Raw genomic sequence first — 57671 nt, 5'->3', positions numbered from 1 at the left:
ACGAGCAGGGCGTTTGGATTGGTGCCTTCATCCAGACGGGCACGTACAAACATCCCTGGCAGCAAGGCTTTATCAGGGTTAGGGAAGATCGCGCGCAGGGTGATCGAGCCGGTGGTTTGATCAACGGTCACATCCGAGAACTCCAGCGTACCCGGCTGAGCATAGTTTTTACCATTCTGCATCAGCAGGGTAACGTTGGCTTTGCCATCGTTCTGTTTCAGCTGACCGGACTCCAGTTCTGAACGCAGACGCAGGAAATCTTCACTCGACTGGGTAACATCGACATACATCGGATCCAACTGCTGCACCGTGGCCAGCGCTGTGGTTTGCCCGCTTTGTACCAGCGCACCTTCTGTAACGGATGACTTACCAATGCGGCCACTGATAGGCGAAGAGACTTTTGTGTACGCCAGGTTAATGCGTGCGGTTTCTACGTTAGCCTTCGCGGCCTGAACGGCCGCATTGTTTTGTGCCGCGGTGGCGACGGCATTATCGTAGTCCTGCTGACTGATATATTTGGTGCCAAGCAGCGGCTTATAACGATTGACCGTCAGTTGCGCTATACGTGCATTGGCCTCTGCTTTCGCTAAATCGGCTTTGGCGCTGTCATAGGACGCCTGATAGGTCGCGGGATCGATCTGATAGAGCGATTCACCGGCTTTAATCTCACTGCCTTCAATAAAGTTACGCTTCAGAATGATACCGGAAACCTGCGGACGCACTTCGGCAATACGGTAAGCCAGGGTACGGCCAGGCAGTTCGGTCGAAATTTTTAGGGGTCCACTTTTAACGGTGACAACACCGACTTCCGGCGGCTGTTGTTGGGCGGCCTGGTCGGATTTATTTCCGTCACATCCTGTTAACACAAAGCTGCCTGAGAGCATCAGGACGGCCGCCAGAGGCGTTAACCCTCTGAATTTGTTCATAAATAAACCTCTAGAGTCCGATATCAAATGATCAATGGATCACAAAGCCATGAACCCATTGCTGCGTATTATTTTAGCTCGTGCTATGGTACATACATTCACAAATGTATGTAAACTTACCTGTTTGTAAAAAAAGTCCCCTATGGCACGAAAAACCAAAGCGCAAGCTCTTGAAACCCGGCATCAAATTCTGGACGCCGCCCTTGCTCTGTTTTCGAAAGAGGGGGTTTCAGCCACCTCCCTGGCGGACATCGCTTCTGCAGCCAGCGTAACCCGTGGCGCTATCTACTGGCATTTCAAAAACAAAGCCGATTTGTTGAACGAAATATGGCTTCGCTGCGATGCCGGGCTTAATGAAGTGAAACTTGAGTATCAAACAAAATACCCTGGTGATCCACTCTCCATTTTACGGGCGATGCTGGTCTATATCTTTCAGGCGACTGCGCGCGATCCGCAGCGCCGTGCGTTGATGGAAATCATCTTTCATAAATGCGAATTTGTCGGGGAAATGGCTGCCGTAAAAAGTATCCAGCAAAGTCTGTTGCTTGAGCGTTACAACGAAATTGAAGACGTACTGCGTCAGTGCATTGATGCCGGGCAACTTCCAGAAACGTTCCAGACCCGACAGGCGGCGTTAATCATGCGCAGCTATGTCAATGGCATGATGGAAAGCTGGCTTTTTACGCCTGGCAAATTCGATCTGGTTGCCGATGCGCCCGAACTGGTGGATGCCCTGATTGATATGTTGCTCTTAAGTCCGACGCTGGCAAAAAAGGCTTAGTCTTTGCGCTGTTCGTCGCGTTTCTTTTCGTAATCGCGCTGAACAATGGCCAGGGCGGACAACACCGTTTCCACCGACAGTTGGTGTTCTTCAAACAGCTGAATCAAATCTACCGCCAGTTTGACCTCTTCGGGGGCCGTTTCCAGGGACATCATTCCTCCTGCGACGTTGTATCATGGGCCTGATAAGCGTGCCATCCTGCGATGGCGGTCTTGCAAAGATAGCGCATTAACTGCTAAACGGGCTGTCTGACAGTGACATTGCCCACTCCACCGAGCGGATCGCCTGCCGGCAGCGTGCCATACGGCCTTCCAGTACCTCCAGGTCTTTTTTCAACTGCTGCTGAACGGCAAAGGTTTCTGCCAGCGCCAGCCGTTGCTCCCGCTGGTCGATCATCGCCTGTAGTCGACGCTCATATTCCCGGTATTCCAGATATTTTTGCTGACGGGCGGAAGGCCGGGCACGTTCTGCGCGGCTACGAAGTTGCTGGGTACTGGCTTCACGCTGCAGGGCGGCGATTTGGTCCACCAGATGACCCGCCAGCCACTGGCTACGTTCCACATCCTCGCCGGCCTGACAAAGGCGCTGATAGTTGTGCTCAATTTCCTGCAGATAATCGGCCAGTAGGGTCCCTTTCGTCGTAAAGAGTTGGTTGTCAAAACGCGGCGAGCGACACTCGCCGTCGGGATGGCTGTGGATGGCCTGGCGCAAGGTGAGAAGGCAGTGATGCAGCCTTTGCCGCGTCGGATGCTTACTCATTGCGCCCAACGCAGGTATGCTAAAGTCATGCAACGGAAAACGCACTGGGTGGCAGGTATGCAACGCATTGTCTTATTAACCCTGGGTTGGCTGGCGATAGTGCTTGGCATACTGGGCATTGTATTACCTTTGTTACCTACAACGCCATTCATGCTGCTGGCAGCATGGTGTTTTGCCCGTTCTTCACCACGTTTTCATCACTGGCTGCTCTGGAAATCGCCCTTTGGTCGCTATATTCGCCACTGGCAACAGCATCGTGGCATACCGCCAGGGGCAAAAAGCCGCGCCATCGTACTGATTGTGGCGACATTTGCGTTATCCTTGTGGCTGGTGCCTGTGCTGTGGGTACGGATCATGCTGGGCATCATGTTGTGCCTTCTGTTGCTGTTTATGTGGCGGATGCCGGTGGTGGCAGAAACACCAGACGACAGTTTACCTCCGCGATAAAGTTGCAATTAGCCGGCCATTTGCTTAGATTTGGGCCTCTTCGTGTGCGGCTTCCCATTATGAATGTATTTCCGCTGAACCTTTAATCAAGTATTGGCGCTATTGAAGCTGCGCAAAACAGAATTTTTTTACCAGGCTTAAGATTATGACCGACACTGCGCAGCAGCTTGAACTGATTAAAAACAGTATCAAAAGTATTCCTGATTACCCGAAGCCGGGTATTCTTTTCCGTGACGTCACCAGCCTGTTGGAAGACCCGAACGCCTATGCAGCGTCCATCGCCCTGCTGGTTGAGCGCTACCGTAATAAAGGCATCACCAAAGTTGTCGGCACAGAAGCGCGTGGCTTCCTCTTTGGTGCGCCGGTTGCCCTGGGGCTGGGGCTGGGTTTTGTCCCGGTGCGTAAACCGGGCAAACTGCCACGTGAAACCTACAGCGAATCCTACGAGCTGGAATACGGTACCGACCAACTGGAATTGCACAAAGATGCGATCCAGCCGGGCGACGTCGTGCTGGTGGTCGACGATCTGCTGGCGACCGGCGGAACGCTGGAAGCCACGATCAAACTGATCCGTCGTGCAGGCGGTGAAGTGAAAGATGCTGCTTTTATTATTAACCTGTTCGATTTGGCAGGGGAAGCCCGCCTCAAGGCGCTGGGCGTTGACAGCTACAGCCTGGTCAATTTCCCCGGCCACTAAGCCTCGCTTCTGGCCTCGCGCACCTGTGGGGCCATTCCGCTTTACCGCTTCAAGATAACGAGTGATAGGTGAAAGCGTAGCTGTTAGACTACTGCAATCATATACAGGGGTTGCAGTGCGTCTGCGCTCACATTTCCATCCAAATTCGTCGAAACCACATGAGCTATCAGGTACTTGCCCGAAAATGGCGTCCACAGGCGTTTGCTGATGTTGTCGGTCAGGAACATGTTCTGACGGCGCTGGCGAATGGATTGTCTCTGGGACGCATCCATCATGCTTATCTCTTCTCCGGCACACGGGGCGTAGGGAAAACCACGATTGCCCGTCTGCTGGCAAAAGGCCTTAACTGCGAAACCGGGATCACCGCCACGCCCTGTGGCCAGTGCGATAACTGCCGTGAGATCGAACAGGGCCGTTTTGTCGATCTCATCGAAATTGATGCCGCCTCGCGCACCAAAGTGGAAGACACGCGCGATCTGCTTGATAACGTGCAGTATGCGCCCGCCCGCGGCCGCTTTAAAGTTTACCTTATTGATGAAGTGCACATGCTGTCGCGTCACAGCTTCAATGCGCTGCTGAAAACGCTGGAAGAACCGCCTTCACACGTTAAATTCCTGCTGGCGACGACCGATCCGCAGAAGCTGCCGGTGACAATCCTGTCCCGTTGTCTGCAGTTTCACCTTAAAGCGCTGGATGTTGACCAGATCCGTCAGCAGCTTGACAACGTATTAGAACAGGAGCACATCGCCCGGGAACCGCGGGCGCTGCAACTGCTGGCCCGTGCTGCCGATGGCAGTATGCGCGATGCGCTGAGCCTTACCGATCAGGCCATTGCGATGGGCGAGGGCAGCGTGACCAGCGCGACCGTCGGGGCGATGCTCGGGACGCTTGACGATGAGCAACCCCTGGGGCTGCTTGAAGCCGTAGTCGACGGCAACGGAGAACAGGTGATGGCGTTGCTGGCGCAGGCAGCTTCGCGCGGGGTTGACTGGGAGGCATTGCTCCTTGAGATGCTGCGCCTGCTGCACCGCATTGCCATGGTACAGTTACTGCCTGCCTCTCTTAACGACGATGAAGAAAGCAATGCGTTGCGCCTGCGGGAACTGGCGCGCGTCGTGCCGCCTGCCGATCTGCAGCTTTATTATCAAACCCTGCTGATGGGGCGCAAAGATTTACCCCTTGCGCCCGATCGTCGTATGGGCATTGAGATGGCCTTATTGCGCGCGCTGGCGTTTCATCCCAAAGCGGCCGTCGCGGAGCCGATCGCGCGGCCCACGCTGACTGCGCAGTCAGCGCCGGTGCCGGTACAGAACGTACCGCCGTCGCCAACCGAATCGGCGCCCGCTGCCCGGCCACAAATGGCGGCACCCGAACCCGATTCGGCACCAACCGCGCAGTCTGTCTCGCCTGCGGCACCCGAATCGTCACTGTCCAGTTCCACCAGCCAGCTCCTGCAGGCGCGCACCCAACTGCTGCGCCAGGGAGCAAACAAAGCAAAAAAGAGTGAGCCGGCAGCGCCAGGTGCGCGGCCGGCCAGTTCTGCCCTTGAGCGACTGGCCTCGGTGACCGAGCGCAGTCAGCAGCGTGTGCGTGAGCGCGCCCCTGACGCGCCGGTAAAAAAAGAGGCGTACCGCTGGAAAGCGCTGACGCCCGTAACCGAAGCGGCCGCGCCCGTCGCCACGCCAAAAGCCTTGCGTTCTGCGCTGGAGCATGAGAAAAATCCTGAGCTGGCCGCACGGCTGGCTGAAGAAGCCCAGCAGCGTGATGCCTGGGCGGCTGAAGTGGCCGGTTTGCCGCTGCCTAAACTGGTTCAACAGCTGGCGTTGAATGCCTGGAAAGAGACCACCGATCAGGGTATTTGCCTGCATTTACGTTCCAGCCAGCGCCACCTGAATTCGGCCTCCGCGCAGCAGGCCCTGACCGCCGCATTGAGTCAGGTTGCCGGACATCAGGTTGAACTGTCGGTTATTGAAGACGATAATCCTACGGTATTGACGCCACTGGAGTGGCGTCAGGCCATTTATGAAGAGAAGCTGGCGCAGGCGCGTCAGTCCATCTTGAGTGACAGCCACATTCAAACCCTTCGTCGCTTTTTCGATGCCGATTTGGATGAGGAAAGCATTCGACCCGTTTGAACACGCTGCAACGTTATGAATAAACCGCGTTGTAGCCTCAGCAGAGAGAGAAAACTATGTTTGGTAAAGGCGGATTGGGCAACCTGATGAAACAGGCCCAGCAGATGCAAGACAAAATGGCCCAGGTTCAGGAAGAAATTGCCGCCCTGGAAGTCACGGGTGAATCAGGCGCAGGCATGGTCAAAGTGACCATCAATGGTGCCCACAACTGCCGCCGTGTGGAAGTCGATCCCAGCCTGCTGGAAGATGACAAAGACATGCTGGAAGATTTGATCGCTGCCGCCTTCAACGACGCGGCGCGTCGCATTGATGAAGCGCAGAAAGAGAAAATGGCGTCTGTCTCTTCAGGCATGCAGTTGCCACCAGGCTTCAAGATGCCGTTCTGATGCAAACCAGCCCACTGCTAGAGTCCTTAATGGAATCATTGCGCTGTTTGCCGGGCGTTGGGCCGAAGTCGGCGCAACGGATGGCGTTCCAACTGCTACAGCGCGATCGTAGTGGGGGAATGCGGCTGGCACAGGCGCTGACCCGGGCAATGTCGGAAATCGGTCACTGTGCCGATTGCCGCACCTTCACCGAGCAGGAAATCTGCACTATCTGCGCCAATCCCCGGCGTCAGCAAAACGGTCAGATCTGCGTGGTGGAAAGTCCGGCAGATATCCATGCTATTGAGCAAACCGGGCAATTTGCCGGCCGTTATTTCGTTCTGATGGGCCATCTTTCGCCCCTGGATGGCATTGGCCCGGCAGATATCGGTCTCGATCGGCTGGAACAGCGTCTGGAGAAGGAAGCGATTCAGGAAGTGATCCTGGCGACCAACCCCACCGTGGAAGGCGAAGCGACCGCGAACTACATTGCAGAATTATGTGGCCAGTATGGCGTTGAAGCCAGCCGCATTGCGCATGGCGTTCCGATGGGCGGCGAACTGGAAATGGTGGATGGCACCACGCTATCCCACTCACTGGCAGGCCGCCAGAAGATTAAATTTTAAACGCTTGCCGGCGTTGTGAAAAACGCCGGCTTGAAAATCCTGCATGTACCCCCACATCCTCCTCAACGTTCGTTAAATCTGATTCTGTTGAGGTAGCAATGACCATGAAAGGACAAGAGACTCGTGGCTTTCAGTCAGAGGTAAAACAACTTCTGCACCTGATGATCCATTCTCTCTATTCAAACAAAGAGATTTTCCTGCGTGAACTGATTTCCAACGCCTCGGATGCGGCGGATAAACTGCGCTTCCGCGCGCTGTCTGATGCCAGCCTGTACGAAGGCGATGGTGACCTGCGCGTGCGTCTCTCTGTCGATAAGGATAACCGCACCATCACGCTGAGCGATAACGGTATCGGCATGCGCCGTGATGAAGTGATTGAAAACCTTGGCACTATTGCGAAATCCGGCACCAAAGCCTTTCTGGAATCCCTGGGCTCAGATCAGGCCAAAGACAGTCAGCTGATCGGTCAGTTCGGTGTGGGTTTCTACTCGGCCTTTATCGTTGCCGACAAAGTCTCGGTGCGCACGCGCGCAGCGGGTGCCGCCGAAGACGAAGGCGTGTTCTGGGAATCGGCAGGTGAAGGTGAGTATACCATCGCTGACATCAGCAAAGCCGATCGCGGTACGGAAATCACCTTGCACCTGCGTGAAGGCGAAGATGAATTCCTCGACAGCTGGCGCGTCCGCAACATCATTGGTAAATACTCCGATCACATTGCGTTGCCGGTTGAAATCGAAACCAAAGATGAAGAAAGCGGCACCACGACCTGGGAGAAAATCAACAAAGCTCAGGCGCTGTGGACCCGCAGCAAGTCAGAGATCAGCGACGAAGAGTACAAAGAGTTCTACAAACATATTGCCCATGATTTCAGCGATCCGGCGACATGGAGCCACAACCGCGTAGAAGGGAAACAGGAGTACACCAGCCTGCTATATATCCCGGCTCGCGCACCGTTCGACATGTGGAACCGCGACCATAAACATGGTCTGAAACTCTACGTGCAGCGCGTGTTTATCATGGATGACGCCGAACAGTTCATGCCGAACTACCTGCGCTTTGTGCGCGGCCTGATTGACTCTAACGATCTGCCGCTCAACGTATCGCGTGAGATTCTGCAGGACAGCCGTGTTACCCAGAATCTGCGCGGCGCGTTGACCAAACGTGTTCTGCAGATGCTGGAGAAGCTGGCGAAAGAGGACAGCGAAAAGTACCAGACCTTCTGGAAAGAGTTTGGTCTGGTCCTGAAAGAGGGCCCCGCTGAAGATCACGCCAACAAAGAGACAATTGCCAAACTGCTGCGTTTTGCCACCACACAAAGCGAGAGCGCGGCGCAAACCGTGTCGCTGGAAGATTACGTCAGCCGTATGGTCGAGGGTCAGGAGAAGATCTACTACATTACCGCCGACAGCTATGCTGCAGCGAAAAGCAGTCCGCATCTGGAGCTGTTCCGTAAAAAAGGCATTGAGGTCCTGCTGCTGTCCGATCGTATCGATGAATGGATGATGAGCTATCTGACCGAGTTCGACGGTAAGGCCTTCCAGTCCGTCAGCAAAGCGGATGAAGCGCTGGATAAGCTGGCTGACGAAGAAACGGAAGCGCAGAAAGAAGCGGAAAAAGCGCTGGAACCTTTTGTTGAGCGCGTGAAAACGCTGCTGGGCGAACGTGTGAAAGAAGTCCGTCTGACGCACCGTCTGACCGATACGCCTGCGATTGTGACCACCGATGCAAACGAGATGACCACGCAAATGGCCAAACTGTTCGCGGCGGCAGGACAGGACGTACCGGAAGTGAAATATATCTTCGAGATCAACCCCGATCACCAACTGGTGAAGCGCGTGGCAGATACCCAGGATGAAGCCCGCTTCGGTGAGTGGATTGAGCTGTTACTGGATCAGGCCCTGCTGGCAGAGCGCGGCACGCTGGACGATCCTAACCAGTTTATCCGTCGGATGAACCAACTGCTGACGGCGTAAGACGACGAAACCGGTGAGATCCTCACCGGTTTTTTTTGGCTGCAGCCTTCCTGCCTGCTTTCCGGCACCCATATTTGTTGCGCAACCGCCTTAAAAGCCGCATTGCACCCGCCACCAGTCCGAAAATGCCTTTTCACTGATATCGCGCACTGCGATCGCTGGCTAAAGTCAGTACACTGATCTGCGTTGATCCGCCCCTTCCTTGTGGTGCGCGGATCATAATGGTATGTTCTTCCGCTTCTCAGATTCATCAATGCGATTCGCAAGGGGATTTACGCAATGCGTATTATTCTGCTCGGAGCTCCGGGCGCAGGTAAGGGGACTCAAGCCCAATTCATCATGGAGAAATACGGCATTCCGCAGATCTCCACTGGCGACATGTTGCGTGCAGCGGTTAAAGCGGGCACCGAACTGGGCAACCAGGCGAAAGCCATTATGGATGCCGGCAAGCTGGTTACTGATGAGCTGGTGATTGCGCTGGTTAAAGAGCGCATCGCCCAGGAAGATTGCAAAAACGGTTTCCTGCTTGATGGTTTCCCACGCACCATTCCTCAGGCTGACGCAATGAAAGAAGCCGGTATCAAAGTGGACTATGTGCTGGAGTTCGCTGTGCCAGATGAACTGATCGTTGAACGCATCGTCGGTCGCCGTGTTCATGCGCCATCAGGCCGTGTTTACCATGTCAAATTCAATCCACCGAAGGTGGAAGGCAAGGATGACGTGACCGGTGAAGAGCTGACCACGCGTAAAGACGATCAGGAAGAAACGGTGCGCAAACGTCTGGTGGAATACCATCAGCTAACCGCACCGCTGATTGCTTACTACAGCAAAGAAGCCGAAGCGGGTAACACTGAGTACCACAAAATCGACGGCACACGTAATGTGTCCGACGTGAGTGCAGAGCTGGCTAAAATTCTGGGCTAAGCAGAGAGGGGCCGGTACGACTGGCCCCTTTTGCTGTAGTGAATCTACCCATACTTTCCTGCGTTTTCCTTCTTCGTTGTCCTCTGAACGCCAGCCGCGCTTGCCGCAGACCGTTTTCTGGCCCTTGCTGCCTGACAGGTACGGAACCGCATTGCAGTCGTGCTGCATCCTCCTACAGGCTGTCATGAACCTGCAGGCGCCACGTCCCGGCGTTCATCAGATGGCCTGCCAGGAATATACGCTGACACGTCAGATGCGCCGGAGTCTGGCAGGGCGGGATGGGCGTGCTACGGATTCGCGCGCAGCGTTAAAGTCGTCGCAGAGAATATGATATGCTTCTCTGCCTGTTTTTCCTCACGGCAGTCACCATGAAATTTCCCGGCAAACGTAAATCCAAACACTATTTTCCCGTCAGCGCGCGCGATCCCCTTCTCCAGTCCTCGTCATTCGATAACGAAGACGGCAGTTGGGTCGTGGGCATCGATCAGACGTTGGTCGATATCGAAGCGAAAGTCGATGATGCCTTTCTGGTCCGCTATGGTCTGAGTGCCGGCCATTCGCTGGTCATTGACGATGCCGTGGCAGAAGCGCTGTACGCTGAACTGATGCGTGACGAACTGATTACTCACCAGTTCGCAGGCGGCACGATTGGCAACACGCTGCACAATTTCTCCGTGCTGGCGGACGACCGTTCCGTATTGCTGGGCGTGATGTGCAATAACATTCAGATTGGCGGTTATGCGTATCGTTACCTTTGTAATACTTCGAGCCGCATGGATCTTAACTATCTTCAGGGTGTGGACGGAGCGATTGGCCGCTGTTTCACCCTGATCGGCGATCAGGGCGATCGGACCTTTGCGATTAGCCCTGGCCAGATGAACCAGCTCAAAGCGGAAAGTGTGCCTGAGGACGTAATTGCGGGCGCTTCCGCGCTGGTTCTGACCTCGTATCTGGTGCGTTGCAAAGACGGTGAACCGATGCCACAGGCGACGCTGCAGGCTATCGAGTATGCAAAGCGCCACAACGTGCCGGTGGTGCTGACGTTAGGCACGAAACACGTGATAGGTGACAATCCTCAGTTCTGGCGTGATTTCCTGCGTGACCACGTGTCGATTGTGGCGATGAACGAAGAAGAGGCGCTGGCGCTGACGGGCGAGGCCGACCCGTTACTGGCCTCGGACAGGGCGCTGGAGTGGGTGGATCTGGTGCTGTGCACGGCAGGGCCGACCGGTTTATATATGGCGGGCTATACCGAAGACGAATTTAAGCGTAAAACCAACCATCCTTTGTTACCGGGCGCGATTGCTGAATTCAACCAGTACGAATTCAGTCGCGCAATGCGTAAACAGGATTGTCAGCAGCCGTTACGCATTTTCTCGCACATCGCGCCCTACATGGGCGGCCCGGAGAAGATCATGAATACCAATGGGGCAGGGGACGGCGCGCTGGCTGCGTTGCTGCATGACATTACGGCGAATAACTACCATCGCCGCAACGTACCTAACTCCAGTAAACATGCGCGTGCTTATCTGACCTATTCGTCGCTGGCGCAGGTCTGCAAATATGCTAACCGGGTCAGCTATCAGGTCCTGAATCAGCATTCGCCCCGACTGACGCGCGGTTTGCCTGAGCGTGAAGACAGCCTGGAAGAGTCCTACTGGGATCGTTAAGGCCGACAAGTCAGACGCCCCGCTGAATCTCTGAGAGTTCAGCGGGGCGACAGCCGTTTGGGATGGATTAGTGCTGACCTTCGCTGACGGTTTTTTCTTCCTGCAGCGTTAGCTTTTCCTGTAACTTCTGAATAATACTGGCGGCAATTTCCCGCTCACCCATAACGACGTGGTTTGCGCCGCGCTCCAGAATATACTCCACTTCATCGTCATAATGGGCATGCACGATAATATCGATATCAGCCTGCTTCTGTCGTGCTGCCGTCACAATTTCGCCTACCTCGTAGCCGTTAGGGATAGTGACTAACAGCCAGTTGGCACAGTCCACCCGGGCCAGCGCCAGGGTATTGGCGCGGGCGGCATTCGCCAGCACCGCTCTGATCCCCTGATCCCGTAAGGTTTTTACGCGCGGGATGGAGCTTTCTACCACCACCACCGGAATATTCAGTTTGATCAGTTGCTCACACAGCAGGTTGCCGACGCGACCATAGCCAACGATGACCGCATGGTTGCAGACATCCACAGGAATCTCTTGTTCTTCTTCCAGCGCTTCTTCCAGCGTCTGCTGCTCCATCGTTTCATTTTTGGCGAGGTAACGCCCCAGCAGCGTAAACAGAACCGGATTGAGCATGATAGAAAGGATAGCCGCTGCCAGGACCAGATTTCGGCCCTCTTCATCAAGCAGGCCAAGTGAAATGCCCAGACCGGCAAGAATAAAGGCAAACTCGCCGATTTGCGCCAGACTCACCGAGATGGTCATCGCTGTCCGACGCGAATGACCCAGCAGCGAAACCAGCAGCCAGGCGGCGGCGGATTTGCCGATGACGACAATCACCAACGCACCCAGCACGGCCAGCGGCTCTTTCACCAGGATCATGGGATCAAATAACATGCCGACAGAGACAAAGAACAGCACTGCAAAAGCATCCCGTAACGGCAACGTGTCACGAGCAGCGCGCTGGCTTAACTCCGATTCATTCAGCACCATTCCGGCAAAGAACGCACCCAGCGCAAAAGACACGTCGAAAAACTCGACGGCGCCAAATGCAATACCCAGCGCCAGCGCCAGGACAGACAGCGTAAACAGCTCGCGTGAACCCGTGGCCGCACTTTTCGCCAGAATCCAGGGGACCGCACGGCGGCCTACCACCATCATCAGCACCATAAAGGCGGCAACTTTGCCGATGGTCCAGAGCAGATCCCAGATCACCAGGCTGGCGCTGGCGTTGCCCTGTTCCATCATGCCCGCAATGGCGGGCAACAAGACCAGCGTAAGCACCATCACCAGGTCTTCGACAATTAACCAGCCGATAGCAATTTGACCGCGCTGGCTTTCAATCAGCTGCCGTTCTTCTAACGCACGCAGCAACACCACGGTACTGGCGGTAGAAAGACACAAGCCGAACACCAGGCCGGTCATCCACGACCAACCCATCGCCCACGACATCAGCATTCCCAGCAAGGTGGCTACCGCGATCTGTGCAATCGCGCCGGGAATGGCTATCCGCTTTACCGACATCAGGTCCTTCAGTGAAAAGTGCAGACCGACGCCAAACATCAGCAGAATCACGCCCAGTTCGGCCAGTTCCGGCGCCAGATTCGTGTCTGCCACAAAGCCGGGTGTAAAAGGGCCGGCCATAACGCCAGCAACAAGGTAACCCACCAGCGGAGAAATTCGTAACCGGTTAGCCAGCATACCAAGGAGGAAAGCCAGAACCAGTGCCCCGACAATAGTGGTGATCAGCGGTGTGGTGTGATGCATGCCTGTCTCCTTGGATGTAAATGTATCCGGTTGTAACAAATGAGTTTAATGCATATCAGGCGGCATCGCTGAATAATTTGTGGGATTATCAAAAGAAATTAGGGAAATAGGCGAAAAGTGCAAGATGAAGGCTGTTTTTCTCACTTATCGCAGTTATGGGTCGATACAACGGTCTGTTGCGTAAGGTCATGAAGGAGTTTATTCATTCTAAATGACACAAGCGTGACGATAATGAGGTGAAAATGTGTTGGTAACAGCCTACAACCGCACTCAGGCAGCGATTTGCCTGCTCCCTTTGCTTCGTTGGCCTCCGTGTGTCGGGGCGGCCGGATAGGCGGCTGACCTGATGGCATGAAAGCGCATGATAAAACAGCAAACAAAACAGTCTGTTATTTAGCATTGGCTCAGCCAGCCTTGTCTGCGCGCGCGAAAGCCATCTTGACGAAATGCACCGTTAAAAACAGAGTAATACATAAATTTAACACAGGGCGAATCACACCAGCGAAAGTAGCTAAAAATTAACAAGCTGATCGTTCCTTCTGCTTAACATTGCGCCTTCATGCATAACAGTGATGACAAAATCAGACCCTGTCCTGCGCTGAACAACCTGCGATAATGACCAGACGACGCGCGATAAACTTGAGTTAACACAGGGAATGTGCGACACAGAAGGGCGCTGACGATCGGCAAGAATCATTATTCAAAGGAGAGAGGCTGTGGTGTTATCTCGATGGGCGGGTGCGGGTCTGACCGGGGCGATGTTGCTCTCATCACTGTTTACTCAGGCCGCCGTGCCTGACCGGAGTTACCGTTTCAGCATTTTGCACACCAACGATCTGCACGGCCATTTCTGGTTTGATGAGCAGGGCGAGTACGGTCTGGCGGCACAAAAAACATTAATAGATACCGCACGCTACGATATTCAGGCCAAAGGCGGTGGTGCACTGATTTTGTCGGCCGGAGATGTCAACACTGGCGTGCCGGAATCGGATGCCCTGGATGCCGAACCTGATATTCGTGGCATGAACCTGATTGGTTACGATGCCATGACGCTGGGCAACCATGAATTCGATAAACCCCTCGCCGTGCTGCGGAAACAGGAAAAATGGGCCAAATTTCCTTTTCTGGCCGCGAATGTTTATCAAAAAAGCACAGGTAAACGTCTGTTTAAACCCTGGGCGATGTTCCGGCGCATGGGGCTGAAGATTGCGGTTATCGGGTTAATCACGCCGGATACCGCCCGCCTGACCAACCCTGAACAGTTAACGGATATCGAATTCCGTGACCCGGTAGCCGAAGCCGTAAAGGTTGTGTCTGAACTACGCGCCAAAGAAAAACCGGATGTGATCGTGGCGCTGACCCATCTTGGTCATTATGACGACGGCAAACACGGCAGTAACGGGATTGATGATGTGACGCTGGCGCGCAGGTTGCCTGCGGGCACCCTCAATATGATCGTAGGGGGGCATTCGCATGACGCGGTCTGTATGGAAAAAGAGAATGTGAGCCGCAAAGATTACCAGCCGGGTCAGCCCTGTCAGCCTGACCGGCAAAATGGCGTCTGGATTATGCAGGCGGAAAAGTGGGGAAAATATGTCGGACGTGGCGATTTTACCTACCGCAATGGCGAGGTTACCCTGGCGTCGTATCAGCTCATCCCGGTTAACCTCAAACATAAAATCAAAAATCTCGATGGCAGCGAATCCTGGCTGACCTGGCAGGAAGAGATCCCCAAAAACACGGCTATGATGAAATTACTGACGCCGTTTCAAAAACGCGCTGAAGCGACGTTGCAGGTGAATGTCGGGCGCGTCAACGGGGTGTTTTCCGGCGAAAAAGAAACCGTGCGCGTTCGGCAAAGCAGCCTCGGGCAGCTCATCCTGCGGGCGCAGATGGCCGCGACCCAGGCCGACTTCGCCGTGATGAGCGGCGGCGGAATTCGGGCCTCGCTCAAACCAGGGCCCGTAGCGTGGCGCGATTTGCTCCAGGTCCAACCCTTTGCCAATCAGGTCGTTTCCGTCACGCTGAGTGGGGCGGAAATTAAACGCTATCTGGCGGTGGTGGCGAATATCGAACCGGGTTCAGGCGGTTATGCCCAGTTTGCAAATGTCAGTCTGACCGCGAATGGCAGCGGCGTGAGTAAAGTCACGATCAACGGACAGCCGCTGGATGACACCAAAACTTATCGGATGGCGACTAACAGCTTCAATGCGGCGGGCGGCGATGGCTATCCCCGTATTGATTCACATCCGGGTTATGTCAACAGTGGCAACGTTGACGCCGTGGTGCTGCGTGACTGGGTCAGTAAACATTCGCCGCTGAATGCCAGCGACTACGTGCCTCGCGATAAGGTGATTTACCAGACGGCAACGGCCCAGGATGCATTGAAAGACGCGAAAGAAACGGTGCCCGCGCGTCGTTATCCCAAAATGATTTTGGCATGGATACAACACTGGAACGGGGAACGTGCAGCACCGCGTTAAATCACCGGGGAGGCGCTTCGTCTCCCCGGTGCCTTGTCAGGCGCGGCAGGCCTTACGGTTGAACCAGTGCGACCGCAGTTTATCCCACACCAGGTTATAGACGAAGGTGTAGGGCAGAAAGAACAGAAAAAACGCCACTTCGATCATAAAGGCCTGCCATAACGAAATCTCCAGCATCCAGGCGGCCAGCGGAAGCCCTATCAGGATAAAGCCGCCCTCAAATCCCAGAGCATGCAGCACACGGACCCATACACTGCGTTTCTGACGAGGCGGATACCAGCGATCAAACACGCTGTTGTACATCATATTCCAGAGCATCGCGACCGTGGACAACATGATGGCCAGTGCGCCCATCTGAAACAGCGGTTTATCCATCATCCAGGCTGCCAGCGGGGCAATGGTGAGGATGGCCAGACCTTCAAACAGGCTGGCATGTAAGATGCGCTCGGTGAGTGAACGGGTTTGCATGTCAGTCTCCTTAGTTCAGGAGCCTATTTTCCCATGGCATCATGCTAAGATAAAATGATCATCTATCGATAAAAGCGATGGTTCACATGCGTTACTCTCCTGAATCCCTGGAAGCCTTTGTGCAAACGGTAGCCAGTGGCTCGTTTTCTGCCGCCGCGCGCGCCTTAAACAAAAGCCAGTCCACCATCAGCGTGGCTGTGGTTAACCTGGAAGACGATCTGGGTTTTGCCTTATTTGACCGGCGCGGTCGTCAGCCGCAACTGACCGAACAAGGGCGACGCGTCTTACCGCAGGTTCAGCAGATTCTTGCCGCCAGTGAGCGACTGGATGCGCTGGCAACGCGCCTGTCCGAGGGAATCGAACCACGGCTCAGCGTGGCGGTATCTGACTTCTGGCAAACGCACTACCATCAGCGCCTGCTCAGGCAATTTGACAGGCGCTATCCGGAGGTGGAGCTGGAAGGCATTGCCGCAGAAGATGACGATGTCGTCGAACTGTTGCAAACCGGGCGCGCGCAGATCGGCGTGATTCGTGCCCAGCCGACGCTCCCGGCTGACATCGCGGTCGCCCGCCTGCAGGTCGATGCTGAGTTAGGGATTTACCTGCACCGGGATCATCCTCTGGCGCAGGAAGCGACGGTGAATGAAAGCCAGCTTGAACCCCTTCGTCACCTTCGTCTCAATACCTGGACCGAACGCCGCGCCCCCACTTTTCAGGGCAGGGCCTGGTCTGCTCAGACATATTATGTGCTGCTTGAGATGGCGGAACAGGGCTTTGGCTGGAGCATTTTGCCGCGCTGGCTGGTGAAACAGTTTGGACATGGTGTCTTAAAGGAATTGCCTGTCGCCGGGTGGCCGCAGCGCATCGCCGTAGAAGTGGTCTGGTCGCGCCGCCATCCGCCCGGCCCGGCCGGGCGCTGGATGATTGATGAACTCTGCGCTCTGCAACCGGCTTAATCGCGTCGGGCAATGTCTGCCAGCGGGGCATCCAGAAGACGGGACAAATCCTGCGGGCTGAGTTCAATATCCAGTCCGCGTTTACCGCCAGAAATGAACAGCGTGGCAAAGTCGTTGGCTGAGTGGTCAATCACCGTCGGCAGACGCTTTTTTTGCCCCAGCGGACTGATGCCGCCGATCAGATAACCCGTAATCCGCTGCGCCAGTAGGGGATCGGCCATCTCCGCTTTTTTTGCCCCGAGAGCCTTAGCCACTTTTTTGAGATCAAGCTGCGTTGCCACGGGCGTCACCGCCACGGCCAGCTGCTTTGCATCGCCGTTCAGCGCCACAAGCAACGTTTTATAGACTTGGCGGGCGTCCAGGTTAAGCTTACGCACCGCCTCATCGCCAAAATGCGTTTCGCTTGCGTCATGCTCATAAGGGTGCAGTGTGAAGCTGACTTTTTGTTTTTCCAACAGTTTTACCGCAGGCGTCATAATGGCCTCTGATTCAGAAAAATCTTATTACGTTTTATTGAAAGATAAATGTGGCGAAATAATGTGCTTTAGGCGAGAATTGCCACGCGCCAGCAACTGGGTTGTTGAGCGATAACTAAAATCATTAACACATTCCTCTTTGAAGAGCCGATATGACTGTCGGCTCTCTTTTTTTTATCCCTGATTACTCCGCCCGTAGCAGGGCTGGCAGATTGTTCTCACCATATAAATGCAGTGCGCCGACGGCCACCACATAACGTCCCGCGGGCAACGTTTGTAATCGCCCGCGCCACTCACGGTTGCGCTGGCTAATCAGCGTGTCATTGAGCGTCTGACTGAACGTCGCCGGTAAGGCGATTTGCGGTTCGCGGGGCGGGCTTTCCAGCCACCAGCTCACCATCGTCTGCAACATGCGCGCGTTGGTATGCCAGTGCGTCAGCGTATCCTGCAGCAGCGCCATACCGTTATCGGGCAGCGACTTTAACAGGGTGATTTGCGCGTCTGCGCCCTCCAGCTCAATCACGGGTTTTTGCAGTGAACGTGCCGCTTGAAGCAACTGATAATCAATGCCGTAATCCGGGCGCAATCCCAGCCGCTGGGCCTGACGGGCCTGCAGCATCAACGCAATTTGCCAGGCTGGTGACGTATCAAACTGCGTCAGGGACAAACCGGTCTCATTGCATAACGCGTCCAGCTTCGCCAGCGTGCCTTCATCCATACGCACCGACAGCGGCGGGCATACTTCGGTGTCATCAAATGGCGAACCGCCCTGAGTAATATCCGCTTCCACTACCAGAGCATCGGCATTTTGCAACTGTTGTAGCAGCCGCACTGGCAGAGGCTGCATATCGCGCGTGCCCATATGAATGCTTCCCACCAGATGAAACTGGCATGCTCCCGACCGGATATCGACGGCCGGCCACCGGTAGCTGGTGGGAAAAAGGGGCGCCATCCAGTTACGCAAACGTTGCCAAAGGCTCGCAGTCATTCCCTGTCCTTACTGTGTTAAAGACACCATGCTAGCGGGATCCGGCGGCGAAAAACAGAGGCGGCCGTTAAGGCTTCTTGCGCGGTGTGAAGCGCAGTAGCCGGTTAGCATTGCTGACGACGGTAATCGATGAGAGTGCCATCGCCGCGCCGGCAACAATCGGGCTGAGTAACAGCCCCGTGAAGGGATAGAGCACGCCCGCAGCCAGCGGAATACCGATAATGTTGTAGATAAAGGCACCAAACAGGTTCTGACGGATATTCCTGAGTGTGGCGGATGCAATCGCTAAGGCATCTGCCACGCCATGCAGGTCGTCACGTAGCAACGTTATCGATGCGCTTTCCACCGCCACATCACTGCCGCCGCCCATGGCTATGCTGACATCCGCCTGGGCCAGCGCGGGTGCATCATTAATCCCATCGCCGATCATGGCGACCTGACGGCCTTGCTGCTGCAACTGGCTGATCGCATCGGCTTTACCTTCCGGCAAAACACCCGCAATCACTTCATCCATGCCCACGTCATCAGCAATAGCGCGGGCGGTATTCTCATGGTCCCCGGTCAGCATAATCAACCGGTAACCTGCCTGATGCAGCCGTTGCAGCGCTTCACCCGCCTCCGGCCGCAGAGTATCACGCAGGCTAATCAGGCCAGTAAGCTTCCCGTCTTCAGCCAGTAAAACCGGCGTTGCGCCCTGGCGGGTTAGTCTCTCCGTTTCTTCCTGTGCCGCCTGGCAATCCACACCGTGCTCGCTTAACAGGCTGACATTACCCAGGACAAGTTGTCTGCCGTTAAGAATGCCACTCACCCCTTTGCCGCGTATTGTACGAAATTGCGAAATCTCAGGCTTCTCGCCAGCGCCGGCCTCTGCCACGATAGCTTTCGCCAGTGGATGCCCTGACGCCTGTTCCAGTGCCGCAGCGGCAGAGAGCACGGCATCGCGGGTGCTGCCCTGCCAGGTGATAACCTCGGTGACCTGCGGGGCACCTTGGGTAAGCGTGCCCGTTTTATCAAACACCAGCGTGTCGATATGACTTGCGCGTTGCAATGCATCGGCATCCCGCACCAGCACACCGTATTCAGCAGCGCGTCCGGTGCCCGCGATAATCGACATCGGTGTTGCCAGACCCAGCGCACAGGGACAGGCAATGATCATGACGGTGGTGGCCACAACCAGCGCATAGGCCAGTTGGGGCTGTGGACCCACCAGGTACCAAATCAGCGCACTCAGCAAGGCAATAATCACGACCACCGGTACGAAGACCGCAGAGATACGATCCGCCAGACGGCCAACCTCAGGTTTGCTGCTCTGCGCTTTACGTACCAGCTGAATAATTCGTGCCAGCGCGGTATTGCCGCCAGTCGCCTGCGCAATAAAGCGAACGGTCCCGTCCTGCACCAGCGTACCGGCAAACAGGCGATCGCCCTGTGTTTTGGATTGGGGAGCCGCTTCGCCAGTCAGCATTGCTTCGTCACACCAGGCTTCGCCTGACTGTACCTCGCCGTCTACGGGGATACGATCGCCTGCGACCAGTCGCAGGATCATACCGGGCTCTACCGCGCTGACGGGCATAAGCGTCTCACCTTGTTCCGTGATGACATTGGCCTGTGCGGGCGTAAGATCCAGCAGCCGCTCCAGGGCGCGTGAGGCACGCTGGCGCGCGCGTTGTTCAAGCGCATGGCCCAGATTGATCAGGCCCAGAATCATCACGCTGGCTTCAAAATAGAGATGGCGCGCCTGCGGCGGGAAAAAGTCAGGCCAGACGACCACGCTGAAGGAGTAACTCCAGGCGGCCGCCGTTCCCAGCGCCACCAGCGTATCCATGGTGGCGCTGCGGTTAAGGAGACTGCGCCAGGCGCTGCGGTAGAAATGGCCACCCGCCCCGATCATTACCAGCAGGGTGAGCATCCCGAGGACCAGCCAGGTGGTTCTGTTCGCGGCAGTGAGCATCATATTGTCGCCCATCATGCCCCATACCATCAGCGGTACGCCCAGCAGCAGCGCGACGCCCGCCTGCCAGCTAAAGCGACGCAGGGCGCGACGGGCGCTGGTTTGCTGCTTTTCACGTCGTTGCTGCTCGTCGTCAACCACTTCCGCACCGTAACCGGCCGCATCCACGGCAGCGACCAGCTGCTGTGGCTCAACATGGCCCATAACCAGCGCGCTTCGCTCGGCAAGATTAACGCGTGCCTGCTGTACACCGGCAACCTGTTCAAGGGCTTTTTCAACCCGGCTGACGCAACTGGCACAGCTCATGCCGTCAATAAGCAGGACGTGAGCAGGCAATGCTTCGGTTGCCGGCAGAGAAGAGGACTCCGTTGTCAGCGCCTCCGGCGGCGGCTCTGATGCTGTCAACGGCTCAGGCTTTGGGCGCGCGCCTTCAGGTTTCAGCGTTGCATGATAGCCCGCCTGTTCGACAGTGGCGATGAGCGAAGTGACCTCGGCGCTGCCAGAAATGCTGGCTTCCTGTTGGGTGACCTCGGCCTGTTCAACATCGTCGCGCTGCTCAAGCGCCTCTTTTACGCGTTTAACGCAATGGCCGCAGGATAATCCTTCCAGTGCCAGGATAACCGTATTTGACATCGTTGACTCCTTGGTTGGTGTGGCGGAGTGAGTAGTCAGAAGTGACTGTGACTAAGGATAAACCTTCCATCAAGGGGAAGGTCAAATACAGGCTGTTAAAAGGGACAGAATGCCAGAATGGGTGGGTAAAAAATGTGCAGCCCGTGTCGCGGGTGGGGGTGGAAAAGCAAAAGCCCCAGGTTATCCGCGGGGCTTTTATGCATCGTTTCGGCGTCAGACGAGCTGTGTGCCAACTAACCCGAATCGGATTATCTGAGCGGCGAGCCTTTGCCGGGGTTGCGCAGCAGGGCGCCTTCAGGGCCTGTCCGCTTCACTGTCAGACTTAATCGTTAATGATGGTCACGATACAGGGTTTTTTACGCGTTATCGCGGGGTGACGCACTGGCGCATTTAACGCAAAAAATACTGTACAACACCGCTGTGACGTCCATCATCCCTTCGGTCTTGTGAAGAGGACCAGTATGCCCAGAATAATGTCGCCAATCACCCAAATGCCGCCAATAGCCATGACACCTAAACCGGCACCGATCGCAGCACCCGCTCTTTCCGCATCAGAAGCCGCGTTGTTGACCACCTCGCCGCTTCCACTTAATCCGGCAACAAGGCAGTAGATCATGAGAATGTTAAACAGGATGAAAGCCCATTTGATGACTTTGCCAAAGAACGAACGGCGTGGTTTTCTGAGCTGTTTGGCACATGACGGACAACGTAATGCTGAATCACTTACTTCCTTATGACACTCCGGGCAGCTGACTAAAGCCATAATCACTCCTTAATTTATGTGATTAACAGTTACAAATGGGCGGCATTTTATAAGATTTTTACGCATTGACAAGATTTATGTGGCTGTTTTTTATGGCGTTGCTTTGAGTGCCGTGCTTGTGCACGTGCGGCCTGGGGCAGAGGAAGAGCTGCCAACGTAAGCAACATAAGGGAAACAGGAATCAACGCGCGGTCTCTGAAGCCTGACGATGAGCAGGCTCAGACCTCAGAAACGGGGTGATGTGCGCTATAGTTTCTCAGGAAAGCGGGTCAACATAGTGAAGTGAAACCAGGGTGATAAGGCAGAGGCTAAACAGGTAAACTGAGTATTAAGCCAGCAGCGTGCAAACGTTGTTTTCATCATCCCGCTAACTGTTAAGGGGAAGGGCAGGGAACCCATTATGAATATTAGTGCCGTAGCGAAAAAGACCGGACTGACCAGCAAGGCTATTCGTTTTTATGAGGAGAAGGGCGTCGTGACGCCCCCGTTGCGCGGGGATAATGGTTACCGGCATTACAATACGCATCATCTTGATGAGCTGAATCTGCTGCGCCAGGCGCGCCAGGTTGGCTTTACGCTGGATGAATGCCGCGAACTGGTTGCGCTGTTTAACGATCCTGAACGTCACAGCGCCGATGTGAAGGCACGTACGCTGCAAAAAGCCGATGAGATTGCTGCGCATATTGAAGAGTTGCACGCCATGCGCGCACGTTTGCTGGCGCTGGCGGCAGCCTGTCCGGGCAACGACAGTGCAGACTGCCCCATCATTAATGACCTGGCAGGTTGCTGCCGTCAGGCTGACGGCAAACGTGGCTGAATACGTAGCGTGATGCCTTCAACGGCCACGATGACCACTTCGGTTCCGGCAGGCAAATTGTGTTCGGCCTGAACGCGCCAGCTGCTGTCACCGATGGGCACATGTCCGATACCGTTTTGCAGCGTCTGTTCCAGCGTCAGGTGTAAACCAATCATCTGGCTGCCGCGCTGATTCAGTGAACCGGGCTGCTGCTGACGTTCGCGGTAGCGCAGCCAGCGAGACCATAAAAATACGCTGACCAGTGTGAACAGGGCAAACAGCATCCCTTGTGCGGCCCAGTTCATGGGGAGAAACCAGACTACAAGGCCAACCAGCATGGCGGCCAGCCCGCTCCAGAGCAGATAACCACTGGTACCCAGCATCTCAGCCGCCAGCAGTAAGCCGCCCAGCGTCAGCCAGAATCCGTGCGGATGCGCCACAATTTCGCTGAGCATCAGCGCGTTGACTCGCTACGGGTTTCTTTTAACAACTCACTGATACCGCCAACGGCGCCCATCAGGCTGCTGGCATCCAGCGGCATCATCACCACTTTACTGTTGCTGGATTCGCCAATTTTTTGCAGCGCGTCGGTATATTTCTGCGCCACAAAGTAGTTCACGGCCTGGATATTGCCTGAGGCAATGGCGTCCGACACCATTTTTGTCGCACGGGCTTCCGCTTCAGCCTGGCGCTCACGCGCTTCTGCCTGAAGGAAAGCTGACGTTCTTTCCCCTTCCGCTTTCAAAATCTGGGCCTGTTTCTCTCCCTCCGCGCGCAAAATCTCTGCCTGACGCACGCCCTCCGCCGTTAAAATATCGGCACGTTTGGTGCGTTCGGCCTTCATTTGCGCATTCATAGCACCGATCAGCTCCTGCGGCGGCCGGACATCGCGGATTTCGATACGGGTGATTTTTACGCCCCAGGGATTGGTGGCTTCGTCCAGAATATGCAGCAGGCGCGTATTAATGCTGTCACGCTGGGACAGCATCTCGTCAAGTTCCATGCTGCCCAGCACGGTGCGCATATTGGTCATAGTGAGATTGAGGATAGCCAGTTCAAGATTACTGACTTCATAGGCAGCCCGCGCCGGATCGATAGCCTGAACAAAACAGACGGCGTCGATGGTCACGTTCGCATTATCTTTGGAGATGATCTCCTGGGAGGGAATATCCAGCACCCGTTCCATCATGTTGATCTTATGCCCGATACGATCCATGAAAGGCACGACCAGACTCAGGCCGGGCTGCAGTGTACGGGTATAACGACCAAAGCGTTCAACTGTCCACTGGTAACCTTGCGGCACAATTTTCACGCCGGACCAGACAATGACCAGTGCGACCAAGATAAGAACGGGAATAACCGTGAACATATAACCTCCGGGTTGTCAGCGTGACGGGCCAAGTCGTTCGGCCCGTTTTCTGCTTACCTCAGTAAAGCAGGGAGTAAAGCTGGCGGCGGTAGCGTGCAGCGAGGGCGTCGCCGGTGCCTAATGCAGCCAGAATCTCCTGCAACATTTTACGCGCCTGGCCATCTGCAGCATTCAGATCGCGTTTGATAAAACTAAATAACAGTTCCAGCGCTTCTTCATTGCGTCCGACCTGATGCAGCTGAAGCGACAGTTTGGTTGCCAGTTCGGCGTTGTCCGGATCACTTTCCAGCTGCGACTGCAACTGCTGAATTTCTGGCGTGTCAGCGGCCTGTTTCAGCAGGTCGATCTGCGCGACCAGGCTTTGATAACGGGTGTCCTGATCCTGCAGGGGAACGGCCTTTAATACGGTTTCAGCTTCGTCGCTACGATTTAACGTAATCAGCACTTCTGCCAGCAGAAAGCCGATTTCGCTGTCTTTATTACTGAGCTGCCAGGCGTCTTTCAGCAGCGGCAGCGCGTCCAGCGGTTTGCCTTCCTGCATCAGCGCCATCGCCTGTTGGGCTTTTAGCTCTTCTTCGCGCGGCAGCACTTTTTCCAGCAGGGCGCGCACGGCCTCTTCTGGCTGCGGCCCCTGGAAGCCATCGACGGGCTGGCCATTCTGGAACAGGTAAACCGTGGGAATGGAGCGTAACCCAAACTGTGAGGCAACCCGTTGTTCCTTGTCACAATCCAGTCTGGCAAGAATAAACTGGCCTGCATATTCCTGCGCCAGGCGTTCCAGCAGTGGCGTCAGTTCCTGACAGTGTTGGCTGCGATCCGACCAAAAGTAGAACAGCACCGGAATCTGCATTGACTGCTCAAGGGTCTGATGCAGGTTGGATTCGTTAATGTCGATAATCGAAGCGTGTGGTGACATGACTAAGTCTCTTTGCAGAAAATGTTTAAAGAATATGGGGCCGACCGACCCGGCTTCAAGTTGTATTCGCGGATTCGCCTCACTGACTGCGAATTATGCGATCCAGTATCCAGCCAGGCAGCAGACGTTTCAACAGGCTCATGATATGCGCGACCAGCGTCACCGGATAACGCAGGCGAGGATGGTTGCTCTCCAGTGCGTGGCGCAGTTTGGGTAAAATGGCCTCAGGTGGTAATGTAAAACGTGCCGCAAGGCCCGGATTTTGCACCGGATTATCCTGCTCACCCTGAGTAACATTATCCGTGAAGCGGGTATGAATGGGGCCCGGTTCGATTAAACTGACACGCACGCCACTGGTATGCAGTTCCATACGTAACGCGTCGCTCCAGGCTTCCAGCGCGTATTTACTGGCCGCATAAGCGCCGCGGCCCGGCGTCGAAATAATGCCCAGCACCGAGCTGGTATTAATGATTCGGGCATTGCCCCAGGCCTTTAAGGCCGGGAGCAGGCGCAGGGTGAGCTGATGAGTGCCGAACACATTGCTGGAAAACTGCTTTTCCAGTTGCTGGCGCGTCAGGGTATTTAAGGGACCATAGGTGCCAAATCCCGCATTGTTAAACAGCGCAAACAGTCGGCCATGCGTCAGCGCCAGTACCCTGTCGGCAGCGCGATCAACGCTGTCAGGATCGTCCAGATCCAGCTGCAGCCCTGTGAATCCCAGGCTGTCCATCCGTGCGACATCGTCGGCTTTACGACAGGCTGCGATGACGTGATAGCCGCGTGCCAGCAGATCTTTGGCGGCGACCAGACCAATCCCGCTGGAGCAGCCCGTTATCAAAATGGTTTTTTGCATGCGTTACCTTTTTTGCACAACTACTGCTTAACTAAGGGAGCCAGCTCTTTTGCCATCAGGTCGGCGATAAACGGTTGGGCATCAGGATTGGGGTGAATCCCATCCTGCTGCATCCATTCCGGTTTCAAATAAACCTGCTCCATAAAAAAGGGCACTAAAGCAATGTCGTACTGTTTTGCCAGTTGCGGATAAATATCGCGGAAGGCATCAGTATAACGGCGGCCATAGTTCGCGGGTAAACGTATCTGCATCAGAATCGGTTTTGCCTTTGCGGCTTTCACCTGATCGATGATGGTGCCCAGCGTTTGCGCCACGTCTTTGGGAGGAAAGCCGCGCAGACCGTCATTACCGCCCAGTTCGATTAACACCCACTGCGGCTGATGTTGTTTTAATAGGGCAGGTAAGCGTGCCAGCCCTTGTGCGGCGGTATCGCCACTGATACTGGCATTCACGACGCTGGGCTGCTGCTGCCACTGTTTATTCAGCAGGCTGGGCCAGGCCTGACTGGCTGACATTTGATAGCCTGCGCTCAGGCTGTCACCCAGCACCAGCAACGTATCGGCCGCAGCAAGACGGGACACCAGCAGACAGCACAATAACAGGAAAGGATAATGCCAGCGGAAAACATTCTTGAAGTTCATCATCTTACTAAGTCCGTGGGTCAGGGAGAGCATCAGTTAACCATCCTTACCGGAGTTGAGTTAGTTGTCAAACCAGCAGAAACGATAGCCCTGATTGGCGAGTCAGGATCCGGTAAATCTACCTTGCTGGGCATTCTGGCCGGGCTGGATGACGGCAGCGAAGGTGAAGTGCATCTGTTGGGGCAGCCGTTACATCACATGAACGAAGAACAGCGTGCCGCGTTGCGCGCGAAGCAGGTCGGGTTCGTGTTCCAGTCATTTATGCTGGTGCCCACGCTCAACGCGCTGGAAAACGTCCAGTTACCTGCACTGCTGCGCGGTGAGAGCGATCGGCAGAGCCGCGATCAGGCGCGCGATCTCCTGACGCAGTTAGGCCTGGCCGGGCGTTTACAGCATCTGCCTGCGCAGTTATCCGGCGGCGAACAACAACGCGTTGCGCTGGCGCGGGCGTTCAGCGGCCGTCCGGGGCTGCTGTTTGCCGATGAACCCACAGGCAATCTGGATCGCCACACCGGCGATCGCATTGCCGACCTGTTATTTTCCCTCAATCGCGATTTTGCCACGACGTTAATTCTGGTTACCCACGATGCGCAGCTGGCGGCGCGTTGTGACCGCCGTTTGCGTCTGCGCGAGGGAAAATTATGGGAGGAAAAATGATCTGGCGGTGGTTCTGGCGTGAGTGGCGCTCGCCCTCATTATTGATCGTCTGGCTGGCGTTAACGCTGGCTGTCGCCTGTGTGCTGGCGCTGGGATCGATTAGCGATCGCATGGAAAAGGGGCTGAGCCAGCAGAGCCGGGATTTTATGGCGGGCGATCGCACGTTGCGCAGCAGCACGGCGGCGCCGGCGGCATGGCTGGATAAAGCCCGCGAAATGGGGTTATTAGTCAGCCGACAGTTAAGCTTTATGACCATGACTTTTGCCGGTCAGACACCGCAGTTGGCTGCGGTGAAAGCCGTAGAAAACACTTATCCGATGTTTGGTGAGCTGAAAACGCAGCCGCCAGGCCTGAAGCCCCAGCCCGGTACCGCGCTGGCCGCGCCGCGTTTAATGGCACTGCTTAATCTGCACGTCGGCGATGAACTGGATGTGGGCGATACCACGCTACGTATTACGGGTGAGGTTATCCAGGAGCCAGATGGCGGTTTTAATCCGTTTGAGATGGCCCCGCGTTTACTGATTAACCTGGCTGACGCGGATAAAACCGGTGCCATCCAGCCCGGCAGTCGCCTCACCTGGCGCTACAAATTCGCAGGCAAGCCTCAGCAACTGGACACGTATGACCGCTGGATAACGCCACAGATTAAAACCGGGCAGCGCTGGATCAGTATTGAAAATTCGGAAGACGCGCTGGGCCGCTCCATGCAGCGTGCCCAGCAGTTTTTGCTGTTATCTGCTCTGTTAACGCTGATGCTCGCCATTGCCGCGGTGGCGGTCGCCATGAGTCACTACTGCCGCAGCCGCTACGATCTGGTGGCCGTGCTGAAAACGCTGGGTGCCACGCGCGGCGCGTTACAACGATTGATCATCGGTCAGTGGCTGGCGGTGTTGCTGCTGGCCGCCCTGGCCGGTGGCGCAGTCGGTCAGGTGGTTGAAGCCATCCTGATGGCGATGTTGAAACCGGTGCTGCCGGCGTCTCTGCCAGCGGCCAGCCTGTGGCCGTGGGTGTGGGCGATCGGTTCGCTGTTTATGATTTCCCTGCTGGTGGGATTACGTCCTTACCGCTTGCTGCTGGCGACACAGCCGTTACGCGTGTTGCGACGCGATGCCGTTGCCGCCGTCTGGCCGCTGAAAATCTATCTGCCCGCGATGGGCTTACTGGTGGTGGCGCTGCTGGCGGTACTGGTCGGCGGCAGCAAAATGCTCTGGGCACTGCTGGCGGGCGTAATGGTGCTGGCAGGGCTGCTGGCCCTGCTCGGCTGGGGCACATTACTGCTTCTGCGTCGTTTGTCCGTACGTAATCTGGCGCTGCGGCTTGCCATTAATCGTTTACTGCGTCAGCCTGCTATGACGCTGAGTCAGCTTGCCGCCTTTTCCCTGTCGTTTATGTTACTGGCGTTGCTGCTGGTGATGCGGGGTGATCTGCTGGATCGCTGGCAGCAGCAGTTGCCCGCAGACAGCCCGAACTTTTTCCTGCTCAATATCACGGCGGAGCAGATTCCGCAGGTGCGTGAGTTTCTGCAGTCGCATCAGGTTAAACCTGAAACCTTTTACCCGATTGCGCGCATGCGCCTGAGTGAGATTAACGGTCAGCCTGCCGATCCCGCACGGGACAACGCGCTGAACCGCGAACTGAATCTGACTGCGCTGGCAACGCTTCCCGATCATAATCCGCTTGTCGCGGGGAGCTGGCCGCCGAAAGCCGGAGAAGTGTCCATGGAGGTGGCGCTGGCCGATCGCCTGGGGGTAAAACCGGGCGACAGTTTGACCTTTGAGGGCGATACGCAGCGGTTCAGCGCCAAAATCACCAGTCTGCGAAAAGTGGACTGGGAAAGCCTGCGCCCCAATTTCTTCTTTATTTTTCCCCCCGGCGCGCTGGACAGCCAGCCGCTGACCTGGCTGACCAGTTTCCGTCTGGACAACCGTGCCGCATTACTGGCGCAGCTTAACCGCACATTTCCCACGCTGAGTCTGCTGGATATCGGCAGTATCCTGCGTCAGATTGGACAGGTTCTGACCCAGGTCAGCCAGGCACTGGAAATCATGGTAGTGCTGGTCACGGCCTGCGGTGTATTGCTGCTCATGGCGCAGATTCAGGTGGGGATGCGCCAGCGCCGACAGGAGCTGGTCGTCTATCGCACGCTGGGCGCGGGCAAACGTCTGCTGCGCACTACGTTGTGGTGTGAATTTGCGCTGATTGGCGTCGTCTCGGGCATTGCGGCGGCGCTCGGTGCTGAGGCCGCACTCTGGGCATTGCAGCGTAAAATCTTTGATTTTCCGTGGCAACCCGACTGGACATTGTGGCTGGCCTTACCGCTGGGCGGCGCGCTCTTACTGTCGCTCTGTGGTGGCTGGCTGGGCGTGCGTTTGTTGAAAGGCAATGCGTTGTTCAGGACATTTGACGCGACGTAAAACCGACCGGGCGCGATGATACTGCGCCCGGTCGTGAACAGATTTACAGCTTGGCTGCTGCCCAGCGAATACCGCTGGCATACCCGGCAGGTAACAGCGGCAACAAGGCCTGCAAGGCGGCAGCGAGACGGCTCTGGTCGCTGTCGGTCAGGTTGAGGTGACCGACTTTGCGTCCTTCACGCACCGCTTTGTCGTACCAGTGCAAATGCACCAGCGGCTGCTGGAGCCAGTCAGTATTTAACGCTGTGCCAATCAGGTTAACCATCACTGAGGGCGCAATGACCACGGGCTGTGGCAGAGCCAGACCCAGAATAGCGCGCAGGTGAAGTTCAAACTGACTGATTGAGGCCCCGTTCTGAGTCCAGTGCCCGCTGTTGTGAACGCGAGGCGCCAGTTCGTTAATCAGCAATCCCTGCGGCGTGACAAAGCATTCCATGGCCATGACGCCGACGTAGTTCAGCTCGTGCAGGATAGCGCTTAACATCGCCTCAGCCTGCTGTTGCTGCGCGGCATCTGCCTGCGGGAACGCAACGCTGGTACGCAGAATGCCTTCTTCATGCAGATTATGTGTCAGCGGATAAAATACGGTGCTGCCATCATGGCCGCGCGCGCCGACCAGCGACACTTCCCCCGAGAAGTTAATGCCTTGTTCGACAATGCATTCACCATAACAGTCGTCGGGTAACGTATCGGTTTCACCGGCACGTAACCGCCATTGGCCACGACCGTCATAACCGCCCGTGCGGCGCTTAACAATAGCCAGTTCGCCCAACGTTTTGAAAACTTGCGGCCATTCACCTTTGTCCGCCAGCAGTTGCCAGGGGGCAGTCGCCAGACTGAGCTGATCCAGCAGCTGTTTTTGCGTCAGACGGTCGGCCAGCCGCGGGAAGATATCGCGATTCACAAAGGCCGGGTGGCTCGCGAGTTCGCGCGTCAGTGCCGTCTCGGGCCAGCGTTCGATCTCAGCCGTAATCACGCTCCCGGCGATAGGCAGGGCAGCAGGGTCGGCATCCAGGCCAACCGGATGCACGGCAATGCCCATAGGCTCGCCCGCCTGACGTAACATACGGCCAAGCTGTCCGTTACCCAGTACGCAAACCGGCTTCATGCTTCCTCCCGCGGGTCCGGATTGTCCAGTACCTCATCGGTCTGTGACTGACGCCAGGCGGCCAGACGTGACGCCAGCGCGCTGTCATGAATCGCCAGAATCTGCGCCGCCAGCAGGGCTGCGTTAGCGGCGCCCGCTTTGCCAATGGCCAGCGTGCCGACCGGAATGCCGCGTGGCATTTGCACAATCGAGTAGAGGCTGTCGACGCCGCTCAGCGCGGCGCTCTGTACCGGCACACCGAGTACCGGCAGCAGGGTCTTGGCAGCCAGCATCCCTGGCAAATGCGCCGCGCCACCGGCACCGGCAATAATCACCTGAAAACCGTTGTCCGCTGCGGTTTCCGCAAAGCTAAACAGTTTATCCGGGGTACGGTGCGCTGACACCACTTCCACATGGAAGGGCACGTCCAGGCTGGTAAGGATTTCCGCAGCGAACTGCATGGTGGACCAGTCACTTTTGGAACCCATAACAACTGCGATGCGGGCCGGGGCGGCATTCGACGACATGCGGTCAACTCCTGTGAATAAAAACACACCTGACCAGGCGGACAGGTTTTGAAGGGCACAGAGAATACCATGAGAAAGGCGCAAGGAAAACGGTTGCGTCGGGCGGGTTAGCGTCAGACGATAAGCTTATCGCATCAGGAATGCATACGGCCTGAGTGAGACAACTCAGCTCACCGCAGGGCGGGGAAGGCAGGCGGCAGGGCGTGAACGCGTTTCACTATGCTGGCCTGCCGCCCGTTCGCACAGTCCCCGGGTACCTTGCGCCGCTCGACGGGCCTCAGCGCAGGTGTGCAACGCGATGTCACCGGACGACTAAAAATCGAAGTCGATGAGCTGGATGCCGTTTGCATCCAGTTGGATCATTGATCCCCGGCTGTGCCAGGCACCCAATACCGCGCGCTGTGCGGGGGCTCCGTTCAGCGACACATCATGGATAGCGGGGCGGTGCGTATGACCATGAATCAGTAAAGGCACCTGCTGACGTACCATCGCATCGACCACGGCCTGTTGATTGACATCCATAATCTCCAGCGACTTATGCTGGTTGGCCTGTTTACTGTTGGCGCGCATCCGTGCCGCAATCCGTTTACGAATAAACAGCGGCAGCGTCAGGAACAGACGTTGAATCCAGAGATTATGCACTTTCGCCCGGAACTGCAGATAACCCGCATCGTCGGTGCACAACGTATCGCCATGCATAATCAGAAGTCGGTGACCATAAAGCGTCAGAACCTGCTCCTCGGGCAATAAGGTCATGCCGCTGGCGCGGGCAAAGCGTTTGCCGATCAGAAAATCGCGGTTGCCGTGAATAAAAAAGACCGGCACGGGCAGGGCATGAAGGGCGCTGGCAACCTGTTGATGCAGCGGATTCGGATCGTCATCACCGATCCAGGCTTCGAACAGATCGCCCAGAATATAAAGCGCGTCGCAGTGAGGCGCTTCGCGCTGCAAAAAATGCAGAAAACCGGCGGTAATCGCCGGTTCTTCCTGACACAGATGGAGATCTGCGATAAACAGCGTGCGCGACATTACTCGCTAACGGTCACTTTCTGAATGATGACGTCATCTTTCGGTACGTCCTGATGCATACCGCTGCGACCAGTTGAAACCGCTTTGATTTTCTCTACCACGTCCATCCCTTCAACCACTTCAGCAAATACACAGTAACCCCAGCCCTGCAAGCTTTCGTCACGGAAGTTCAGGAAGTCGTTGTCCGCCACGTTGATGAAGAACTGTGCGGTCGCAGAGTGCGGCGCAGAGGTACGGGCCATGGCCAGCGTGCCTTTGGTGTTTTTCAGACCGTTGTTGGCTTCGTTACGGATCTCTTCTTTGGTGGCTTTCTGCTTCATGCCAGGCTCAAAACCGCCGCCCTGAATCATAAAGCCGTTAATCACACGGTGGAAAATGGTGTTGTCGTAGAAACCTTCACGGCAGTAATCCAGGAAGTTCTTTACGGTTGCGGGCGCTTTGTCATCGAAGGTCTTGATCACGATATCGCCATGGTTAGTCTGGAAAGTTACCATTTTTTTCGTCCTGTAAAGGTTGTCGTCAGTAGCATAGGGTGTGCTTTTAAGCGCACACGCCTTTTTCTCGAACGTTCTTATATCATAATTTCCGATAATACGTCAGCCAGGCAGCGCAGTTGGCTTGCTTTGCGTCGCGTGACAGATAAAAATACGGCACAATGACAGGATACTCAAAACGGTGCGTTACGCACGCCTCACTACGGAAACCCCCAATGCTGAAGATTTACAACACCCTGAGTCGACAAAAAGAGGAATTCACCCCTATTCATGCTGGCAAAATCGGCATGTATGTCTGCGGCATCACGGTGTATGACCTCTGTCACATTGGGCACGGGCGCACGTTTGTGGCCTTCGACGTGGTTTCGCGCTATCTGCGCTACGTCGGTTATGACGTCAATTATGTGCGCAACATTACCGACATTGATGACAAAATCATCAAACGAGCCAATGAGAACGGCGAGAGCATCGAAACGCTGACCAACCGTATGATCGGCGAAATGCACAGCGACTTCGATGCGCTGGGGATTTTACCGCCGGATGTGGAGCCGCGTGCCACGCGCCATATTCCTGACATCATTGCGCTGGTGGAAACGCTGATTGCCCGCGGTCACGCCTATGTCGCGGATAACGGCGATGTCATGTTTGATGTCCTGAGCGATGTTGATTATGGCGCACTGTCGCGTCAGGATCTGGAGCAGCTACAGGCAGGTGCGCGTGTAGAGGTTGCCGACGTGAAACGTAACCCGATGGATTTCGTGCTGTGGAAAATGTCCAAAGCGGACGAACCTTCATGGCCATCGCCGTGGGGCAACGGTCGTCCGGGCTGGCACATTGAATGTTCGGCGATGAACTGCAAACAGCTGGGTGCGCACTTTGATATTCACGGTGGCGGTTCTGATCTGATGTTTCCCCATCATGAAAACGAAATCGCCCAGTCGACCTGTGCCCACGATGGTCCGTATGTGAATTACTGGATGCATTCCGGCATGGTGATGATTGACCGTGAAAAGATGTCGAAGTCACTGAACAACTTTTTCACCGTGCGCGATGTGCTACAGCATTATGATGCCGAAACCGTGCGTTACTTTCTGATGTCGGGCCACTATCGCAGCCAGCTAAATTATGGTGAAGATAACCTGAACCAGGCACGCGCCGCGCTGGAACGCCTTTACACCGCGCTGCGTCATACTGACCGCACCGTAGCGGCCAGCGGTGGCGAGGCGTTCGAAGCCCGTTTCCGCGAAGCAATGAACGACGATTTCAACACGCCAGAAGCCTATTCGGTGCTGTTTGATATGGCGCGTGAAGTGAATCGTCTGAAAAGTGAAGACATGACGGCCGCCAGTGCGCTGGCAGCAAAACTGCGTGAAATCGCCAATGTATTGGGGATTCTGCAACAGGAGCCGGAAGTGTTTTTGCAAAGCAGTGCCCAAGGCAATGACGATGAAGTGGCTGAAATTGAACACTGGGTCAAAGCCCGCGCCGATGCGCGTGCGGCGAAAGACTGGGCGCAGGCGGATGTGGCACGCGATAAGCTCAATGCGCTGGGCGTGATTGTGGAAGACGGCCCGCAGGGTTCCACCTGGCGACGTAAATAACACGCAACACAGGAGAGGGCGAGCAATCGCCCTTTTTTGTCGATGACGATAAAGCAGATTCACATTCGCGGTTTCCGTTCGGTACGCGATCTCACGCTTCCGCTGCACCCGCTCAACGTGGTGAGCGGTCCCAACGGCTGTGGTAAATCCAATCTTTATAAAGCGGTGCGGCTGCTGCACGAGGCGGCTAACGGACGGCTTGCGCTGGCGCTGGCCGAAGAGGGCGGGGTGCAAAAAGTGATGTGGGCGGGCGGATTGCGCCGTGGCGACCGCCGACATGATCCTAAGCGGCTCATTCTGGCCGTGACGATGGATGATATGGATTACCAGCTGGAAACCGGTTTTCCTGAACCGCTATCAACCAGCCTGTTTAACCTGGATCCGCTGGTTAAAGAAGAACGCATCTGGCTGAGTGGCCAGCAGCGCCGACCGTCTTCCTGCATTATGCAGCGCACTAATCAGACCGCCTTTCTGCATAACATCGACGGAGAGCGCGTCAGTTATGCTGGCGTACTGCATCCTGAAGAATCCCTGTTTGGACAACTGGGGGAGCCGCACCGCTATCCCGAACTTTCCCGGATGCGTGAACGCCTGAAAGCATGGCGCTTTTATCATGAGTTTGCCGTCTGGCCAGGTTCACCGATTCGTTCGCCGCAGATTGGCGTGCGCGCACCCGTTCTGGCCCATGATGGCAGTAATCTTGCCGCAGCATGGGCAACGATAGTGGAACGTGGGCATCATGAACTGTTGTATAAAGTGATGAAAACAGCCTTCCCGGACACTGAGTTTCAGGTGAATGTGCAGAACGGACGTTTTCAGATGCTGATGCAGCGCCAGGGCATTTTGCGCCCGCTGGAAAGCGCCGAATTTTCCGATGGTACGCTGCGCTTCCTCTGCCTGGTCGTGGCGCTGCTCAGCCCGCGCCCGCCTGCCTTTATGGCGCTGAACGAGCCTGAAAACAGCCTGCATGAGGATTTACTGCCTGCCCTTGCCGTCCTGATTGCCGAGGCCAGTCAGTTCAGTCAGTTATGGATCACCAGCCATTCACCCCGGCTGGCGACGCTGATTGCACAACATGCAGAGGTCAGTCACATTGCGCTGGAGCAGGTTAACGGTGAGACGCGGATAGTGGGAGAGGCGCGGATTTAAGGTGCCCCGCCTGGGGCACCAGCGGATCAGGCAACAACGGTAACGCGCTGCCCGGCAAACTCGACCGTTTGCCCCTGAAAGATTTTGCAGCGCTTACGGGTTTCGACTTCGCCGTCGACCCGCACGTCGCCGTCACCGATCGCCACTTTAGCCTGTGCACCGCTTTCTACCCAGCCTTCAAGTTTCAGCAGATCGCAGAGATCAACGTGGGGAAATTTGCCCAAAGAAAACGTAGCCATTATGCCTGCTCCCCATCATGAAACGCTTCGCATGCCTGCAAGGTATTTTGAATAAGTGTCGCCACGGTCATTGGCCCTACGCCACCCGGAACCGGGGTGATATAAGAAGCACGTTCAAAGGCAGCCTCATAATCCACATCCCCGACCACTTTGCCGCTTTCAAGACGGTTAATACCGACATCGATGACGATTGCGCCCGGTTTAATCCAGTCGCCCGGAATAAAATGGGGTTTACCGACCGCGACAATCAGCAGATCGGCGTGTTCAACATGGTGGCGCAGATCGCGGGTAAAACGGTGCGTGACGGTGGTTGTGCAGCCGGCTAACAGCAGTTCCATGCTCATGGGACGGCCCACAATGTTTGATGCACCGACAACCACCGCATTGAGCCCGTAAGCATCAATGTTGTAGCGCTCCAGCAGTGTCACAATGCCGCGCGGGGTGCACGGGCGCAGTTTTGGCGCACGCTGGCACAGGCGACCAACGTTATAGGGATGGAAACCATCAACATCTTTATCGGGCGTGATGCGCTCAAGCACTTTGACGTTATCAATGCCGGCTGGCAAAGGCAGCTGCACCAGAATGCCATCGATCGTGTTGTCGCTGTTAAGAGTATCAATCAGCTGCAGCAATTCCGCTTCACTGGTAGTGTCGGGCAGATCGTAAGAGCGGGAGATAAAGCCGACTTCTTCACAGGCGCGGCGTTTGCTGCCGACATAAATCTGTGAGGCAGGGTTCTCACCTACCAAAACTACGGCCAGACCCGGTGCACGTTTACCGGCGGCCAGGCGTTGTTTCACTTTTTCTGCAACCTCAAGCCGTACCTGCTGCGCAATCGTTTTACCGTCAATAATTTTTGCTGCCATCAGAGCGTAAATCCACTGTGTTGAGTTTGAATCGGGAATGGCGCCTATTTTGTCAGAAGCACGTCCGGCTGTCAGGTAGAGATTCTGACCACAGTGTGGTTACCGACATTTCGCCGTGACGAAAGTATGGGTTAACGCTTATGATGCCAGACAGAGAAATGAAGGGAAGACGTAATGATTTGGTTAATAATCGCCACTTTAGTTGTCGTGTTTGTTATAGGCTTCCAGCTGCTGACCGCCGGTTCGCGCCATGCCGCGCAGGCGCTCAGTAAGCGTCTACAACTCCCGCCGGTTCACATCGAATCCATGCTTTCCCTGATGGGAAAGGAGGCGGCAAAAGAGTTTACCGACTACATCAGCGGTGATAATGAAGCACATCTGAATAATGGTGCGGCAGTGCTGGTAATCTGGCAGGTGATGATTGTCGATGGCAGCGATGAAAATCTCTGGCGCTGGCACGGCGCACTCAGCCGGGCAGGCTTTACCGCGACGATTTCCCGCCAGCAGTTGTTGCTGGCATTGGGCTTTTTGCGCCAGCTGGAACCGGATAGTCATGAGCTTAATGCGCTACGCAAGCAGTATAATACGCGCGTGACTCAGCAAGGCGTTGAGCTGGAAGGTGAAACCGCCGAGGTGAGTAACCTGGTGTCGCTGAGCGCCTGGCGAGACAAACATTAGCGAAAATTGGTCATTACCTGGGCACTCACTGCGTCGGCGCGGCAAAAACGTTGACGTAACAGCGTTCAACCGTATAATTCGACCCAACCTCTCCGCGCCCTTAGCTCAGCTGGATAGAGCACCGGCCTTCTAAGCCGTAGGTCACAGGTTCGAATCCTGTAGGGCGCGCCACTTTCTCTTCTGTTTACATCCCTTAAAGTCTACTTTTCCCTTAAAAATCAGAACATAAATCTTTTAACTGGTCCATTTCGGTCCAAGGTCACCTATTGCGTTCTTATCCAATATGGGGGCACGATAGGGGGCATCGACAGGTTCAATGGAAATGATGCCCCCAAATGAAGCTAACAGCCCGACAAATCGACTCTGCGAAGCCAAAAGAAAAGTCATACAAACTTTCCGATGGTGGTGGTATGTATCTTGAAATATTTCCAAACGGAGCCAAAAGCTGGAGACTCAAATACCGTATAGCTGGTAAAGAGAAGCGGGTAGTGTTTGGGACATATCCGTTACTGAGCCTCGCAGAAGCCAGACAGAAGCGCTCAGAAGCTAAGAAGCTTCTCCTGGAAGGCGGAGACCCGAGTCAGCAGAAGCAGGATATCAAGGCTGCAAAAATTTTGGCTGTTAATAACAGCTTTGAGCTTATCGCTCTTGAATGGCATGAGCACAAGAAACCATCATGGTCAAAAGGTTATGCTACAGACATCCTGGAATACCTGAAGAAGGATATTTTTCCTCACATTGGTAAAAGACCTATTGCAGACATTAATACAAAAGAGATGCTCGATGTTTTTCGCAAGATGGAAAAACGGGGAGTTCTCGATAAGCTAAAGAAAACCCGTCAGGCATGTCGCCAGATTTTTACCTATGCAGTCATTTCTGGCAGGGCTGAGCACAATCCCGTATCAGATTTAGTCGGTGTGCTCAAAGCACCAAAGCAAAAACATTTTCCACATTTGTCAGTAACAGAACTGGGCGAGTTTCAGAGACAACTGGAGCAATATTCTGGTAGCAAAATCACTCAAATAGCTACTCAGCTTCTCATGCTAACTGGATTGAGGACGATTGAGCTTCGCTCAGCAGAATGGACCGAGATAGATTTCGAAAAACGTCTTTGGCAGATTCCTGTTGCTCGCATGAAAATGAAAAGACCACATATGGTGCCTTTATCTGATCAAGCTCTCAAGCTTCTTGAAGACTTAAGAGTGATTACTGGCGGATTCAGATTTATTTTTCCCGGCAGAAATGACTCACGAAAAAGCATGAGTGAAGCCAGTATCAATCAGGTAATCAAAAAGATCGGCTATGCAGGAAGGGCTACAGGACATGGCTTTCGACATACTCTAAGCACGATCTTGCATGAGCAAGGCTTTGAAAGTGCATGGATTGAGACACAGCTTGCTCATGCCGACAGAAATACTATTCGTGGCACCTACAACCATGCTCAATATCTGGAAGGGCGTCGTGAAATGATGCAATGGTATGCCGACTATCTCGAAGAATTGCAGAGAAATATTAATTAACCAAAGGTCTGAGTATGAAAACAGCCGAGATATACACAGAGCTTCAGAAATGGTTCAACTACGATAATTATCTTGAAATCGAATTATGCACATTAAAAGCCTTCCATAAGGAGTTACAGGTAAGAAAGAACATCCTCGATTCAATTGAGTTTTTTGGGGAAGGCGATGATAATTTTGACCAGATTCTTGCAGGTAAACCTTTAATCAGTAGAACAATTGAACTCGACACTCATCTGGCAGAAAGCCAAACGCACATACGACAAGTCACCTTTGGTCATATTGAAAGTCTAAAAAGATCTCTTGAAATGTTCTCGCAAGAATCGTTTGTCAAAGGTAGTGATCAACTTAAGAAAGAGGTCAGTGAGAAGCCACTTACTCAAAGTATGAGAGCCGTTGTTCTGGGAACAAACGAAAGCCGTGTGTATACCTTCTTTGACCTCGAAAGCTCATCGGATGACGAAATCATAGGCTCGCTTCGTGCACTACTTCCGGTATGGAGGAAAGAGTATGGAATCAAGGGCAGGAAGCAAGAGGCTTTCGGTCTGGGAAAAATTCTAAAGTTGGTTGACTACCGTATCCTTCCAATGCTGGATCTGCTTATATGGGCAAAATTGAAAGATATTTATCTTTCAAACACCATCCTTTCCAGAGTGCTTTATCCTAAGCTCACAGATGAGGTTCGAGGAGATGAACAACTCAAAGACACTGATCGTCCAATAGCTGAGAAAGCTCTGTCAGGTGAAACCAGTAAAAATATTGAGAGTTTCATCAACAAGAATCGTCATCTTAGCGATTTGTCATTATCACAATTGAGGAAACTTACCTGATTATAAAAAATCTTTGTAATAATAACATCATCCAATAGTAGTAAGAATTAGATGCTCAAACTGAAAAAAAGGGGGATGCAATGTTTTGTAATAAATGTGGTTCATCAATATCCGATTCTAATAACTTTTGTGGGCAATGCGGTGAGAGCTTAAGAGTTATAAAAAATGAAGTAAATCACTCTACGGCAGGTGATAATGGATTTAGCGCCGGGCAATACAATAATTTTACGGGCAATACTATTAATTTAGGTGTTAAGGATGAAAAGCCAATAGCTATAATTGATAGAAAATATGAAAAACCTGTTAAATTAATGGGCAAGCACATAAAAACAGTTTGGTTAATAGTAGCAGGGTTAGTTGGCTTTTTGGCTAATTTAGCAACGATTTTTACATCAATCGGAACCCCGAGTAACAATAATTTATTATTCGGACTGTTACTTGGCTTTAGTGTTTTACTTTTTAGTTTGGGTTTTTTATTGAGAAGGTTTCGTTTTGTGCATTTACTTTTCGGAACAAATGTCGAATCCGATAAATCCGGGTATGTATACATTACAAAAGTAGGAGGTGATTGTCCCCTTTGTGATGGGCAATTAAAACTTAGGAATTTCGGCCCTAAAAACAAAAAACAATTGTTATTATGTTGCACAAGAAATCCTGAACATCGGTCTCCTTTTGATCCGACTATATTAAAGGACTTATAAATTAAATATTCCAGGCCTGTGATAAAGGAAATTAATCTCAGGCTATGTGAAATATTAAATACAGTGGGTTACACCGCAAATGTTCGATGTCCTACAGCACAAGGGTGGAAGAGAACTGGTTTTCGGAATCTAAGTTTATCTATTTCCATAAAATGCAATCGATGTCAAGAGAGTGCGAAGAATTATTATTCTCCCCCACAATAGTTCTTTAACTATCACCCACAAGAAACAATGTCCACTACATCCCTTCAAAGCCTGTTCCCGTCTACTTAGTATCAACTCATCGACAAGACGAGGAGATACAATCATGAACACATCTACTAAACAAACCACACGACTTATCCGCTTACCAGAAGTCATGCATAAAACAGGTTACAAGAAAGCATGGATTTACCGATTGATTTCTGAAAATAAATTCCCTAAACCTATCAAGCTGGGGGCAAGGTCTGTAGCTTTTATTGAGATTGAAGTCGATGAGTGGATTTCTGACACCATTAGCAATTCGAGAACAGCTTCATAGTTAGGCTCCAGACGAAGAACATCGACAAAGTGAGGACAATGTGGAAATCAAAGAATTCATGAATATTGGGAGCCTTTCTCGGCTTGTGAGTCAAAAAACTTTTGATAAGATTTTTGATGCTGAAGCTATCAGGTTATTACCTATGAATACATTGAGTAAGAAATCCGTGGCCTGTTTAAGCTATTACCTCGAAGATAGCGAATACAATCCATTTCAGTTTTTACCTGAGTTAAATGAAGAGAGCCGAAACTATATCTATGAAACCATACTGTCAGTGATTAAATGTAATGAGCTACTCAGAAAGTTATCGAAGAAAATCACTAAGAATGAAATTAATATTGCTGTGAAAGAGACTGAAAAGTGCGAAGGCCATGTATTGCTCTGTAGCTTAAGTGTGCAAAAAGGGATGCTAGACCATTATGTGAAAACAATGCCGGATCTTCTGCCAGATGAAGATTCATTTATGACAGATGATATTGAACTTCTTAAGCTAAGCACTGAAGATATAACAAAAATTTTGCTGTGTGACATGTTGGAAAGAGGAGCATTGATGATTCATATGGGAGATGAACTCCGTAGTAAAGCTAAAAATATTCAAGAGGAATACTGGAATGAAGTAGAAAGTATTTACAATGGACGAACAACAATACAAATTACTATTTAAAATATCATCATTTTAAAAATGTAAAGTTTTAAGTTTAAAAAATAGTAAAATTTAACGGAATACTTTACAAATTATTTTTTGGTGCCGCTGTATTACTTATGCAATAAGGCTTTATTAGTTTTTCTTCTTGAATCGGGTATGACTACATTTAACTAGCCGTACTGGTTTCTTTCACGTGAAAGAAATTTTTTTAAGTATCTAAATGGATTATAAATAAATCCAAATATAACAAAATAAAATTGCAAATTTGAAGTCGGTAAAATAATGATAAGCCGTAGTGATTACTAAATGTAAAGTTTTCGGAGGGTTATTATAATGTCATTCAAAATAAAGAAATTTGTCATGAGCAATGGAGAACGAGGTTGCTTAATTCTCAACAAAGAAACACTGCTACCAGTTTACTATCAGAACCTTTATCTCACAACTAATGTCAGGAACAGAAGTGCGACTGCTTCTACGATGGAGATAGTCGCAACGAATCTACTTATCCTTAGCAATTTTATGGAAAGTAGGAAAATCAACATCATTGATAGGATTGAAACCAAGCGGTTCCTAAGTGTAGCCGAAGTCGATGACCTGATACGGTATGCAAAGCAAAGATTCGATCAACAAAAAATTACGAATGTAAGATTACTCAAAGGAAAGCAGATTGCTACATGTACTTTTAGTTACAGGATACACGTTTTTTCAAATTACCTAAAGTGGTTGTGCGGATTGATTCATTCTATGAAGGGAATCCATGCCAGATATGAAATCGATACTTTCATAGAAAATTTGAGAGCACATCTCCCACGAAATAAATCACACAGCATGAACGACAGAAAAGACAAATCATTGAATGAAGAACAAATAAAAACTCTGTTTAAGCTGTTGGAAGTCGAAGGGAGCCAAAACCCCTTTCAGAAGGAGGTTCAAGGAAGGAACAGGCTCATTTTTACCTTGCTACTGAATTGTGGGTTGAGAGCAGGTGAATTACTAAATCTTAAAGTAAATGATCTAAATCTTAGAAATAACACACTGAGTATCTTCAGAAGACATGACTGCATTGAAGACCGGAGGCTGAATCAACCATTAGTTAAAACTGGCGAAAGGATAATCCCATTATCAGACGAGTTAGTGATGGAGATTTTCAATTACATACAAACTTGTAGAAGTAAAATCACTAAAAAGAAAAAACATGACTTCCTGTTTGTAACTCACAGCGCATGTAAAACGGTAGGAGAACCATTATCTGTTTCAGCATATGAGAAAATAATTTCTACTATTAAAAAAGCAAGCCCGGAATTAAAGAGTTTATCGGGGCATAGATTGAGACATTCATGGAACTATTTCTATTCAAATGAAATTGATAGTTCAAATTTGGAAAACAGTCGAAAATCAGGATTGAGATGCTATCTCATGGGGTGGTCAAAAGATTCTAAAATGCCTGAAAACTATAATTTTAAACATATATCAGAAAAAGAAAAGGAAGTTATTGGAAGAGTTTATGAATCTTTGAAAAAGATAACTGAGGGTCAATATAATGGAAACATGTAATCTAAGAAAAGAGAATCTGTTTTTTGCAACGATGCAGAGGTATAGCTTCAAGCTTTCTGATACCAAATGGCAATTAGATAAAGAGACTTGTATTTTCCCACATAAGATTGCCGACAAAATGCCAGAGTCGATGCGTATTGGTTACCTTACTACCTTGGCTTACTTTTCGGCTGAATACAGTTCAGGTTACACAAAAAACATAAACCAGATTTTTAGTCAATGGTTAGGAATGGTAGACATTAAAACGATAGATGCTAATGCGGTTTATCAATTTAATGTTAGTTTAGGCCCTGAAAAAAACTATAAACTAAATTCTATAAAGAAGTTTCTAACGAAGTGGAAAAAACTCGGTTATGTGGGAGTAGAAAACTCCGCTCTAAGAATGTTGGAAAAAATAAAAATTAAAACTAATTTGACAGGAGAAGCCGTTAAACGAAGAGACCCAAATACTGGACCGCTAACTGAGGAAGAGCTGGAAATCGTTCTTAAGAGTATCAGCAATTTTTTAAAAGAAGATAAAATTCCCATGTATCTTTATTGCTATGTCATTCTTTTAGCAACAACAGGAAGGAGGCCTTTACAGTTAACTTCCTTAAAAGCGAAAGATCTCATCAGAACGGGAGAAGGTTGCTTTCTGAATATACCGAAAGTTAAACAAAGGAAGGACTTTAGAAGTGAGTTTAGCATGGTAAGTATCGATAACTGCCTTAATGAAAAACTTACAACCTTGATTAACATGAATCAAAAATATATTGAAGATAGTATGAATCAGAGTATTGGTCATATAAAAAATGAATTACCTATATTCATGGACGCCAAAAAGTCTATATCAATTCAGTCTGGTCAAAGTTTAGAGACCATTATGGCAACTGATTATTTACATATGAAAAATTCATTTATCTCTAAAGAATTAGATGAAATCACCACTAAATTTAATATCAAGTCATCAAGAACCCATAATCCTATAAAGCTGAATGCAAGACGATTCAGGTATACCCTTGGATCACGTTTAGCAAAGGAAGGAGCCTCAGTTGAAGTGATAGCTAAAGCATTAGACCATAAATCTATTAATTCATCAGGAATATATGTAAAAAATATCCCAGACAATGTTCACGATATTGATATGAAACTTCATTCATTTTTTGAACCTCTATCTAAGATATTTCAGGGTAGCGATAGCACACAGAACAAGAAGCTCTTTACAGAATATGTTTTAAATTCTTTTGGATTCACTGATTGTAAACACGAACACGTAGAGTGTTTTACCTGCAAAAACTTTAGAGCCTGGAGTTCTGAATGACCAATGTGATTTTATTCGAGCCAATCAATGCTAACAATCCAAATTTAAATGTTGAGGATTTTATTAAATTTTGCAAGGGTAATGTTTTCAACTCTAAGTTAGCCAGTTCATGGGAAAACAATGTATGGAAGGGGTGCTACAGATTCAATAAGTTTGATATCAACAATAATCGAAATAGTAAAGATAAATTAGATGGTAGTTTTATTGATTTTGCTAAGGCTTATATGTTTCATATTCACTCGTTTGACAAGTCAAAGTTAAACCAGAATGCTTTGGCAATGTTGAAGATCGTTGAGTTTGTGTTATTGAAATCATACGGTGAAGCTAACGTAGTCAAGTGTAATAATAACATTTTTGATGAGTGTGTAAGAGTAGCAACGGCTAAATATACGAAATTAACAGCAGTTGGAATTGGTAAGGAACTTGAGAAACTATGTTTATTTTTGAGTGAAAACAGAATGATAAGCTCATCATACTTTTTTTGGGTAAATCCGTTAAGGCATAAAATAACTCAAAGTTGGCAAGGTTATGAACCTTCGCTGGAAGGGCATTCCAAATTACCAGATATAAAGTCCGTCATAGCCATTGCGGAGATTTTCTCAAAAGATGAAAGCCAACTGTCTGTGAGGGACATTTTCACAACCTCTGTTCTTGCACTGCTGATGTGTGCACCAGGACGAATCTCGGAAATATTAAGCCTTCCTGCGGATTGTGAGATTACAGAGCATGATGAGAACGGCATTAAACGATATGGTTTAAGGTTTTTTTCAGCGAAGGGGTATGCTGGAGACATCAAATGGATTCCTTCAGTAATGGTTCCTGTAGCTAAAAAGGCCATAACCCGGTTGAGAAAGTTGTCCACCCATCCAAGGTTTGTTGCCAAAACGATGGAAGGGAAGGTTCCTGAGTCATACAGATATGAACTCTTTAGTAAAAAACCTCAAAATTTTCCCTGGTATGATGAAGATAAGAAAATCAAATATTCAAATGCTTTGTGTCTGTTATTTGAGGGACAATTATGTAAGAAAACGAGCAATCATTTGGCACCTTTGTTCAGACCCACTGCTCAGTTTTTTAGATCGGATATTGATGCCTTTGCAAGTATCAAAGGCACTACAAACTTGTTTAAAAGACACGGTTATGTTAACGAAGATGGTAGCCCGTATTCGCTTAGGACCCATCAATTAAGACATCTACTTAATACGTTTTCTCAGATCAATGGTATGGACGAGTTTAGCATCGCCAGATGGTCTGGAAGGAAGTTGGTCTCACAAAATGTTTCCTACGATCACCGATCACACTTACAAATGATCAATCTCATGAAAGATAAAACTTCAATCGGAGCCGGTAATAGCCATAGGAAAAAAGAAATAGCTGTTATGGACATAACTGATTTCGATTTATTAAATGATGGAGCTGTGCTCGTCACTAAGCATGGCTACTGCAAGCACTCATATGTTTTTGAGCCTTGTAGTTATTATCCCTTACAAGACTCTGGAACGGATGATGGCCAACTAATGATGATACACACTAAAATTCTTGAAAAAACCAATTATGATAAAAATGATGGGAATGTTAATGCTGATAAATGGTATAAATTTCAAACTAAAATAATAAAAGGAGAATAAATGGCTAAACACATTACTGGTTATGATGAAAAATTGATAATGAAAGTTATTAATACCTGGAATGACGATGAGAAGCTGACCTGGGAGGCTTTATGCGACCAGTTGATAAAGATCATTGGGAAGAGACCTTCGAGGCAATCTTTAAGTTGTCATGTTAAAATTGCGGATTGTTTTAATTCAAAAAAGGAGCTTCTCAAGTCTGGTGTGAAAGAAACATGTGCGGTTAAACCTGCTAATTTAAAGATTGCTTGTCAGAGAATAAAAAGGCTCGAAACTGAAAACGAAGCTTTGATAGCATTGAATAACAAATATTTAGAGCAGTTTAAGATATGGCTGTATAACTCTCATTTAAAGCAAATAACAATCGAGGAGCTTAATCGTCCTTTACCTAAAAAAGATATTCAAATAGAAATTGATAGGTTTTAGCTATTGACATGATTGAATATTATGATATTTCTTTAAATGTCAGGATGACATTCACAACAGCAAGGATGCTACTATGAATAAATTAAACAGATATTTGCCAGATCAGAAGTTTTTGATACTCCTTAATCGCTTCATTCTTAGATACGATGAATCAGACTGCAATAAAGAAAAAATCGTAAAAGATGCCTACCTGTTCTGTGTAGGATACTTTTTGAAGTATCAGCAAGACTATCAGAATCCTTATCTGAAGGGACCAAGCAACATTATTGCAGTTTTGAGTTCGGCTTTGCTCAGTCCAAACTTCTATACAATACCTTCAACAGTCAGTCTCGAACGAGTGCTGTATTTCTACAAGTTTATCATCGAATACATTATCTGGAATGAGTATGAAGTAGAAAGAATATTTGCTACTCAAAAACAGAGCTTTACGCCTTCACCAGAGCTTAAATCAGATGGTTTCAAAATGAAGAAAAGGGTTTAGGATATACTTTTTATTCAGTATGGCGATACAATAACTATGCCATATGATCTTTACACTTAACTTAGGGCGAGTGTTCTGCAAATGGATCATATGGCATCTCAGCTTTAATGTATGATATATTTTCTTTTATCTTATGACTTTTCAGGATGATGAAATGAACGATTTTGAGCAAAAGCTCCTTCAGAATGGATTTTCGGCAAAGGATATCCGCAAGCTTAATGAAATTCTTACCCGAGATGAGAACAAATCAGATACACTTCAGTCTCTCATTCAGGAGCTGAGCAAGCGCTTTTGGGCTGGTATAATTTCCATGCTCATTATTTTATCAATTTTCATTTATGGTATAGCGAAAGGGCATAAAGAAAGCCTGATTTCTTATGCTATCGTCCTTATCATCGGTGCCATAATTGTTTACTTTGTCATACCAATGAATCTGGCCTGGAAAGCACACAGGTTTGCAAGTAATAGCAAAAGTTAGTTTCCATTTTGGTTGTGATTCATCTGGTAGAGGTTCACACCTATAGCGCTACCTTTCCAGACTGCTGTTGCACCTTTTAAAGCCAAGTCTTGTTTGCTCATCATCTGCACTTGGCGATAGTAATCAGTTGGGAGATACTTGAATATTCTCCAAGCCTCGGGTTTCAAAGTCAGTTTGAAAATTCCGTAGTAAGATGTAGTGAGATCAACCACTTGGTAAGCAAGCAGACCCAGGCGTTTATCAAATCCAAAAAATTCAGCTACATCCTGATAAGCTTCAATCACCGGATTAGTAGGGTTTGAAACTCCTCTTAACTTATCTATGCTTTCCGCCATTGAACCTGCACCATTAGCAATCAATGCAGAACCAGCAACAACACCGATAACATTTCCACTGAACAGTGATCCAGCAAACAAGCCTACCCCAGCCACTAACTGAACAGTCCCAAGAACAACTCCGATGCCGTCGATGACATAGCCAATGATCTTTTCATGGTCATGGTAAAACTTCACAGAAGACGAAACTACGGCTTCTCCTGTTCTAAGCATCCTGTCCTGAATCTTTAGGTTTTGGGCTTCTTGCTTGAGATTTTGGATACACTCCTGACACTTATCATCCGTGGTAGAAGTGCGGATAGTCTGAATCTGCAAGCGGGTGAACTCCCTTATTTCATCCTGGAACCTTACACGGACGAGCGCATCCTTGAGATGGAACTGTGAGAGGGATGTGGCAACATTGACTAAGTGATTAGCCTCAAGACTTGCCATACTTAGAAAGTAGTTTGATTGTCTGTTCCTGTCCCAGTAGTTATCCATAACGATACCTTTGTGTTAATGTCACTTGTGATAGTTATTCATGGCAGACCCTAAAATAACTTTAGTCATAAGTAAAGACAAGTGAGAATAAACCATTTTTTATTAACCTTTTTATTGACAGCATCATTAACTATTAATAGTCGTTTTCATTTTATTTTGACTGACCAATGATTAATTGAAATTTTGTTCTCACTTGGTTTTCGATATGTAAATATATCTATAAGAACTGATATAAAAAACACAGCCAAAGAAAATATACCTAGAATCACAAAGAAGTTATTTGCATCTACTCCAGGATATGTAATTAAAAACACACCTTCAGATAACGAAAGCCATACACCTAAAAAGAGAAGGTAAAGAGCAAAATTAAGTTTTGATATTGAAAAGCGATTTGCTCTTTTATTGACTAAAGTGGTGTATATTCTTCCTGAAAATAATGGTTCTAACAGGCTGACATGATATTCCCAGTTCTTTTGCCAGAATTCGCTGCCTTGTATTATTTTTGAACCGATGATGGTTATTATAACTCCTAACACTGCAACACCTTCAACCATATATATGAGAGCATTTTTTACATCAGAATCTGAAGGGAGTCGGTAATATGCAGTAAGTAGTAATCCCGTCACAGTTATCAATGATGCAATCAGAGTCCATACGTAAGTTGTTCTTTTCCAATATAGATCAATTTCAAATTTCCTTATATCATGTGCTTTATCATATGATTCTTTGAGGACTGCATAATCTCTATTAGTCAAAAATTCTTTTTCAGGCGAGTTAAGTAGTTGTTTTATGTACTCATTCGCAGTTTTTTCCTTAAAATATCGTTGTGCTTCTTTGTCTTTATGTTCTTTATCCAATGCTTTATCAGAGTTATTATTTCTTAGAGTGATAAGGCGCTGATTTAACATGTTTTTATCCTTATTGACTGTAGGCTTATTCCTATTGTTCATCTTTATTTTAATCACTTAAATAATCAAAGGCTAATTAGACTAACTTTGGAGTTGTTAACTATTTACTTTGAATTCATTGGTTTACTCGTATTTAGTGCTCAAACCTTTTTACTACCGCATAAGTGCTTGGAAACATATTACATACAGGAATTGTTAAGCTCAACTTTACAATTGAAAAAAAACCAATCGGGTGATTGGTTTTTTTAAGTTACTGATAAGCAATGCATTAAATTTTTATCTATTAATTACATTGTCAAAGATATGCATCCAGCGCTTAAGTTGCAGTTCCGTATCCCGGATGCCTTCTTGTGAGTTAAAGTCACCCTTTTGGGGAAAGAACATTACTCTCCATTCTGGAAACTGAACATCATCCACTGCGATGTAAAAGCCCGATTCTCTGAAATCATGAGTGCGGTCGAGTTCTTTGTTGATACCAGCCCGTTCTCTCGTAGTAGACAAATTGTATCGCCACTCTTTGATTGCTGAGAACGGATAGGTCTTTTGTTTGTTCTCTTCCTTGAGATGGATCAGTCCCCGTTTTTCATCGAGCTTCATAGCAGTAGGACCGAACTCATGGCTCCACATGCCGTCAGACTCTCCGAACACATCTCTGGTGCTGGCATTCCACTTCTTAATTCGGAATTTTTTATAAGCAAACATCAAGAGCATGATGCTTGCGAAAACCCATACGATTGCAAGCTGGACCAAACCCTGAATTCCAGAGAAATAGAAAATGACAATCGGAAGTGCAATAGCAATCCACACCCGTTTCATCATAAGGAAGTTGGGCTGTTTTACTTCAGTTATTGCTGTCATATGTTCATCCAAGGTTAGTTTCACTGAATTGAAGGCGCACGTATGCATCAGCTTATTCTGCTGATAAATCAGTGTGCTATGTGGTTTCGTTTGAAGTTACATTACGGCTTGGAAATGGGGTCTAGCAAATCATTTGTACCGATCGATCGCTTTCTTTTGATAGTTTTTATCTATCATGAGTATTTTATTGATCAGTAATAACGATCGATCGTTTTTGCCTATCGATATGAAAAAGAATGAAAATATTTATGGAGTTTGACTTGGTGAGTGGTTTCAACTCGCTGAAAACTAGCTCTTTAAGGTCGTTTGAAAACGTTTTTTAACGCTGAATTTTCAAAATTTACCTCAGAAATCTCTAGTGCTTCAGAGTTGCTGGTTCGTATTGCTGTATAGATGACATTTCTTTTGAGAGGATTGAGAATCGTTGAGCCAACAGCTTTTAAACTGGCAACAAGCTCGTCAAGGTAAGGTATCCACTGCAACCAGTGAGACCGGATATGTTCTCTGGAATTTGCCGTAAGGGGGATAGCTGTGGGATGAACTTCAATCGGATTCGAAACGTTTTCTTTGTCGGCAATCGATTCAGGAGCAACAGCCTCTATAGGTTGAGTCACTGTGATTCGCTTACTCATGTTTGACCAACTGTATGCCTTACCGAGCTGTGATGCCTTAAAAGCGACTCCCTGATGCTCAAATGAAAAACCGTTCATCTTGCCTGTAGATGCGATGTTTGCTGTCGCTGATATGTTTTGCTTTTGTAATTCATATATGAAGTCTTCGATAGTGATGGTAGGGAAGAAGGTAAGGATCGCATCCACAGCTTCCTGTATCACTTTTTTAGAAGGTTTCTCTCCGGTTCTGTCCTGCATCATCTTTTCGTTACGAGTGAGCTTCCTTTGCTTCTTGGGCGATTTAGCAGGAGAGGGACCTTTCGTTTGAGTGAGTTTGTGGTCTCGCTCAAGATCTTGGATTACACGGGTGCTTATCAGGTTTTCGTTCTTACCCAAGTAAAGCTGGCCATCTGCTAAAACGTTTATGCGCGAAGCAATAATATGTATGTGCTGTCCAGCTTCATCGTCGTGGAGGACATAACAACGAAGGTGAGTGTCACAGAAGCCTATTCGCCTCATGTAGTCGTCAGCAATGTTCCTCCATTGTTGATTTGTGAGTGATTCACCAAAAGGGAGACGAAGGGAGTTATGCCAAACTGGTTTCGTAACATCCTCTCTAAGCTTCTGAGTCTTCACGAACTCGGCGGTCAGCTCGTCTACAGTAATGCCTACAAGATTGCCACCAATCACCATTGGTGTAGTCATATGATGAGGAGCAGGGGCAAGTGCATACGAGATGACTCCTCGGAAGTTTTTTCCCCTTTTTATTTTATTCATACCCTTCATCTTGGATGATCACTTTTCAAGAGTCAGCAGAGCATCTCTCACATGCGACAGTTTCAATTTTAAAGCGCTTACTTCCTGCGATAGTGGCTGAGCATCTTCGCCTCTGCGAAGCAGGAACGAAGTAAGGTCATTGAGTTTCTGTAGGGAACCAGTAAGCTCCTGCCAGGCTTCTTTGTTGATTTCGGGAACAGAAGGGGGTAGTTGCTGAAAAGCTGAAGATCTCAGCCAACTGCTTTTGCTGAGCTGGCCTCTGGACTGGTTTACTTTGCTCAGCTCAACCTCATTTAATCTAACTGTCACTGAGTGTATGCGAAGACGATTAGGGGGTAATTTTTTGACGGCAGGATCATTGGTAAATGAAGAAGGGAACTCATCGTCGAATATAATATTGTTTTTTTTCATATCAACTCCTTTTGATATTTTGATTAATAGCATATCCATATGCTAACTATAATAAATACCATAAAGATCAATTTCGTCAATGGGTTGGGGTTTGATTTTGGGGTGGCTTTGATCTTTCTTTTTCAACCGAAGGGCGGAAAAAGCAAGGCAACTGAGCATCGCTCAGTTAGCCCTTGCTTATTAAATTTTAAATAACTTAGTTTTTTGCGCTTGAACGCAACCATTCATTAGTATCTAAGCCAACGCGAGATATTTGTTCTGCCAGTTTATTAGCAATTGCTTGAGCTACCGTTGCTTTGAGTTCACCATGCCATATAAGAAAGCTTTCTCTATTACCATTTTTATACTTGATCTTATATTTATCTCGATGAATTACGGCTTTAATTGTGTTGCTTTCTGTATCAGGACTAAATGTGAATAGTTGCAGATTCTTACTTCCTGGCTTGATGTTAAATTTAAGAAACCCATTTTTGGAATCTCTAATAACATGAGTGAATCCGCTTGAAGAGTCTACTTTAATAATTTTTAAGAAAATAAAATTTCTATCCTCATGAATGCGAACTGTGTCACATAAAGGTTGCATACATATAAAGTAATCGGTACCCTTTTGTACTATAGTGCCTTGCTTTATAGTCGGAGCATGGTTGTCAAGCTTTAAAGATAAAACATCCCTTCTCTTACACTCTATAGAACTCAAGTGTTCATGCGGGAAATGATTCTTCCCAGTCAAATTAATTTGTATCAATGAATTTCTGAAGTTTTTTAAATTGCAAATGACTGGTTGTTCCGATAGTATCGCTTGTAATCCTACTTCAGTTGATGCTTCCAGAAGTCTTTTCATTCTATCAGATGTTATATTAATTTCATTTTTAGCAATATTAATGCGAATTAGATTGTTTGGCTCAGTTTTAGCAATTTTATCTGCCCATTGCTTTAATTTTGATATGCTAAGATTGCTCTTTATTTTATGGCTTGTTTGCAAAGTAGATTTAAATTCTTCTGATATTATTTCAGTAGCATAATCGAAAGCGACTTCATGAGCTTTTTCTCTAACTTCTGGTGAGGATAGAAGTCCTAGTACATGTGACACATATGCTGGGTCCAGATTCTTATTAAATGTATGCAAAATATGATGAGTTTTATCTCTTAGTTCTCCTAATGCAGATAAAGTTGCATTTGAAAGAAGACCAATAGTTAACATTGTGAATAAATCAATAACACTATCCTTAAGTTGCTCAATCGTTTCATCTTTTTTGATAACAGTTATCTGACAAAATTCAAGATCTGAGTTTTTGAAAGTTATATTATTAGATTTTAATTTTGCTTTAATACCGTTTGAGTCAGAAGAGTGTAAATGATTTTTTATGTTACTTGCTATAGCATTTATATCTTGTTCGGCAGTATAGATAACGATAAGACGTAAACGCCCGCTTTGTTCCTGATCATTGTTTATAATTTTCTCAATGCTTGCTTTAGCAAGAGTTCCCGGCTCAGCATTGAAATCATGATCCATACTCCAATCTAAAATTGTTATATCTGCTCGTCGAGCGCATTCCATTATTTTTGTAGATGCAATATCTATTGACTGGAAACGCAAAGCATCAGGTATGAAACCGCAGCAGTTAATTCCATGCTCAGCAAATGCAAGTGATAAACTTTGGTAATCAAGCTGGTGTGATTCCTCTAAAAAACTTACATCCTGTTCTGAGAATCCGAAATCACCATTATATATACCCAGACCTGTATCATTTTCAGGTGCGTCAAAAGAGTCTGAGTCACTTTCTATGTTAACAGGGCTTTGGATATGAGGAGAATTTCTTGATTTCCCGAGAAATAGTCCATCATCCACTGCTACAACGCTGTTTAAAAAATTTTTTACAATGTCTTTTGATGATTCAAAAAATGGACCTGTATTCACGATATTACTCCGTTTCTATCTCATGTTCTTTAGTTGGTTCTATCCTAAACACAGCCCCAGTATCAGGCCTATATGGCTCTAAAATAATATCAAAATTTTCTCTATTTAATGTTTGTTGAGCAATATATAAACCCATCCCTTGACCGCCGACACGTCGACTAAAACCAAATTCAAAAACATTATGCTGATCGATAGTAGGAATACCGGGACCTGAGTCTTGTATCATAAAGCCTTTTTTTGTTGCATCAAGAGTAATAACTTTTTCTCCGGTGCTTCGCGTAACCCAGTGAATAGCATTATCAATTACATTTATAAAGACAGGGTATAAAGTTGAGGTAAAAGTTACGATACTTTGTTTGTAAAAGCGAGAAGTGTATTTAACAGTTATGTTCTCTTTTTCAAACCTTTCTTCAAAGACGGATGAAATAAACTCACTAATGGCTTTACCAGTGATCAGGGTGCGGCGGCGCCCAATACGTCTAGTTAATGGCATGAGTGTTTTTAAATAAGCGTCTAAATGTTCAAAACCTACACGAACTCTTTCATAAATCATCTTAAATTTTTCGTTGCGGGCAGCAAAAGGTTGCATTTCATTAAGATTTCTACGCAAAGATAAAATATTATTGTTAAATTCATGCCCTAAAACACCTAATGCCATCCCTAACTGTGTTAGATGTAAGTTTTGTTCGTTTTGCTCTTTAAGATGTTCATATTCAGTTTCAAGTATAGATATTACTTCAGTTGAAGAGGTTGCATTCTGTTCACTTCCTTCTTTTGCTGATAATAAGCGCTCTGTTATGAGATTTATATTATTTATGACTTCTTTAGATGACTTATCAATTCGATTTTCTAAATCATTTTTTAACTGAAAAAGTTGCTTAGTAGTAATGCCTTGAAAGCTGGTTGAATGAAATTCTTTAAGTGCCTCGGATGCTTGTAATTTTGCTTGTTCCTTGGTTTTGTTCAATAATTGTCGTGATTGATTCTGTAAATCTTCTAATACCTTCTGAGCTTTATTGTATGCTTCATTCAACTGTTTACGCTGATTTTCCTCTTGAAGAATAAGAGAATCATTAAATCGACGCCGCAGTCCTGTGCGGTCCCCATAATGATCCTCATATTCGACTAAATTATGACTTATCTTAAGTTTAATCTGTTCTATCTTTTCAAGCAATTCTACTTTTTTGACTTGGTATGAATCCCATTGTTCCGCTAATTCTTTATTGAGGCCAATGCCTGAAGGTTTAGAAATCTCGATACTGCTAATAATCCTGCCAAATTCATTTATTCTAATTTGTTCGATAATGAAAACCAAGTCATCTATTGCTTGTCTTTTAGGATCAAAGTTGGTGAGAGTTGTATCTGCTTTATCTGCAATGAGTTGGATAGTTGTATCCCAATCTCCATTATCTAATTTTTTAAAAAACTTTTCCAAATTTTCAGAGAGTTTTTTTCTTTTGATATTTTTATAACCATCTCTTTTTCTTAAAATTTCATTTTCTCGTTGCTGGCGAGCTCTTTTTTCAATGAAAGTTGAAGAATGATCACCTTTATCATTGAAATAATCGCTCGCTATCTGAATAAAAAAGTTCTCTAATATTGCTTTTAGTTGTTTGTAGGCTTTATTTTCGATAAAACCTTCACGACCTGCTTTTTCTTTTAAATCGGCATTGTTTTTTTTCGTAAGTTCTATTGCACCAAACATACGACGATAAGAGAAGAAATACTCACTTGCACTTTTAGAACGACGCTGCTCTATTCTAAGGAAATCTACATCAGAATCACCATATGGTAATATACGTATTCCATCGCGATAAATGTATAATCCACCTATCCTGTCCGTTTTATCTCTCAATTCTTTCCAAACATCCTGAGGGACCCTGGTATCTTTTTGTGCGCCATGAACGTAAGCAAGATTAAGACTAAATGGACCACACAGGACTTCTTTATTGGCGCCATCTGGCCAAGAAACGACAATTTCTTTTTCTTCACCGTAGACTTTAAGAATACCTGAGAATTGACCAAATTCGTTAAATATACCTTGAAAATGATGGTCTGCAATTTCGAATTCATTTGCAGTAAAAAAAACAGATTCACTAATCCGGTCTATGCATTCACCTGTTAAAGTGTGATCTCGAAAACGTGCAACAATAGGGGGATGCGCATTTTCATACATAGTATTGGTAAAACCAAGAAGTGATTTTTCTAACCTTGATGCTTGGTCTGTTCGTCTGGCAGTAGCAAAACTTTCTATATCATCTGCTAATATTTCTTCAACTGGAGCTATAATAAAATGTGTCCCACCGTGATTATCAATTAAAGATAGATGCTTTCTTTTTAAGTTTAGGCTTTCATCTAAATTATTAAGTGCCGAATTCCAGAATTTAGGATCGTAATCAAATTGTTTAATTTGTTTAACAAGAATATCAATTTTATTCTGTGATATTTTTCCTGCAAAGCTTTTGATGTTTTCCAATGCATCATTTAAAAGCTTTTCAATATGAGTTTTTTCTAAAACAACATTTTTATCAAGCTCTATTATTGGTATGTTTATATCTTCAAGATTTAATTTTGGAAGAGAGAATAAAGTCCAGTTAACAAATGCTATAACTATATTTCCATTTTTATTATTTCGACGTGATCTAGTAATAACTAACACTTGTGGGCCAATCGATGCAATGGCTAATCTACCAATTCCTTTCTCTCCCATAATTGGGCGAGCTGTTTTAGCCAAATCAACTTCAGGCATACCGATGCTGTCTTCATCCGTAAGTTTACTGTCGGTTCCAATAGTTAACCAACGTTCTTCAAATTCCTCTCTAGTCATCCCTAAACCATCGTCTCGAAGGATGAGAAGGTTTTTTTTTCTGATATAATCTACTTCAACATTGTCTGCATAGGCATCATGAGCATTTTTGAAAAGCTCACTCAAAGCCGTGGGAATTCCAGCAATTTGTTGTCTGCCAAGCATATCAAGTGCTCTGGCTTTTGTTTTTATCTGCGCCATGAATAGAGTTTGGTCAGTAAAACTAACCCCTCCTAATCTATTTGTAATATTGTTTCCATATAGCTTCCGCAAAGCATTGCGCCAATAGAACTGGGACTGCATTTCCGATTTGCTTTGATTTGGAAACTCGATTTCCGATAAACTGGAACTTTTCTGGAAACGTTTGTAGCAATGCAGCCTCACGAAATGTGATGGCTCTATGCTGTGTTATATCTGGATGTCCAAATCGTCCATTTGAAATACTCGTACATTTTGTAGTTAATGTTTTACATGGAGTGTCCCAGCTCATTCTTCCATATACATCTGTATGACCGTCATAAGTTTTGTGACATTTAAGCCACAAATCCTCTGGCCAGTGACGGCGATCTCCTCCTTCTGGAGTGTGTTTTAACCGTCTAATGTTTTTTGAAGTAACCATTGCTGCTGTGTGTAAGGGATCGTTAGGATCAGTTTCACCTGCTTGGAGAGGCGGAAGTTGACCTATGTAGTCTCTTACAGTTGCAAAAGGATGTTCTCTATCTCCATGAGTAGGATTTGGAAAAACTGGTTTTCCCTTTAACTTGGCTAGGACCACTAAACGTTTACGCTGCTGAGGTACACCATAGAACTCACTAGATATTACCCGATATTCATAGTGATAATCAAAGCGCTTTATAAACTTTAAAAAATCAGCAAATGGCCCATTCTCTGAAAGTTTCACACTCTGCAATCCTGGCACGTTTTCGATGAAAATATATGCAGGTCTAAATGCACGTATGAATCTCTTTGTCTGACTTAACAATGACTTGCGAATGTCTCCGCTATGACGATTTTTATTTTGTGAGGAAAAAGGTTGACAAGGAGCGCAGGCACAAAAAACCAGGTCACATTCTTTCCAGTTTGGAATTTTTTCTGCAATATGCCTTGCTTTAATGTTCATGATGTTATCTTGGATAAAAGCAGTATTAGGAAAGTTTGCTTTGTAGCTGTCAGCAGCGCTTTTGTCTTGGTCGATTCCAAGAGCTATACTAAAGCCTGCCAGTTCAAAACCTTTACTGGCTCCACCACAACCACAGAAAAAATCAATAACCTTCATTAATATATTTATCCCTTAAAATCATAATGTTAGTAGCCACCTCTGTCTTGTTGAAGTAAACTTACTATACACTTTGTCATGCTATAACACATCAATCCAACTAACATTCAT

56 protein-coding genes, 1 tRNA gene and 1 other annotated feature (1 of these 58 running past the window's edge) are annotated in these 57671 nt (G+C 49.1%); of the genes, 29 read left to right on the top strand and 28 right to left on the bottom strand.

The features are described 5' to 3' along the window. Positions 1–926 carry the 5' portion of an efflux RND transporter periplasmic adaptor subunit gene (locus tag RAC60_RS12385; protein WP_375093874.1) on the bottom strand. The gene continues 277 nt to the left of window position 1, outside the view, so 926 of the gene's 1203 nt are visible here — the first part of the coding sequence; its start codon is at positions 924–926; its stop codon lies off the left edge, out of view. Between the two features lie 142 nt (positions 927–1068). Here RAC60_RS12385 and acrR point away from each other — a divergent pair, with 142 nt between their 5' ends. Further along, positions 1069–1707, top strand: a complete 639-nt coding sequence (gene acrR / locus RAC60_RS12380; protein ID WP_375093873.1) for a multidrug efflux transporter transcriptional repressor AcrR — start codon at positions 1069–1071, stop codon at positions 1705–1707. On the opposite strand, the gene rsmS is transcribed toward acrR, so the two are convergent. Both rsmS and priC read right to left on the bottom strand, forming a co-directional pair. After that, positions 1704–1859, bottom strand: a complete 156-nt coding sequence (rsmS, locus tag RAC60_RS12375; protein WP_006117926.1) for a pleiotropic regulatory protein RsmS — start codon at positions 1857–1859, stop codon at positions 1704–1706. The two genes, acrR and rsmS, sit on opposite strands and share 4 nt — an antisense overlap. A 76-nt stretch (positions 1860–1935) precedes the next feature. Further along, positions 1936–2466 (bottom strand): primosomal replication protein PriC, encoded by a 531-nt coding sequence (priC, locus tag RAC60_RS12370; protein ID WP_375093871.1) that lies wholly within the window; start codon positions 2464–2466, stop codon positions 1936–1938. Positions 2467–2523: 57 nt separating this feature from the next. On the opposite strand from priC, the gene RAC60_RS12365 reads away from it, so the two are divergent. The 8 genes from RAC60_RS12365 (at position 2524) to RAC60_RS12330 (ending at position 11303) form a co-directional block, all read left to right on the top strand. Beyond that, the gene (locus RAC60_RS12365; RefSeq protein WP_164483258.1) at positions 2524–2913 is read left to right on the top strand and encodes a DUF454 family protein; all 390 of its coding nucleotides are present in this window, start codon (positions 2524–2526) and stop codon (positions 2911–2913) included. A 145-nt stretch (positions 2914–3058) separates the two neighbouring features. Beyond that, positions 3059–3610, top strand: a complete 552-nt coding sequence (gene apt, locus RAC60_RS12360; protein WP_006117923.1) for an adenine phosphoribosyltransferase — start codon at positions 3059–3061, stop codon at positions 3608–3610. A 158-nt stretch (positions 3611–3768) separates the two neighbouring features. Next, on the top strand, positions 3769–5745 hold the full coding sequence (gene dnaX / locus RAC60_RS12355) for a DNA polymerase III subunit gamma/tau (protein WP_375093869.1): 1977 nt from the start codon (positions 3769–3771) through the stop codon (positions 5743–5745). After that, positions 5087–5148 (top strand) — a sequence feature (DnaX frameshifting element). Its footprint overlaps the gene before it by 62 nt. A gap of 56 nt (positions 5746–5801) precedes the next feature. Further along, positions 5802–6131, top strand: coding sequence for a YbaB/EbfC family nucleoid-associated protein (locus RAC60_RS12350; RefSeq protein WP_033738698.1), 330 nt, complete (start codon positions 5802–5804; stop codon positions 6129–6131). Next, positions 6131–6736: a recombination mediator RecR gene (gene recR / locus RAC60_RS12345; protein ID WP_006117920.1), complete on the top strand. Its 606-nt coding sequence runs from the start codon at positions 6131–6133 to the stop codon at positions 6734–6736. Before RAC60_RS12350 ends, recR begins: the two co-directional genes overlap by 1 nt. 98 nt (positions 6737–6834) lie before the next feature. Further along, positions 6835–8709 (top strand): molecular chaperone HtpG, encoded by a 1875-nt coding sequence (gene htpG, locus RAC60_RS12340; protein WP_033738700.1) that lies wholly within the window; start codon positions 6835–6837, stop codon positions 8707–8709. A gap of 279 nt (positions 8710–8988) precedes the next feature. Next, on the top strand, positions 8989–9633 hold the full coding sequence (gene adk / locus RAC60_RS12335) for an adenylate kinase (RefSeq protein WP_033738701.1): 645 nt from the start codon (positions 8989–8991) through the stop codon (positions 9631–9633). A 368-nt stretch (positions 9634–10001) separates the two neighbouring features. Further along, entirely contained in the window at positions 10002–11303 is a 1302-nt protein-coding gene (locus RAC60_RS12330) for an inosine/guanosine kinase (protein WP_033738797.1), read from the top strand. Between the two features lie 67 nt (positions 11304–11370). On the opposite strand, the gene ybaL is transcribed toward RAC60_RS12330, so the two are convergent. Then, positions 11371–13065 (bottom strand): YbaL family putative K(+) efflux transporter, encoded by a 1695-nt coding sequence (gene ybaL, locus RAC60_RS12325; protein WP_375093865.1) that lies wholly within the window; start codon positions 13063–13065, stop codon positions 11371–11373. 758 nt (positions 13066–13823) lie between these two features. Here ybaL and ushA point away from each other — a divergent pair. Then, on the top strand, positions 13824–15548 hold the full coding sequence (ushA, locus tag RAC60_RS12320) for a bifunctional UDP-sugar hydrolase/5'-nucleotidase UshA (RefSeq protein WP_375093899.1): 1725 nt from the start codon (positions 13824–13826) through the stop codon (positions 15546–15548). Positions 15549–15584: 36 nt separating this feature from the next. Here ushA and RAC60_RS12315 read toward each other — a convergent pair whose 3' ends face one another. Next, the gene (locus RAC60_RS12315; RefSeq protein ID WP_367143243.1) at positions 15585–16016 is read right to left on the bottom strand and encodes a multidrug/biocide efflux PACE transporter; all 432 of its coding nucleotides are present in this window, start codon (positions 16014–16016) and stop codon (positions 15585–15587) included. A gap of 86 nt (positions 16017–16102) precedes the next feature. On the opposite strand from RAC60_RS12315, the gene RAC60_RS12310 reads away from it, so the two are divergent. Then, positions 16103–16972, top strand: coding sequence for a LysR family transcriptional regulator (locus RAC60_RS12310; RefSeq protein WP_033738707.1), 870 nt, complete (start codon positions 16103–16105; stop codon positions 16970–16972). On the opposite strand, the gene ybaK is transcribed toward RAC60_RS12310, so the two are convergent. The 4 genes from ybaK to RAC60_RS12290 form a co-directional block, all read right to left on the bottom strand. Further along, positions 16969–17448 (bottom strand): Cys-tRNA(Pro)/Cys-tRNA(Cys) deacylase YbaK, encoded by a 480-nt coding sequence (gene ybaK, locus RAC60_RS12305; RefSeq protein WP_006117912.1) that lies wholly within the window; start codon positions 17446–17448, stop codon positions 16969–16971. The genes RAC60_RS12310 and ybaK overlap by 4 nt on opposite strands. A gap of 184 nt (positions 17449–17632) precedes the next feature. Next, a complete protein-coding gene (locus RAC60_RS12300) occupies positions 17633–18436 on the bottom strand; it encodes a TraB/GumN family protein (RefSeq protein ID WP_006117911.1) in 804 nt (267 codons plus the stop codon). 67 nt (positions 18437–18503) lie between these two features. Continuing rightward, positions 18504–21020, bottom strand: a complete 2517-nt coding sequence (copA, locus tag RAC60_RS12295) for a copper-exporting P-type ATPase CopA (protein ID WP_375093862.1) — start codon at positions 21018–21020, stop codon at positions 18504–18506. Between the two features lie 430 nt (positions 21021–21450). Continuing rightward, positions 21451–21783, bottom strand: a complete 333-nt coding sequence (locus RAC60_RS12290; protein WP_033738713.1) for a seryl-tRNA synthetase class IIa — start codon at positions 21781–21783, stop codon at positions 21451–21453. Between the two features lie 400 nt (positions 21784–22183). Between RAC60_RS12290 and cueR the strand changes: the two genes are divergently transcribed. Further along, entirely contained in the window at positions 22184–22600 is a 417-nt protein-coding gene (cueR, locus tag RAC60_RS12285; RefSeq protein WP_006117867.1) for a Cu(I)-responsive transcriptional regulator, read from the top strand. Here the strand turns inward: cueR and RAC60_RS12280 are convergent. From RAC60_RS12280 to tesA, 5 genes are all read right to left on the bottom strand, one after another. Then, positions 22576–23034 carry an NfeD family protein gene (locus RAC60_RS12280; protein ID WP_375093859.1) on the bottom strand — a complete coding sequence of 153 codons (459 nt, stop codon included), beginning with the start codon at positions 23032–23034 and terminating at the stop codon, positions 22576–22578. The genes cueR and RAC60_RS12280 overlap by 25 nt on opposite strands. Continuing rightward, complete coding sequence (locus tag RAC60_RS12275; RefSeq protein ID WP_006117865.1) at positions 23034–23948, bottom strand: SPFH domain-containing protein; 915 nt, start codon at positions 23946–23948, stop codon at positions 23034–23036. The genes RAC60_RS12280 and RAC60_RS12275 overlap by 1 nt, the downstream gene beginning before the upstream one ends. Positions 23949–24006: 58 nt before the next feature. Further along, positions 24007–24864 carry a co-chaperone YbbN gene (locus tag RAC60_RS12270; RefSeq protein ID WP_006117864.1) on the bottom strand — a complete coding sequence of 286 codons (858 nt, stop codon included), beginning with the start codon at positions 24862–24864 and terminating at the stop codon, positions 24007–24009. Positions 24865–24943: 79 nt separating this feature from the next. Then, a complete protein-coding gene (locus RAC60_RS12265; protein ID WP_033738720.1) occupies positions 24944–25717 on the bottom strand; it encodes an SDR family oxidoreductase in 774 nt (257 codons plus the stop codon). 20 nt (positions 25718–25737) lie between these two features. Next, entirely contained in the window at positions 25738–26361 is a 624-nt protein-coding gene (gene tesA / locus RAC60_RS12260) for a multifunctional acyl-CoA thioesterase I/protease I/lysophospholipase L1 (protein ID WP_174250603.1), read from the bottom strand. Between tesA and ybbA the strand changes: the two genes are divergently transcribed. Then, positions 26329–27015 (top strand): putative ABC transporter ATP-binding protein YbbA, encoded by a 687-nt coding sequence (ybbA, locus tag RAC60_RS12255; protein ID WP_058701138.1) that lies wholly within the window; start codon positions 26329–26331, stop codon positions 27013–27015. The genes tesA and ybbA overlap by 33 nt on opposite strands. Further along, positions 27012–29429: a putative ABC transporter permease subunit YbbP gene (gene ybbP / locus RAC60_RS12250; RefSeq protein WP_375093898.1), complete on the top strand. Its 2418-nt coding sequence runs from the start codon at positions 27012–27014 to the stop codon at positions 29427–29429. Before ybbA ends, ybbP begins: the two co-directional genes overlap by 4 nt. Before the next feature lie 43 nt (positions 29430–29472). Here the strand turns inward: ybbP and purK are convergent, their stop codons facing one another. From purK to ppiB, 4 genes are all read right to left on the bottom strand, one after another. Continuing rightward, entirely contained in the window at positions 29473–30537 is a 1065-nt protein-coding gene (purK, locus tag RAC60_RS12245; RefSeq protein ID WP_375093856.1) for a 5-(carboxyamino)imidazole ribonucleotide synthase, read from the bottom strand. After that, on the bottom strand, positions 30534–31043 hold the full coding sequence (gene purE / locus RAC60_RS12240) for a 5-(carboxyamino)imidazole ribonucleotide mutase (protein WP_006117858.1): 510 nt from the start codon (positions 31041–31043) through the stop codon (positions 30534–30536). The genes purK and purE overlap by 4 nt, the downstream gene beginning before the upstream one ends. Positions 31044–31355: 312 nt before the next feature. Beyond that, positions 31356–32072: a UDP-2,3-diacylglucosamine diphosphatase gene (gene lpxH / locus RAC60_RS12235; protein ID WP_164483032.1), complete on the bottom strand. Its 717-nt coding sequence runs from the start codon at positions 32070–32072 to the stop codon at positions 31356–31358. Beyond that, a complete protein-coding gene (gene ppiB / locus RAC60_RS12230) occupies positions 32072–32566 on the bottom strand; it encodes a peptidylprolyl isomerase B (RefSeq protein ID WP_006117856.1) in 495 nt (164 codons plus the stop codon). The genes lpxH and ppiB overlap by 1 nt, the downstream gene beginning before the upstream one ends. Before the next feature lie 215 nt (positions 32567–32781). Between ppiB and cysS the strand changes: the two genes are divergently transcribed. Further along, positions 32782–34167 (top strand): cysteine--tRNA ligase, encoded by a 1386-nt coding sequence (cysS, locus tag RAC60_RS12225; protein WP_054634387.1) that lies wholly within the window; start codon positions 32782–32784, stop codon positions 34165–34167. Positions 34168–34209: 42 nt separating this feature from the next. Then, entirely contained in the window at positions 34210–35316 is a 1107-nt protein-coding gene (locus RAC60_RS12220; RefSeq protein ID WP_375093897.1) for an AAA family ATPase, read from the top strand. Between the two features lie 26 nt (positions 35317–35342). On the opposite strand, the gene ybcJ is transcribed toward RAC60_RS12220, so the two are convergent. Further along, a complete protein-coding gene (gene ybcJ / locus RAC60_RS12215; protein WP_039338457.1) occupies positions 35343–35555 on the bottom strand; it encodes a ribosome-associated protein YbcJ in 213 nt (70 codons plus the stop codon). After that, a complete protein-coding gene (gene folD / locus RAC60_RS12210) occupies positions 35555–36421 on the bottom strand; it encodes a bifunctional methylenetetrahydrofolate dehydrogenase/methenyltetrahydrofolate cyclohydrolase FolD (protein ID WP_006117852.1) in 867 nt (288 codons plus the stop codon). The genes ybcJ and folD overlap by 1 nt, the downstream gene beginning before the upstream one ends. 174 nt (positions 36422–36595) lie before the next feature. Here folD and RAC60_RS12205 point away from each other — a divergent pair, with 174 nt between their 5' ends. The 13 genes from RAC60_RS12205 (at position 36596) to RAC60_RS12145 (ending at position 47180) form a co-directional block, all read left to right on the top strand. Further along, complete coding sequence (locus RAC60_RS12205; RefSeq protein WP_375093853.1) at positions 36596–37099, top strand: DUF1198 family protein; 504 nt, start codon at positions 36596–36598, stop codon at positions 37097–37099. A gap of 94 nt (positions 37100–37193) precedes the next feature. Continuing rightward, positions 37194–37270: transfer RNA gene (locus RAC60_RS12200), tRNA-Arg, on the top strand. 164 nt (positions 37271–37434) lie between these two features. Further along, entirely contained in the window at positions 37435–38619 is a 1185-nt protein-coding gene (locus RAC60_RS12195; protein WP_375093851.1) for a tyrosine-type recombinase/integrase, read from the top strand. Positions 38620–38633: 14 nt separating this feature from the next. Next, a complete protein-coding gene (locus tag RAC60_RS12190; RefSeq protein ID WP_054634382.1) occupies positions 38634–39446 on the top strand; it encodes a DUF6387 family protein in 813 nt (270 codons plus the stop codon). 80 nt (positions 39447–39526) lie between these two features. Then, entirely contained in the window at positions 39527–40147 is a 621-nt protein-coding gene (locus RAC60_RS12185) for a zinc ribbon domain-containing protein (RefSeq protein WP_112899915.1), read from the top strand. A 307-nt stretch (positions 40148–40454) separates the two neighbouring features. Continuing rightward, on the top strand, positions 40455–40667 hold the full coding sequence (locus RAC60_RS12180; protein ID WP_111208571.1) for an AlpA family transcriptional regulator: 213 nt from the start codon (positions 40455–40457) through the stop codon (positions 40665–40667). Between the two features lie 40 nt (positions 40668–40707). Continuing rightward, entirely contained in the window at positions 40708–41331 is a 624-nt protein-coding gene (locus RAC60_RS12175; protein WP_375093849.1) for a hypothetical protein, read from the top strand. 315 nt (positions 41332–41646) lie between these two features. Continuing rightward, positions 41647–42867 carry a tyrosine-type recombinase/integrase gene (locus tag RAC60_RS12170; RefSeq protein WP_375093847.1) on the top strand — a complete coding sequence of 407 codons (1221 nt, stop codon included), beginning with the start codon at positions 41647–41649 and terminating at the stop codon, positions 42865–42867. Beyond that, a complete protein-coding gene (locus RAC60_RS12165) occupies positions 42854–44167 on the top strand; it encodes a tyrosine-type recombinase/integrase (protein WP_375093845.1) in 1314 nt (437 codons plus the stop codon). Before RAC60_RS12170 ends, RAC60_RS12165 begins: the two co-directional genes overlap by 14 nt. After that, entirely contained in the window at positions 44164–45795 is a 1632-nt protein-coding gene (locus RAC60_RS12160) for a DNA-binding protein (protein ID WP_375093844.1), read from the top strand. Before RAC60_RS12165 ends, RAC60_RS12160 begins: the two co-directional genes overlap by 4 nt. Further along, positions 45796–46221, top strand: coding sequence for a hypothetical protein (locus tag RAC60_RS12155; protein WP_105078806.1), 426 nt, complete (start codon positions 45796–45798; stop codon positions 46219–46221). Positions 46222–46294: 73 nt separating this feature from the next. Next, positions 46295–46702: a hypothetical protein gene (locus RAC60_RS12150; protein WP_028725047.1), complete on the top strand. Its 408-nt coding sequence runs from the start codon at positions 46295–46297 to the stop codon at positions 46700–46702. Between the two features lie 154 nt (positions 46703–46856). Continuing rightward, positions 46857–47180, top strand: a complete 324-nt coding sequence (locus RAC60_RS12145) for a hypothetical protein (protein ID WP_058707755.1) — start codon at positions 46857–46859, stop codon at positions 47178–47180. Here the strand turns inward: RAC60_RS12145 and RAC60_RS12140 are convergent. The 8 genes from RAC60_RS12140 to RAC60_RS12105 form a co-directional block, all read right to left on the bottom strand. Further along, positions 47177–47995, bottom strand: coding sequence for a DUF4225 domain-containing protein (locus RAC60_RS12140; protein ID WP_210484665.1), 819 nt, complete (start codon positions 47993–47995; stop codon positions 47177–47179). The two genes, RAC60_RS12145 and RAC60_RS12140, sit on opposite strands and share 4 nt — an antisense overlap. Positions 47996–48141: 146 nt before the next feature. Beyond that, entirely contained in the window at positions 48142–48903 is a 762-nt protein-coding gene (locus tag RAC60_RS12135; protein WP_375093842.1) for a hypothetical protein, read from the bottom strand. Positions 48904–49179: 276 nt separating this feature from the next. After that, the gene (locus RAC60_RS12130; RefSeq protein WP_375093840.1) at positions 49180–49761 is read right to left on the bottom strand and encodes a DUF4755 domain-containing protein; all 582 of its coding nucleotides are present in this window, start codon (positions 49759–49761) and stop codon (positions 49180–49182) included. A gap of 296 nt (positions 49762–50057) precedes the next feature. Next, the gene (locus RAC60_RS12125; RefSeq protein ID WP_375093838.1) at positions 50058–51158 is read right to left on the bottom strand and encodes a relaxase/mobilization nuclease domain-containing protein; all 1101 of its coding nucleotides are present in this window, start codon (positions 51156–51158) and stop codon (positions 50058–50060) included. A gap of 9 nt (positions 51159–51167) precedes the next feature. Continuing rightward, complete coding sequence (locus RAC60_RS12120; RefSeq protein ID WP_375093837.1) at positions 51168–51560, bottom strand: hypothetical protein; 393 nt, start codon at positions 51558–51560, stop codon at positions 51168–51170. A gap of 196 nt (positions 51561–51756) precedes the next feature. Beyond that, positions 51757–53478 (bottom strand): response regulator receiver domain, encoded by a 1722-nt coding sequence (locus tag RAC60_RS12115; RefSeq protein ID WP_375093835.1) that lies wholly within the window; start codon positions 53476–53478, stop codon positions 51757–51759. A 4-nt stretch (positions 53479–53482) separates the two neighbouring features. Next, positions 53483–56587: an ATP-binding protein gene (locus RAC60_RS12110; protein WP_375093833.1), complete on the bottom strand. Its 3105-nt coding sequence runs from the start codon at positions 56585–56587 to the stop codon at positions 53483–53485. Beyond that, the gene (locus RAC60_RS12105; protein WP_375093831.1) at positions 56523–57560 is read right to left on the bottom strand and encodes a DNA cytosine methyltransferase; all 1038 of its coding nucleotides are present in this window, start codon (positions 57558–57560) and stop codon (positions 56523–56525) included. Before RAC60_RS12105 ends, RAC60_RS12110 begins: the two co-directional genes overlap by 65 nt. Positions 57561–57671: the final 111 nt, after the last annotated feature.

It is taken from the genome of Pantoea sp. BR_17 (assembly GCF_041955125.1).
In the GTDB taxonomy this organism is placed as follows: Bacteria; Pseudomonadota; Gammaproteobacteria; order Enterobacterales; family Enterobacteriaceae; genus Pantoea; species Pantoea stewartii.
The sequence above is the reverse complement of the archived record's forward strand: the minus strand, read 5'-3'. Positions and strand labels throughout refer to the sequence as shown.

Excerpts from the sequence above, each read along its gene's own strand:
- acrR (WP_375093873.1), top strand. The coding sequence starts at position 1,069 with ATGGCACGAAAAACCAAAGCGCAAGCTCTTGAAACCCGGCATCAAATT.
- rsmS (WP_006117926.1), bottom strand. The coding sequence starts at position 1,859 with ATGTCCCTGGAAACGGCCCCCGAAGAGGTCAAACTGGCGGTAGATTTG.
- priC (WP_375093871.1), bottom strand. The coding sequence starts at position 2,466 with ATGAGTAAGCATCCGACGCGGCAAAGGCTGCATCACTGCCTTCTCACC.
- RAC60_RS12365 (WP_164483258.1), top strand. The coding sequence starts at position 2,524 with ATGCAACGCATTGTCTTATTAACCCTGGGTTGGCTGGCGATAGTGCTT.
- apt (WP_006117923.1), top strand. The coding sequence starts at position 3,059 with ATGACCGACACTGCGCAGCAGCTTGAACTGATTAAAAACAGTATCAAA.
- dnaX (WP_375093869.1), top strand. The coding sequence starts at position 3,769 with ATGAGCTATCAGGTACTTGCCCGAAAATGGCGTCCACAGGCGTTTGCT.
- RAC60_RS12350 (WP_033738698.1), top strand. The coding sequence starts at position 5,802 with ATGTTTGGTAAAGGCGGATTGGGCAACCTGATGAAACAGGCCCAGCAG.
- recR (WP_006117920.1), top strand. The coding sequence starts at position 6,131 with ATGCAAACCAGCCCACTGCTAGAGTCCTTAATGGAATCATTGCGCTGT.
- htpG (WP_033738700.1), top strand. The coding sequence starts at position 6,835 with ATGACCATGAAAGGACAAGAGACTCGTGGCTTTCAGTCAGAGGTAAAA.
- adk (WP_033738701.1), top strand. The coding sequence starts at position 8,989 with ATGCGTATTATTCTGCTCGGAGCTCCGGGCGCAGGTAAGGGGACTCAA.
- RAC60_RS12330 (WP_033738797.1), top strand. The coding sequence starts at position 10,002 with ATGAAATTTCCCGGCAAACGTAAATCCAAACACTATTTTCCCGTCAGC.
- ybaL (WP_375093865.1), bottom strand. The coding sequence starts at position 13,065 with ATGCATCACACCACACCGCTGATCACCACTATTGTCGGGGCACTGGTT.
- ushA (WP_375093899.1), top strand. The coding sequence starts at position 13,824 with ATGTTGCTCTCATCACTGTTTACTCAGGCCGCCGTGCCTGACCGGAGT.
- RAC60_RS12315 (WP_367143243.1), bottom strand. The coding sequence starts at position 16,016 with ATGCAAACCCGTTCACTCACCGAGCGCATCTTACATGCCAGCCTGTTT.
- RAC60_RS12310 (WP_033738707.1), top strand. The coding sequence starts at position 16,103 with ATGCGTTACTCTCCTGAATCCCTGGAAGCCTTTGTGCAAACGGTAGCC.
- ybaK (WP_006117912.1), bottom strand. The coding sequence starts at position 17,448 with ATGACGCCTGCGGTAAAACTGTTGGAAAAACAAAAAGTCAGCTTCACA.
- RAC60_RS12300 (WP_006117911.1), bottom strand. The coding sequence starts at position 18,436 with ATGACTGCGAGCCTTTGGCAACGTTTGCGTAACTGGATGGCGCCCCTT.
- copA (WP_375093862.1), bottom strand. The coding sequence starts at position 21,020 with ATGTCAAATACGGTTATCCTGGCACTGGAAGGATTATCCTGCGGCCAT.
- RAC60_RS12290 (WP_033738713.1), bottom strand. The coding sequence starts at position 21,783 with ATGGCTTTAGTCAGCTGCCCGGAGTGTCATAAGGAAGTAAGTGATTCA.
- cueR (WP_006117867.1), top strand. The coding sequence starts at position 22,184 with ATGAATATTAGTGCCGTAGCGAAAAAGACCGGACTGACCAGCAAGGCT.
- RAC60_RS12280 (WP_375093859.1), bottom strand. The coding sequence starts at position 23,034 with ATGCTCAGCGAAATTGTGGCGCATCCGCACGGATTCTGGCTGACGCTG.
- RAC60_RS12275 (WP_006117865.1), bottom strand. The coding sequence starts at position 23,948 with ATGTTCACGGTTATTCCCGTTCTTATCTTGGTCGCACTGGTCATTGTC.
- RAC60_RS12270 (WP_006117864.1), bottom strand. The coding sequence starts at position 24,864 with ATGTCACCACACGCTTCGATTATCGACATTAACGAATCCAACCTGCAT.
- RAC60_RS12265 (WP_033738720.1), bottom strand. The coding sequence starts at position 25,717 with ATGCAAAAAACCATTTTGATAACGGGCTGCTCCAGCGGGATTGGTCTG.
- ybbA (WP_058701138.1), top strand. The coding sequence starts at position 26,329 with ATGCCAGCGGAAAACATTCTTGAAGTTCATCATCTTACTAAGTCCGTG.
- tesA (WP_174250603.1), bottom strand. The coding sequence starts at position 26,361 with ATGATGAACTTCAAGAATGTTTTCCGCTGGCATTATCCTTTCCTGTTA.
- ybbP (WP_375093898.1), top strand. The coding sequence starts at position 27,012 with ATGATCTGGCGGTGGTTCTGGCGTGAGTGGCGCTCGCCCTCATTATTG.
- purK (WP_375093856.1), bottom strand. The coding sequence starts at position 30,537 with ATGAAGCCGGTTTGCGTACTGGGTAACGGACAGCTTGGCCGTATGTTA.
- purE (WP_006117858.1), bottom strand. The coding sequence starts at position 31,043 with ATGTCGTCGAATGCCGCCCCGGCCCGCATCGCAGTTGTTATGGGTTCC.
- lpxH (WP_164483032.1), bottom strand. The coding sequence starts at position 32,072 with ATGTCGCGCACGCTGTTTATCGCAGATCTCCATCTGTGTCAGGAAGAA.
- ppiB (WP_006117856.1), bottom strand. The coding sequence starts at position 32,566 with ATGGTAACTTTCCAGACTAACCATGGCGATATCGTGATCAAGACCTTC.
- cysS (WP_054634387.1), top strand. The coding sequence starts at position 32,782 with ATGCTGAAGATTTACAACACCCTGAGTCGACAAAAAGAGGAATTCACC.
- RAC60_RS12220 (WP_375093897.1), top strand. The coding sequence starts at position 34,210 with ATGACGATAAAGCAGATTCACATTCGCGGTTTCCGTTCGGTACGCGAT.
- ybcJ (WP_039338457.1), bottom strand. The coding sequence starts at position 35,555 with ATGGCTACGTTTTCTTTGGGCAAATTTCCCCACGTTGATCTCTGCGAT.
- folD (WP_006117852.1), bottom strand. The coding sequence starts at position 36,421 with ATGGCAGCAAAAATTATTGACGGTAAAACGATTGCGCAGCAGGTACGG.
- RAC60_RS12205 (WP_375093853.1), top strand. The coding sequence starts at position 36,596 with ATGATTTGGTTAATAATCGCCACTTTAGTTGTCGTGTTTGTTATAGGC.
- RAC60_RS12195 (WP_375093851.1), top strand. The coding sequence starts at position 37,435 with ATGAAGCTAACAGCCCGACAAATCGACTCTGCGAAGCCAAAAGAAAAG.
- RAC60_RS12190 (WP_054634382.1), top strand. The coding sequence starts at position 38,634 with ATGAAAACAGCCGAGATATACACAGAGCTTCAGAAATGGTTCAACTAC.
- RAC60_RS12185 (WP_112899915.1), top strand. The coding sequence starts at position 39,527 with ATGTTTTGTAATAAATGTGGTTCATCAATATCCGATTCTAATAACTTT.
- RAC60_RS12180 (WP_111208571.1), top strand. The coding sequence starts at position 40,455 with ATGAACACATCTACTAAACAAACCACACGACTTATCCGCTTACCAGAA.
- RAC60_RS12170 (WP_375093847.1), top strand. The coding sequence starts at position 41,647 with ATGTCATTCAAAATAAAGAAATTTGTCATGAGCAATGGAGAACGAGGT.
- RAC60_RS12165 (WP_375093845.1), top strand. The coding sequence starts at position 42,854 with ATGGAAACATGTAATCTAAGAAAAGAGAATCTGTTTTTTGCAACGATG.
- RAC60_RS12160 (WP_375093844.1), top strand. The coding sequence starts at position 44,164 with ATGACCAATGTGATTTTATTCGAGCCAATCAATGCTAACAATCCAAAT.
- RAC60_RS12155 (WP_105078806.1), top strand. The coding sequence starts at position 45,796 with ATGGCTAAACACATTACTGGTTATGATGAAAAATTGATAATGAAAGTT.
- RAC60_RS12150 (WP_028725047.1), top strand. The coding sequence starts at position 46,295 with ATGAATAAATTAAACAGATATTTGCCAGATCAGAAGTTTTTGATACTC.
- RAC60_RS12145 (WP_058707755.1), top strand. The coding sequence starts at position 46,857 with ATGAACGATTTTGAGCAAAAGCTCCTTCAGAATGGATTTTCGGCAAAG.
- RAC60_RS12140 (WP_210484665.1), bottom strand. The coding sequence starts at position 47,995 with ATGGATAACTACTGGGACAGGAACAGACAATCAAACTACTTTCTAAGT.
- RAC60_RS12135 (WP_375093842.1), bottom strand. The coding sequence starts at position 48,903 with ATGTTAAATCAGCGCCTTATCACTCTAAGAAATAATAACTCTGATAAA.
- RAC60_RS12130 (WP_375093840.1), bottom strand. The coding sequence starts at position 49,761 with ATGACAGCAATAACTGAAGTAAAACAGCCCAACTTCCTTATGATGAAA.
- RAC60_RS12125 (WP_375093838.1), bottom strand. The coding sequence starts at position 51,158 with ATGAAGGGTATGAATAAAATAAAAAGGGGAAAAAACTTCCGAGGAGTC.
- RAC60_RS12120 (WP_375093837.1), bottom strand. The coding sequence starts at position 51,560 with ATGAAAAAAAACAATATTATATTCGACGATGAGTTCCCTTCTTCATTT.
- RAC60_RS12110 (WP_375093833.1), bottom strand. The coding sequence starts at position 56,587 with ATGCAGTCCCAGTTCTATTGGCGCAATGCTTTGCGGAAGCTATATGGA.
- RAC60_RS12105 (WP_375093831.1), bottom strand. The coding sequence starts at position 57,560 with ATGAAGGTTATTGATTTTTTCTGTGGTTGTGGTGGAGCCAGTAAAGGT.